The organism is Neoaquamicrobium microcysteis (genome assembly GCF_008180155.1).
Lineage (GTDB): Bacteria > Pseudomonadota > Alphaproteobacteria > Rhizobiales > Rhizobiaceae > Aerobium > Aerobium microcysteis.
In genome coordinates this window covers 1-57671 of sequence record NZ_VSZS01000062.1, presented here as the reverse complement: position 1 = coordinate 57671, position 57671 = coordinate 1, and the positions used below count along the sequence as shown (strand labels likewise).

42 protein-coding genes, 1 tRNA gene and 1 pseudogene (1 of these 44 running past the window's edge) are annotated in these 57671 nt (G+C 65.4%); 17 read left to right on the top strand and 27 right to left on the bottom strand.

All coding sequences use genetic code 11. The features are described 5' to 3' along the window. The 8 genes from FY036_RS10845 to FY036_RS10810 form a co-directional block, all read right to left on the bottom strand. Positions 1 to 16, bottom strand: the 5' portion of a protein-coding gene (locus FY036_RS10845) for a DMT family transporter (protein ID WP_235897633.1). The gene continues 884 nt to the left of window position 1, outside the view; only the first 16 of its 900 coding nucleotides appear in the window; the start codon lies at positions 14 to 16; its stop codon lies beyond the left edge, outside the window. A gap of 150 nt (positions 17 to 166) precedes the next feature. Next, positions 167 to 625 carry a carboxymuconolactone decarboxylase family protein gene (locus FY036_RS10840; RefSeq protein WP_148914750.1) on the bottom strand — a complete coding sequence of 153 codons (459 nt, stop codon included), beginning with the start codon at positions 623 to 625 and terminating at the stop codon, positions 167 to 169. Positions 626 to 651: 26 nt separating this feature from the next. Further along, complete coding sequence (locus FY036_RS10835) at positions 652 to 1149, bottom strand: RrF2 family transcriptional regulator (RefSeq protein ID WP_148914749.1); 498 nt, start codon at positions 1147 to 1149, stop codon at positions 652 to 654. Positions 1150 to 1694: 545 nt separating this feature from the next. Then, positions 1695 to 3008 (bottom strand): NAD-dependent dihydropyrimidine dehydrogenase subunit PreA, encoded by a 1314-nt coding sequence (gene preA, locus FY036_RS10830; protein ID WP_148914957.1) that lies wholly within the window; start codon positions 3006 to 3008, stop codon positions 1695 to 1697. 2 nt (positions 3009 to 3010) lie between these two features. Beyond that, positions 3011 to 4378, bottom strand: coding sequence for an NAD(P)-dependent oxidoreductase (locus tag FY036_RS10825; RefSeq protein ID WP_148914748.1), 1368 nt, complete (start codon positions 4376 to 4378; stop codon positions 3011 to 3013). A gap of 138 nt (positions 4379 to 4516) precedes the next feature. Beyond that, a complete protein-coding gene (locus FY036_RS10820) occupies positions 4517 to 5197 on the bottom strand; it encodes an isochorismatase family protein (protein WP_148914747.1) in 681 nt (226 codons plus the stop codon). 6 nt (positions 5198 to 5203) lie between these two features. Then, entirely contained in the window at positions 5204 to 7654 is a 2451-nt protein-coding gene (locus tag FY036_RS10815) for a GcvT family protein (protein WP_148914746.1), read from the bottom strand. Between the two features lie 265 nt (positions 7655 to 7919). Beyond that, a complete protein-coding gene (locus tag FY036_RS10810) occupies positions 7920 to 9461 on the bottom strand; it encodes a trimethylamine methyltransferase family protein (RefSeq protein ID WP_148914745.1) in 1542 nt (513 codons plus the stop codon). A gap of 287 nt (positions 9462 to 9748) precedes the next feature. On the opposite strand from FY036_RS10810, the gene FY036_RS10805 reads away from it, so the two are divergent. Then, the gene (locus FY036_RS10805) at positions 9749 to 10339 is read left to right on the top strand and encodes a transglycosylase SLT domain-containing protein (RefSeq protein WP_148914744.1); all 591 of its coding nucleotides are present in this window, start codon (positions 9749 to 9751) and stop codon (positions 10337 to 10339) included. Positions 10340 to 10351: 12 nt separating this feature from the next. Here FY036_RS10805 and FY036_RS10800 read toward each other — a convergent pair whose 3' ends face one another. From FY036_RS10800 to FY036_RS10780, 5 genes are all read right to left on the bottom strand, one after another. Further along, complete coding sequence (locus tag FY036_RS10800) at positions 10352 to 10834, bottom strand: pyridoxamine 5'-phosphate oxidase family protein (protein WP_161601125.1); 483 nt, start codon at positions 10832 to 10834, stop codon at positions 10352 to 10354. A gap of 87 nt (positions 10835 to 10921) precedes the next feature. Next, a complete protein-coding gene (locus tag FY036_RS10795; RefSeq protein ID WP_148914742.1) occupies positions 10922 to 13678 on the bottom strand; it encodes a dipeptide ABC transporter ATP-binding protein in 2757 nt (918 codons plus the stop codon). Between the two features lie 10 nt (positions 13679 to 13688). Then, positions 13689 to 14846, bottom strand: coding sequence for an ABC transporter permease (locus tag FY036_RS10790; protein WP_148914741.1), 1158 nt, complete (start codon positions 14844 to 14846; stop codon positions 13689 to 13691). Between the two features lie 10 nt (positions 14847 to 14856). Continuing rightward, a complete protein-coding gene (locus FY036_RS10785) occupies positions 14857 to 15894 on the bottom strand; it encodes an ABC transporter permease (protein ID WP_148914740.1) in 1038 nt (345 codons plus the stop codon). A 208-nt stretch (positions 15895 to 16102) separates the two neighbouring features. Continuing rightward, positions 16103 to 17758, bottom strand: a complete 1656-nt coding sequence (locus tag FY036_RS10780; protein WP_148914739.1) for an ABC transporter substrate-binding protein — start codon at positions 17756 to 17758, stop codon at positions 16103 to 16105. A 370-nt stretch (positions 17759 to 18128) separates the two neighbouring features. On the opposite strand from FY036_RS10780, the gene FY036_RS10775 reads away from it, so the two are divergent. Next, positions 18129 to 23591, top strand: a complete 5463-nt coding sequence (locus FY036_RS10775; RefSeq protein ID WP_148914738.1) for an alpha-2-macroglobulin family protein — start codon at positions 18129 to 18131, stop codon at positions 23589 to 23591. After that, the gene (pbpC, locus tag FY036_RS10770) at positions 23588 to 25672 is read left to right on the top strand and encodes a penicillin-binding protein 1C (protein WP_148914737.1); all 2085 of its coding nucleotides are present in this window, start codon (positions 23588 to 23590) and stop codon (positions 25670 to 25672) included. The genes FY036_RS10775 and pbpC overlap by 4 nt, the downstream gene beginning before the upstream one ends. A 13-nt stretch (positions 25673 to 25685) precedes the next feature. On the opposite strand, the gene FY036_RS10765 is transcribed toward pbpC, so the two are convergent. The 4 genes from FY036_RS10765 to hutI all read right to left on the bottom strand — a co-directional run bounded on the left by FY036_RS10765 (position 25686) and on the right by hutI (position 31419). Further along, the gene (locus FY036_RS10765) at positions 25686 to 26903 is read right to left on the bottom strand and encodes an NAD(P)/FAD-dependent oxidoreductase (protein ID WP_148914736.1); all 1218 of its coding nucleotides are present in this window, start codon (positions 26901 to 26903) and stop codon (positions 25686 to 25688) included. Between the two features lie 47 nt (positions 26904 to 26950). Beyond that, positions 26951 to 28621, bottom strand: a complete 1671-nt coding sequence (gene hutU, locus FY036_RS10760; protein WP_148914735.1) for a urocanate hydratase — start codon at positions 28619 to 28621, stop codon at positions 26951 to 26953. A gap of 63 nt (positions 28622 to 28684) precedes the next feature. Next, complete coding sequence (hutH, locus tag FY036_RS10755) at positions 28685 to 30220, bottom strand: histidine ammonia-lyase (protein WP_148914734.1); 1536 nt, start codon at positions 30218 to 30220, stop codon at positions 28685 to 28687. Then, positions 30217 to 31419, bottom strand: coding sequence for an imidazolonepropionase (gene hutI, locus FY036_RS10750; protein ID WP_148914733.1), 1203 nt, complete (start codon positions 31417 to 31419; stop codon positions 30217 to 30219). Before hutI ends, hutH begins: the two co-directional genes overlap by 4 nt. A gap of 94 nt (positions 31420 to 31513) precedes the next feature. On the opposite strand from hutI, the gene FY036_RS10745 reads away from it, so the two are divergent. From FY036_RS10745 to FY036_RS10735, 3 genes are all read left to right on the top strand, one after another. Further along, positions 31514 to 32869 (top strand): formimidoylglutamate deiminase, encoded by a 1356-nt coding sequence (locus tag FY036_RS10745; protein ID WP_148914732.1) that lies wholly within the window; start codon positions 31514 to 31516, stop codon positions 32867 to 32869. A gap of 2 nt (positions 32870 to 32871) precedes the next feature. Beyond that, entirely contained in the window at positions 32872 to 33588 is a 717-nt protein-coding gene (hutC, locus tag FY036_RS10740; protein ID WP_148914731.1) for a histidine utilization repressor, read from the top strand. Between the two features lie 63 nt (positions 33589 to 33651). Continuing rightward, on the top strand, positions 33652 to 35070 hold the full coding sequence (locus FY036_RS10735; protein WP_148914730.1) for an amidase: 1419 nt from the start codon (positions 33652 to 33654) through the stop codon (positions 35068 to 35070). Positions 35071 to 35073: 3 nt separating this feature from the next. Here FY036_RS10735 and FY036_RS10730 read toward each other — a convergent pair whose 3' ends face one another. Genes FY036_RS10730 through FY036_RS10715 form a run of 4 tightly spaced genes read right to left on the bottom strand, consistent with a single transcriptional unit; the run spans position 35074 to position 39827 of the window. Then, on the bottom strand, positions 35074 to 35595 hold the full coding sequence (locus FY036_RS10730) for an aminomethyltransferase family protein (RefSeq protein WP_148914729.1): 522 nt from the start codon (positions 35593 to 35595) through the stop codon (positions 35074 to 35076). Beyond that, a complete protein-coding gene (locus tag FY036_RS10725; RefSeq protein ID WP_148914728.1) occupies positions 35588 to 38299 on the bottom strand; it encodes a 2Fe-2S iron-sulfur cluster-binding protein in 2712 nt (903 codons plus the stop codon). The genes FY036_RS10730 and FY036_RS10725 overlap by 8 nt, the downstream gene beginning before the upstream one ends. After that, positions 38296 to 38562, bottom strand: coding sequence for a sarcosine oxidase subunit delta (locus FY036_RS10720; protein WP_148914727.1), 267 nt, complete (start codon positions 38560 to 38562; stop codon positions 38296 to 38298). The genes FY036_RS10725 and FY036_RS10720 overlap by 4 nt, the downstream gene beginning before the upstream one ends. 11 nt (positions 38563 to 38573) lie before the next feature. Then, positions 38574 to 39827, bottom strand: a complete 1254-nt coding sequence (locus FY036_RS10715; RefSeq protein ID WP_148914726.1) for a sarcosine oxidase subunit beta family protein — start codon at positions 39825 to 39827, stop codon at positions 38574 to 38576. Positions 39828 to 39968: 141 nt separating this feature from the next. Between FY036_RS10715 and FY036_RS10710 the strand changes: the two genes are divergently transcribed. The 3 genes from FY036_RS10710 to FY036_RS10700 are packed head-to-tail and all read left to right on the top strand — an operon-like array spanning position 39969 to position 43223. Beyond that, the gene (locus tag FY036_RS10710) at positions 39969 to 41150 is read left to right on the top strand and encodes an amino acid aminotransferase (protein ID WP_148914725.1); all 1182 of its coding nucleotides are present in this window, start codon (positions 39969 to 39971) and stop codon (positions 41148 to 41150) included. 8 nt (positions 41151 to 41158) lie between these two features. Continuing rightward, a complete protein-coding gene (kynU, locus tag FY036_RS10705; protein ID WP_235897631.1) occupies positions 41159 to 42445 on the top strand; it encodes a kynureninase in 1287 nt (428 codons plus the stop codon). Between the two features lie 10 nt (positions 42446 to 42455). After that, positions 42456 to 43223: an SDR family NAD(P)-dependent oxidoreductase gene (locus FY036_RS10700; protein WP_148914724.1), complete on the top strand. Its 768-nt coding sequence runs from the start codon at positions 42456 to 42458 to the stop codon at positions 43221 to 43223. Positions 43224 to 43229: 6 nt separating this feature from the next. Here the strand turns inward: FY036_RS10700 and FY036_RS10695 are convergent, their stop codons facing one another. Continuing rightward, the gene (locus tag FY036_RS10695) at positions 43230 to 44207 is read right to left on the bottom strand and encodes an MBL fold metallo-hydrolase (protein ID WP_148914723.1); all 978 of its coding nucleotides are present in this window, start codon (positions 44205 to 44207) and stop codon (positions 43230 to 43232) included. 240 nt (positions 44208 to 44447) lie between these two features. On the opposite strand from FY036_RS10695, the gene FY036_RS10690 reads away from it, so the two are divergent. Then, positions 44448 to 45863 carry an MFS transporter gene (locus tag FY036_RS10690; RefSeq protein WP_148914722.1) on the top strand — a complete coding sequence of 472 codons (1416 nt, stop codon included), beginning with the start codon at positions 44448 to 44450 and terminating at the stop codon, positions 45861 to 45863. Here the strand turns inward: FY036_RS10690 and FY036_RS10685 are convergent. Next, on the bottom strand, positions 45848 to 46582 hold the full coding sequence (locus FY036_RS10685) for an RlmE family RNA methyltransferase (RefSeq protein WP_148914721.1): 735 nt from the start codon (positions 46580 to 46582) through the stop codon (positions 45848 to 45850). The genes FY036_RS10690 and FY036_RS10685 overlap by 16 nt on opposite strands. After that, positions 46579 to 47997 carry a Ppx/GppA phosphatase family protein gene (locus FY036_RS10680; RefSeq protein WP_235897630.1) on the bottom strand — a complete coding sequence of 473 codons (1419 nt, stop codon included), beginning with the start codon at positions 47995 to 47997 and terminating at the stop codon, positions 46579 to 46581. Before FY036_RS10680 ends, FY036_RS10685 begins: the two co-directional genes overlap by 4 nt. 295 nt (positions 47998 to 48292) lie before the next feature. On the opposite strand from FY036_RS10680, the gene FY036_RS10675 reads away from it, so the two are divergent. Both FY036_RS10675 and FY036_RS23910 read left to right on the top strand, forming a co-directional pair. Continuing rightward, positions 48293 to 48366: transfer RNA gene (locus FY036_RS10675), tRNA-Gln, on the top strand. 149 nt (positions 48367 to 48515) lie between these two features. Next, a complete protein-coding gene (locus tag FY036_RS23910) occupies positions 48516 to 50654 on the top strand; it encodes a site-specific integrase (protein WP_201744741.1) in 2139 nt (712 codons plus the stop codon). A 51-nt stretch (positions 50655 to 50705) separates the two neighbouring features. Here the strand turns inward: FY036_RS23910 and xth are convergent, their stop codons facing one another. The 3 genes from xth to FY036_RS10655 form a co-directional block, all read right to left on the bottom strand. Beyond that, positions 50706 to 51482 (bottom strand): exodeoxyribonuclease III, encoded by a 777-nt coding sequence (xth, locus tag FY036_RS10665; protein WP_148914719.1) that lies wholly within the window; start codon positions 51480 to 51482, stop codon positions 50706 to 50708. Next, positions 51479 to 52126, bottom strand: coding sequence for an alpha/beta hydrolase family protein (locus tag FY036_RS10660; protein WP_201744740.1), 648 nt, complete (start codon positions 52124 to 52126; stop codon positions 51479 to 51481). Before FY036_RS10660 ends, xth begins: the two co-directional genes overlap by 4 nt. 329 nt (positions 52127 to 52455) lie before the next feature. Beyond that, positions 52456 to 52815, bottom strand: coding sequence for a hypothetical protein (locus FY036_RS10655; RefSeq protein ID WP_148914718.1), 360 nt, complete (start codon positions 52813 to 52815; stop codon positions 52456 to 52458). 1074 nt (positions 52816 to 53889) lie between these two features. Between FY036_RS10655 and FY036_RS10650 the strand changes: the two genes are divergently transcribed. From FY036_RS10650 to FY036_RS24150, 5 genes and pseudogenes are all read left to right on the top strand, one after another. Then, complete coding sequence (locus FY036_RS10650) at positions 53890 to 55251, top strand: hypothetical protein (protein WP_148914717.1); 1362 nt, start codon at positions 53890 to 53892, stop codon at positions 55249 to 55251. Positions 55252 to 55348: 97 nt separating this feature from the next. Continuing rightward, complete coding sequence (locus tag FY036_RS10645; RefSeq protein ID WP_148914716.1) at positions 55349 to 55690, top strand: hypothetical protein; 342 nt, start codon at positions 55349 to 55351, stop codon at positions 55688 to 55690. A 207-nt stretch (positions 55691 to 55897) separates the two neighbouring features. Further along, the gene (locus tag FY036_RS10640; RefSeq protein ID WP_148914715.1) at positions 55898 to 56212 is read left to right on the top strand and encodes a hypothetical protein; all 315 of its coding nucleotides are present in this window, start codon (positions 55898 to 55900) and stop codon (positions 56210 to 56212) included. 57 nt (positions 56213 to 56269) lie between these two features. Next, complete coding sequence (locus FY036_RS10635; protein WP_148914714.1) at positions 56270 to 57307, top strand: hypothetical protein; 1038 nt, start codon at positions 56270 to 56272, stop codon at positions 57305 to 57307. A gap of 257 nt (positions 57308 to 57564) precedes the next feature. Next, positions 57565 to 57671 (top strand): annotated as a pseudogene (locus FY036_RS24150) (DUF5996 family protein); the annotation flags it as partial.

The following is a 57671-nucleotide window of genomic DNA, read 5'->3' as shown; positions in this document are numbered from 1 at the left end:
CCGTGGCGTGAGCCACGGCGGGCCTTGCTGGCGCAGGTCTGGCGGTGTCGTTCAATTCCGGCCTCGTCCCCTGATGTATACAGGCACTAGCCGAGCCCGGCCTTGCGTGGAAGAAAAATCATTAGGGCCAGAAGGGCGGCGGTCGACGCGCCGCCCGTCCGTTTCCTCACGCGGCCTTCGCCTTTTCCACCGGGTGTATGGCGCGGAAGCCGGTGCAGAGCCGGTTCCACACGTTGATCATGCCGATGGCCACGCTGAGCTTGACCATTTCCTCCTCGCTGAAATGCGCGCGCGCGGCCTCGTAGGCCTCGTCTTCCACATGGTTGCCGGCAAGCGCGGTCAGCGTTTCGGTCCAGGCAAATGCGGCGCGCTCGCGCTCGGTGTAGAGCGGCGACTCGCGCCACGCCGAAACAAGGTAGACGCGCTGCTCGCTCTCGCCGTCCTGCCGCGCCTCTCGCGTATGCATGTCCACGCAGTAGGAGCAGCCGTTGAGATGCGATGCGCGCAGCTTGACGAGGTGCAGCAGGCTGCGCTCCAGCCCGCTCTTTTCGACCGCCTCGTTGAGCGCCAGCACCTGGTTCATGATCTCGGGGGCGACATTGAAGAATTGCAGACGGGGTTTCATTTGGCTTCTCCTTCGGTTTGAAACTTTCAGCCCTGCGGGCGGCGATAGCGCTCGGCGAAGGCGCAGACTGCCTCCACCGCGCGCGGATCGGCCTCCGCGTTGAAATCGGCGACGATGTCGGCGATCGACGTTTCGGCCAGTGCTGCGCGGTAGGCGCGCTCGGCCTTCAGCATCGCGGCGTTGACGCCGCACGGTTTGGCGTAGACCGCTTTCGGCAGCTTCACCGGCCCACCCTGTCTTATTTCCATGCAGCGGAAGGCGGGTGCCCTCCCCTCCACCGCCAGAACGACGTCCAGCAGCGTGATCCTGTCGGACGCCCGCGCCAGCCTGTAGCCGCCATTCGGCCCCGGCACGGATTCCAGCAGCCCCTCGGCCACCAGCGTCTTGAGATGCTTGAGCAGGTAGCTGGGGGAGATGCCATAGGCCTCGGCCATGGCGGCGGCCGGCAGCGTCTCGCCCGGCCCCAGCGTAGCCAGAACCATCGTGCAGTGGATGGCGGCTTCGACGCCCTCGCCCAGTTTCATCTCGCCTCTCCGATCATGGACACCACTTATCATGGATAATGAATATCCACGATTCAGAAATGCTGAAAGCTGCGTTCAGGCATCGTGAGAGCCATCCCGGCTGGTTGTCACCGCTGCGACCGTCATCCCACCCCCGCCCTGTATCCCTCCGCAACGGGAGGGAGACTTGAACGTCGGGCTTCGCACCTGATGTGCAAAGTCTGGCGGCACGCCGACGACCTCCCTCCCCCTTGTGGGGGTCCGAAGGACGGGAGAGACGCGTGGCTCTCCCCGGCAGGATAGAGGGTGGGGGTCTGCGACGTGGAAACAGTTCTCTGCGGGCGAAAACTCGACTCACGCCACGGGGCACGCGGCGGCCGAGACGACCGTTCTTTCTCACCGACGGGGAGAAGTTTACGGCAGGGCGATGAGGGGGCAGTGCCGTAAGCGCCGCCAACCTTCGCTGCTCCGCGCAACACGCAGCACATCGAACCCGGCTTTGAACGTGGGAGCCCGACGGTCCCGCCCAATACGCAACGCGGGCGGCACCGTCGGGCGGGGAGGAACTATTCCGCGGCGACCTTCGCCATCGGGTTGTTCGGATGCGTCGTCCAGTTGGCGTAGACCGGCTCGACCCGCTTGCCGGTGCGCTTGTCGAGCGCGCCGACGGCCAAAGGCTCCATCGTGATGCAGCCTTCCACCGGGCACACATTGACGCACAGGTTGCAGCCCACGCACTCCTCTTCGATCACCTCGAAGTGGCGCGCGCCGTTGACCATGCTGGTGATCGCCTGGTGCGAGGTGTCCTCGCAAGCGATGTGGCAGCGGCCGCACTTGATGCAGGCATCCTGGTCGATATGCGCCTTGGCGACGTAGTTGAGGTTGAGATACTGCCAGTCGGTGACGTTGGGCGTCGCGCGGCCGATGATGGCGTCGAGGTCGGCATGGCCCTTCTCGTCCATCCAGCTCTTCAGCCCCTCGATCATCTCCTGTACGATCTTGAAGCCGTAGGTCATGGCAGCCGTGCACACCTGCACATTGCCCGCCCCCAGCGCCATGAACTCGGCCGCGTCACGCCACGTCGTGATGCCGCCGATGCCCGAGATCGGCAGGCCGCGGGTTTCGGGATCGCGCGCGATCTCGGCCACCATGTTCATCGCGATCGGCTTCACCGCCGGGCCGCAATAGCCGCCATGGCTACCCTTGCCGTCGATGGTCGGCTGCGGCGCGAAACTGTCGAGATCGACGCCCGTGATCGAGTTGATTGTGTTGATGAGCGACACCGCGTCGGTGCCGCCGGCATGCGCCGCGCGCGCCGGCTTGCGGATGTCGGTGATGTTGGGTGTCAGCTTGGTGATGACGGGCATGCGGGTGTACTGCTTGCACCAGCGCACGACCATCTCGATATATTCCGGCACCTGGCCGACGGCCGAGCCCATGCCCCGCTCGCTCATGCCGTGCGGGCAGCCGAAATTCAGCTCGATGCCATCCGCGCCCGTCTCCTCGACCAGCGGCAGGATAGCCTTCCAGGCATGCTCCTCGCAGGGAACCATGATGGATGCGACCAGCGCGCGGTCAGGCCAGTCGCGCTTGACCTGCTTCATCTCGCGCAGATTGGTCTGGAGGTCGCGGTCGGTGATCAGCTCGATGTTGTTGAGGCCGAGAAGCCTGCGGTCCGCGCCCCAGATCGCGCCGTAGCGCGGGCCGTTGACGTTGACGACCGGCGGGCCTTCTTCGCCCAGCGTTTTCCAAACCACGCCACCCCAGCCTGCCTGGAACGCACGCACCACGTTGTAGGCCTTGTCGGTCGGCGGGGCCGAGGCCAGCCAGAACGGATTGGGAGACTTGATGCCGACGAAGTTGTTGCGGATGTCTGCCATGCTCATGCCCTCCCGTTAGAGGTGAGTGCCCGGTGGATGCTTTCTGCCGCGTCGCGCCCTGCGGCCACGGCTGCGACGGTCAGGTCTTCGCGCGCATCGACGACGCAGTCGCCGCCCGCCCACACCTTCGCCATCGACGTCTTGCCCTCGGCGTCCACCTTGATGCGCCCGGCCTCCATCGCGATGGAGTTGCCCGAGCCGTTCAGCGGCGACGCGTCGAAGGATTGCCCGATGGCCTTGAACACCTGGTCGGCCGGCAGGCGCACGATCTCGCCCGTGCCAACCAGCCTCTCGCCGTCGAGCCGCGTATGCTCCAGCTCGATCGCGACCGTACGGCCGTCCTCGGCCACCACGCGCTTGGGCTGCATCCAGTGGCGGATGACCACGCCGTTCACGGTCGCAAGATCCTGCTCGAACTCCGACGCGTTCATGTTGTCCTTGCCGCGGCGGTAGGCGATCGTCACCTCTTCCGCGCCCAGCAGCTTCGACTGGATCGCCGCATCGATGGCCGTCATGCCGCCGCCGATCACCACCACGCGGCGGCCGATCTCCAGCGTCGACAGGTCGCTCGCCTGCCGCAGCTCGGCGATGAAGTCGACGGCGTTCTCCACGCCGTTCGCATCCTCGCCTTCTGCCCGCAGCGCGTTGACGCCGCCGAGCCCCATGCCCAGGAACACCGCGTCGTAGGACGCCGCCAGTTCGGCCAGCGAGAAGTCGCGCCCGAGCGCCTTGTCGTTCTCGATCGTGATGCCACCAATAGCGGTCACGTAATCGACCTCGGCGCCGGCGAAGTCGTCCGTCGCCTTGTAGGCGGCGATGCCGTATTCGTTCAGCCCGCCCGCCTTGGGCCTGGCTTCGAGGATCGTCACCTCATGGCCGTTCACCGCCAACCGGTGCGCGCAGGCAAGGCCGGCAGGCCCCGCCCCCACCACGGCGATCTTCCGGCCCGTCGGCGCGGCGCGCTGGTAGAACTGCTTGTTGCGCGCCATCGCCTCGTCGGTCGCGTAGCGCTGCAGCCGGCCGATCTGCACCGGCTTGCCTTCTGCCACCTCCCGCACGCACACTTCCTCGCACAGCGTCTCGGTCGGGCACACGCGGGCGCACATGCCGCCGAGTATGTTCTGGTCGAAGATCGTCTTGGCCGCGCCCAGCGGGTTGCCGGTCGAGATCTGGCGGATGAACAGCGGAATGTCGATCGAGGTCGGGCACGCCTGCATGCACGGTGCGTCGTAGCAGAAGTAGCAGCGATCGGCTTCCACAAGCGCCTCGTGCCTATCGTAGGCCGGGTGCAGGTCGGAAAAATTCTCGGCATATTGCGGGCCCGCCAGCCTGCCGGCGGCGATCCCATCCTTCAACTGGCCTTCAGCCATCAGCGATGTTCCCCATTATTGGTTTTGGGGAAATGCTAGCACGATTTATTTTTTTATCAATCGGTCAAATTTTCGCCGAAGCGTTTGAATTTAAAGGAAAATAACATGACATTTTTAGTCATGTTATCGTTCCGCCATTCAAAGCGCCGCGTAAAGCTTCCCCAACGTCTCCGCCTCGTAGCGAAGCGGCACAGAGCCCTCCACCTGCCATGCCGGTGCTGTCTCCCCCGAAAGCAGCCGGCAGGCCGCATCGGTAGAAACCACCGCCCCGCCATAGAGCCGGTTGGCGAGGTTCAGTATGCCCGTCTGGTGCATCGCGCGCGATCCGCTGCCGCACGCGTCCTTCACCAGCAGCACGCGGAACCCGTAGCCGATGGCGTCCTTCACGGTGGCGTCGACGCATGCTTCCGTCCACACTCCGGCAATCACGAGCCATTCGACCCCACGCCCGCGCAGTTCCGCCGCCAGCCCGTCGCGAAACGCCGTCGCCTCCGATTTCACGAGCAGCGGCTCGCCCTCCTGCGGCGCGACCTCGGCACAGATCGCGGTCAGCGGATCATCCTTGTCGCTGAAGGCCGAGCGCCCGTCCGGCATCACCGGGTGGTACGGCCGCGCATCGCCGGCTGCCAGGTCGACCACGTAGGCAAAGTGGTAGAGCGGCGCGCCAGCCGCTCTCGCCGCCCGTTGCAGCCGCGCGGCATTGGCCACCACATCGCCGAAACCGTCGACTAGATAGCGCGGGTCCTGCCGGTGTTCTTCCTGCAGGTCGATGAAAAGTGCGGCAACCTTGCGGCGCGGCAGCGTGATCGGTTTCTTCATGATGGTTCAGCTTCTCAGCCGCTCGAAATTGGCGTCGTACAGCGCCGTGGCCTGCACGGTCGCCTTGTGCCGCCTCCCCAGAAGCTCGATCTCGAACCCCTCGGCCCTGTCGGCAACCTCTTTCGGCACATAGCCCATCGCGACCGATTTCCCGGCATTGTGCGCATAGCCGCCCGACGTCACCCAGCCGCAGACCTTGCCCTCGAACCAGATCGCCTCGTCGCCGATCACGTCTGCGTCCTCCGCCTCCATCACGAACGCGCGCAGCCGCAGCTTGCCGCCGCCCTCACGCTCCGCGATCGCGGCCTGCTTGCCGATGAAGTCCGCGTCCTTGCCATAGGCGACGAACCGTTCCAGCCCCGCTTCGACCGGTCCGTAGATCGGCCGGTATTCCCGCGCCCACGACCCGTAGTTCTTTTCCAGCCGCAGCGCGTTCAGCGCTCGCGAGCCGAAAAGCGCGATGCCGAACTCCTCGCCGGCTTCCATCAGCGTCTCGAACACGTGGCGCTGATATTCCGGCGCCATCCAGATCTCGTAGCCCAGATCGCCGGTATAGCTCACCCGTCCCACCGTGCACGGCGCCATGCCGATATCCATTCGCCTCACGGCCATGAACGGCATCCCCGCATTCGACACGTCCGCCCGCGTCACCTTGGCCAGCACGTCGCGCGCCCGCGGCCCCGCAATCGAAAGCCCCACCAGCGAAAGCCCCAGCGCCTCCACGTTCACGCTGCCGTCGCCCGGCAGATGCTTCTCGAACCACCGCATGTGAAACTGCTCGGCCATGCCGGAGCCCGCGATGAACCATTCCTGTGAGGCGGCCCCCGGCACACCTCCGCCGGCCAAATTCGCCAGCGTAAAATCCCCGATCAGCCTGCCGTCTTCCTTCAGCATCGGGGCCAGCGTCATGCGCCCTGCTCCCGGCAGCTTGCAGGCCAGCATCCGGTCCAACCACGCGGCGGCCCCCTCGCCCGTCACCCGATACTTCGCGAAGGATGAGATTTCCGAAAGCCCCACCCGCTCGCGCACGGCGCGAACCTCGTTGCCGACATGCTCGAAATCGGTCGAGCGCCGCCACGAGAAGATGTCCTTCGCGCCCTTCGGCGCATACCATAGCGGCACCTCCAGCCCGTAGGCGACGCCGAACTGCGCGCCCCTGGCCGCAAGCAGGTCGTAGACCGGCGTCGTCCTGAGCGGCCTTCCCGCCGGCAACTCCTCGTTCGGAAACCGGATCGAAAACCGCCGCGAATAGTTCTCGCGCACCTTGGCGTTGGTGTAGGCCATCGAGGCCCAGTCGCCGTAGCGAGCCACGTCCATCGCCCAGATGTCCGCGCCTGGGTCTCCGTCGATCATCCAGTTGGCGAGCGCCAGCCCCACGCCGCCGCCCTGGCTGAAACCGGCCATCACCCCGCACGCGACCCAGAAGCCCGGCAGCCCGCGCACTGGACCGACCAGCGGGTTTCCGTCCGGCGCGAAGGTGAAGGGGCCGTTGATGATCTGCTTGATGCCGGTCTTCTGGAACGCCGGAAAATGCCGGAAACCCACCTCCAGCGACGGTGCTATGCGGTCGATGTCCGGTTCCAGCAGCTCATGGCCGAAGTTCCACGGCGTCTGGTATTCCGACCACGGCTTGGCGGCCTTCTCGTAGGTGCCCATCAGCATCCCGCCGCGTTCCTGCCGCAGGTAGAGCTCGCCATCGAAGTCGATGGCGTGGATCACCTCGCTCCCGGTCTTCGCGTTCCACTCCGCCACTTCGGGCATATCCTCGGTGATGAGGTACATGTGCTCCATCGCCAGCACCGGAAGCTCCAGCCCGACCATGCGGCCGACCTCGCGCGCCCACAGACCGCCGGCATTCACGACATGCTCTGCCACCACCTCGCCCTTGTCGGTGATGACCCGCCACGCGCCGTCCTCGCGCCGCACGATATCCTCGACCTTGGTGAAGCGGTGAACCTCCGCGCCCAGCTTGCGCGCGGCCTTGGCATAGGCATGCGTCACGCCCGACGGGTCGAGATGCCCGTCCTCGGAATTGCGCACCGCACCGACGAACTGCGACGGGTCGAGCAGCGGCATCAGCTCGGCTGCTTCCCTGGCCGAGATTTCCTCGAGGTCGAGCCCCAGGTAGCGCCCCTTCGCCACCACCCCGCGCAGCCAGTCCATGCGCGCCTCGGTGGCGGCAAGCAGCACGCCCCCGGTAATGTGCACGCCGGTCGCCTGCCCGGAAAGCTCCTCGATCTCCTTGTAGAGCTCGATCGTGTATTTCTGCAGCTTGGCGACGTTGGGATCGCCGTTGACCGTATGCATCCCGCCCGCCGCATGCCAAGTCGAGCCCGAAGTCAGCTCGTCGCGCTCCAGCAGCATCACGTCCGTCCAGCCATGCCTGGCCAGATGATACAGCACCGACGTCCCCACGACGCCACCGCCAATGACCACCACACGCGTATGCGACTTCATGAAATATTCCTGCTTTTCAGGGAGTTGGGAGGAGAAGGGGAATCATTTTGTCAGGCCGCTGCATTGAACAGGGAACGTGGCGCTCTACGTCGCCCCCTCTGTCCTGCCGGACATCTCCCCTCAAGGGGAGAGATTGGCAGCTTCTGCCCGGCCGATCCTCCTGCTGCGGTAGCGATTGGCGAAACCCGCGTCATCGGCTGATCTCCCCCCTTGTGGGGGAGATGGCCGGCAGGCCAGAGGGGGGTGATCGATAGCGCGCCAACCCTCACGGCTCGCCCGCCCCGATCTCTTCGCGCCGCTTTGCGACATATTCGTCCAGCCCTTCGCGCACGCCCTCGTCCATCGGCGGCTGCTCGTATTCCGAAAGCGCCTTCTTCCATAGGCCGGTCGCGCGCTGCGTGGCGTTCAGCCCGCCTGCCTCCTGCCAGCTTTCGTAGTTCTGCCAGTTGGAAACGAGCGGCTGGTAGAAGGCAGTCGAGTAGCGCTCCAGCGTGTGCGGGTCGCCGAAGAAGTGCCCGCCGGTCGGCACCCGGCCGAGCGCGTCCAGCGCCAGCTCCCCCTCGTTCACCTCTATCGGCCGCAGAAACTCCATCATGTGCTGGATCATCTCGACGTCGAGAATGAACTTCTCGTAGGAAGCCGTCAGCCCGCCCTCCTGCCAGCCCGCCGCGTGGTAGACCAGATTGCCGTGCCCCAGCACCGCGCCCCACAGCGCCATCATCGTCTCGTAGGCGCCCTGCGCGTCGGCGGCATTTGAAGCCGAGCCCGGCGTGGTACGGTAAGGCAGGTTGTAGCGCCGGGCGAGTTGCCCCGACGCGACGTTGGCCTTCGTGTTCTCGGGCGTGCCGAACGCCGGCGCGCCGGAACGCATGTCCACATTTGACGTGAACGCCCCGTACATTACCGGCGCGCCGGGCCGCACCAGCTGGGTCAGCACGATGCCCGCCAGCGCCTCAGCGTTCTGCTGCGCCAGAGCACCGGCCAGCGTCACCGGGCTCATCGCCCCCATCAGCGTGAAGGGCGTGACCGCGACCGACTGGCCGTGCTCCGCCATCGTCATCAGCCCGTCCGCCATCTGGTCGTCGAAGCGGCGGGGCGAATTGACCGAAATGATCGTCGTGACAGCCGGGTCGTCCCGCATCTTGTCCAGCGTAAGCCCGCGCGCGATAGCCATCATCGCGATCCCGTCCAGCGCCCTGCCCCGGCCGATGGCCGAGACGTGGAAGCTCTTGTCGGTCAGCGTCAGGTTGGCGAAATAGGTGTCGAGGTGGCGCGAATTGGCCGGCAGCTCGATCGGCGCGCACACCTGGTTGCCCAGCATGGTGATGCAGTTGAAATGCTGCGCCAGCCGGATCAGGTCGCAATAGTCCTTGTGGTTGCCCGCCCGCCTGCCACGCTCCATGTCGTGCACGTTGGGCGGGCCGGCAACGAGCGTAAAGCTGATCGCATCGCCGCCGATGGGAACCGCCTTCTCGGCGTTGCGCGGCGTAAGCTGGTAGGCCGACTTCGTCGTCTTTAGCGCCTGATCCACCAGCCCCCGGTCGACGAACACGGTCTGCGCCGCCCGGTCCACCTTCGCGCCTGCGCCGGCGAAAAGGTCGAGCGCCGAATGGCTCATCATCTCGATGCCAAAATTCTCCAGAATGTGCATCGCGGCTTCGTGGATCGCCTCGAGCTGATCGTCGGACAGCAGCCGCATCGGCGGATACGGATTGCGCGCATGGGTCATTGCGAGCTGCGGGATCGCGGCCGGCCGCTTGTGGGCGGCGCGGTCGGTGGAGCGGCGGCGGCGAGGTTCGGCATTCATGACATGAGAGGTTACGCCGCCCAGCATGCAGCGATGTTGGAAATGCGTCCTTTGCCGGCGCGATTTTAGAAGAGGCGGCAATACACAACCGGCCAGCAATAAATATACGACACATCACGTCGCTATATCTACACTACCTCACTCACTGACCCGAGCCTCGACGATCCGAGGTTACCGGATTCGAGTAACTGGAGATGATACCGGGCGGGTCTTTCGCCGCTTCGCGGCCCTATTCGTTAAAATCAAGCGAAAGCTTTAATTTACGCCGATGTTCTAACGTTCGGCCCATGTGTGTATCGCGTGTCCTGCGTTTTCTGCCGCTCCTTGCGCTGCTGGCCGTTTCGGCCTGCGCCAGCAAGCCGTCCCAGATCAACAATGTCTGCGCCGTTTTCAGCCAGAATGCAGGCTGGACAAGCAATTGGCGGCGTTCGACCCATGCCGCATCGCAGAAATACGGCATCCCGCCGCACGTCCTCATGGCCACGATTCGCATGGAATCCGGCTTCGACGGCAGGGCTCGCCCGCCGCGAAAGATGATCCTCGGATTCATCCCCGGCAAGCGAGCCTCCACCGCCTATGGTTATTCGCAGGCTCTGGACGGCACCTGGACCCAATACCAGCGCGAGACCGGACGCCATTCGGCCCGCCGGAACAACTTCTCCGACGCGGTGGATTTCGTCGGCTGGTACCACAACAAGTCGGTCAATACGCTCGGCATCGCGCCTCACGACACCTATAACCTCTATCTTGCCTACTATTCCGGCCACAGCGGCTACAGCCGCGGGTCGTGGCGCAATAACAATTCGATCCAGAACTACGCCCGCCGCACTTCGAACATGGCGAACGACTACGCCGGCCAGATGCAGAACTGCCGCTGACCTTTCGACAGCCTAAAGCGCCAGCTTTTTGTTCTCGCCGATATCGTCAACAGCTTCGCCGGTCAGCTTTGCCTTGACGTAGCCTATCGCCCGGCTGACCGGGGCGCTTGGAAACGACCAGTATTCGCCGACTTCCGGATCGACCTTCAGCAGCGCAAGGTTCGGATCGTCCTTTCCGTCGGGAAACCAGGCTTTGACCTCTTCGCTCCAGAGCGCGTCGATCTTCTTGCGGTCGTGAATCATCTCGGCATTGCCGCTGACGGCGACGTAGGCTCCGCTTCCGGCATAGCCCAGGCTAACGCGCGGATTTGCCTTAACATTTTTCGCGACGCCGCCGTCCTTTTCGGTGAAGAACCAGAGCGTCCCGCTCTTGTCCGCCGCCTGATTTGCCATCGGCCGGGCATGCAATGCGCCGCCTTTTTCGACGGTCGTCAGCATGGCGATCTTGATGTCGTCGATCATCTCGTAAAGTTTCTTGCGGTCGCTCTTGGACATGAGATTCTCCATCGGGTTGGACCAAGCCAATCCCAATGGAGCCCGCGAAGTTCCCGCGAACGCGAAATGTGATCGAAATCCGGTCGCCTATCGCGGCTTCTTGCCGAAGACGCGGATGTATTCGGCCTTGCCGCCCTTGGCGAGCGCCTTGGCCTGCCTGACCCAGTCGTCCCGCTCGATCCGGCCGCTGAATTTCAGGTAGCCGTCGACCCAGTCGCGCTCGGCTTTCTTCCACGAGGCTACCTGCGCGTAAGTGTAGATGCCGAGCCCGTTGAGCACGCCTTCGAGCTTCGGCCCAACGCCGGAAATCAGCTTCAGATCGTCCGGGTTCTTTGGCCTCGCAATGCCTGTCGGACGGCCCTTTTCGCCTGCCTCGGCATGGGGAACCCCCATGGAAACCTTTGCCGCCTCGGTAGAACGGGCAACCTGCACCTTACGGCGCGGCGGTACGACTTTCCCCTCTGCCGCAGCGCTTTCCTTGGGCGTTCCGGCCGTTGCAGGCGCGACCTCCGCGCTGGCGGCCTGACGCCCCTCACCCGCCTCGGTAAGCGACTTCTCCGGCGATGAATCGCCAAGTTGGCCAACCATCGCCTTCGATGCCTTCGCCTTCGGCGCCGCCTTTGCCTTGAGCGCCTGGGCGGGGGTTGCCGGCGAGGCTGCGGCGGGCTTTTCGGCCCGCACCCTCACCGCCTTGCGCGGAGCCGAAGCGGTCGGCGTCTCGGTGGCCGGGTCGGGCTCGTGCGCGCCGGCAAAGCTGATGACCGGCTCCATCGTTGCAAGCTGCTCGTCGTCCAGCCAGCACAGGCTCCTGTGGCCGTTGCCAAGGTCCTTGAGCGGCGGCACCTGCGTCTCGCACTTGTCGCCCGGCACGAACTTCTTCCACCGGCAACGCGTCTGGAAAGGGCAGCCAGGCGGTGGGTTCATGGCGGACGGAATATCGCCCTCCAGCACGATATGCTTCTTGACCACGCTCGTATCGGCGATGGGGATCGCCGACAGCAGAGCCTCCGTATAGGGGTGGTAGGGCGGCGAGAATATCTGGTCGGTCGTGCCCTGCTCGACGATGTGGCCGAGATACATGACGACCACGCGGTCTGCGATGTAGCGCACCACGGACAGGTCGTGGCTGATGAACAGCATCGTCGTCTTGTTCTTGCGCTGGATGTCCATCAGCAGCTCGGTTACGGCGGCCTGCACCGACACGTCGAGCGCGGAAACAGGCTCATCGGCCACCACGACCTTGGCGTTGCCGGCAAAGGCGCGGGCGACGCCGATGCGTTGTTTCTGCCCGCCGGAAAGCTGGCGCGGCATCCGCTCGGCGAAGGCGCGGGGCAGCTTGACGAGGTCCAGCAGCTCGAACATGCGCTGCTTTCGCTCCTCAACCGTGTTGCCGATCTTGAACTTCTCGAGCGTCCGGATGATCTGCGAGCCGACCGAATGGCTGGGATTGAGCGTGTCGAACGGGTTCTGGAACACCATCTGGATGCCGGACACGGTGTCGGTGCCACGATCCTCGACCGGCGTGCCTCCGATCTGCGTGTTGCCGAGCGAGACCGTGCCCGACGTCGCCGTCTCCAGCCCAAGCAGAACCTTTGCGAGCGTGGACTTGCCGCAGCCGCTTTCGCCGACGATGGCGACGGTTTCGCTCTCGCGCGCTTCGAAGCTGATCTGCTCGTTGGCCTTGACGGTACGCGTCTCGGCCCCCCCGAAGATCGCATTGGCGGCGACCTGATAGTACTTCTTGAGGTTGTCGATCTTGAGCACGGGCGCGCCGGGCTTGACCGCTTCCTTCTCGGTCTTCGCGCCTTCCGGCAGCGCGGTCCAGTCGATCTCGTCGAAGCGGACGCAACGGCTGAAATGCCGCTCGTGCCCTTCCACCTCGATCATCGGGATCTCCGCGGCATCGCAAAGCCCCGGCTTGAAGTGGTGGCAGCGGGGGCCGAAATTGCAGCCCTTCGGCCGCTCGTGCGGCAGCGGCAACTGGCCTGGAATGGCGATCAGCGGGCGCGAATTCTTGTCGGCCCCCGGCAGCGGGATCGAGCGGAACAGCCCCTGCGTGTAGGGGTGCCGCATGTGGTCGAACACATCCTTGATCGAACCGGTCTCGACCGCCTCGCCCGAATACATCACCGTGATGCGATCGCAGGTCTCGAGGATGAGCCCGAGATTGTGCGACACGAAGATCATCGACGTGCCGAACTGCTTGCCCAGCCCCTTGACCAGTTCGACGATGCCGGCCTCGACGGTGACGTCGAGCGCGGTGGTGGGCTCGTCCAGCAGCAACAGCGCCGGGTTGGAAAGCAGCGCCATGGCAATGACGATGCGCTGCTGCTGGCCGCCCGAAAGCTGGTGGGGATAGGACCGCATGATGCGCTCAGGGTCGGGCAGCCGCACCGAGCGCACCATTTCCAGCGCGCGTTTATAGGCTTCTTCCTTCGACACCTTGTCGTGGATCAGCGGCACTTCCATGAGCTGCGCGCCGATCTTCATCGCCGGGTTCAGGCTCGCCATCGGCTCCTGATAGATCATGGCGATCTCGTTGCCGCGGATCGCCCGCAGCTCGGCATCAGACAGGTCGCCCATGTCCCTGCCCTTGAACACGATACGCCCGCCGACGATTTTGCCGACGTTGGACAGGTCGCGCATGATGCCGAGCGACACGGTGGACTTGCCGCAGCCGCTCTCGCCGACGATGCCCATCGCCTCGCCAGGCATGACCTTGCAGGAGAAGTCCATCACGGCCGGGATTTCGCCTCGCCGCGTGAAGAACGAGATCGACAGGTTCTCGATTTCCAGGATGGGTTCTGCGCTTTCGATGTTCGTGGCTTTGACGGCTTCGTTCATCGTCGTGTCCTCAATCCTTCAGCGACTGTTCGCGCAGCGCATCGGCCAGGAGGTTCAGGCCGAGCACGAAGCTCATCAGCGCGATGGTTGGCGGCAGAGCCGGGTGGATGTGCGAGCGCAGCAGGCGGCTGGCTTCCTTGATCGCCGTGCCCCAGTCGGGGCTTTCGGGTGCAAGGCCGAGGCCGAAATAACCGAGCGTGCCGAGCAGGATCGTCGTGTAGCCGATGCGCAGGCAGGCATCGACGATCAGCGGTCCGCGCGCGTTGGGCAGCACTTCCCACAGCATGATGTACCACGGGCTCTCGCCGCGCGTTTGGGCGGCGGCCACGTAGTCGCGCGTCTTGATGTCCATCACCAGACCGCGAACGATGCGGAAGACGCCGGGCGAAGACGCGAACACAACCGCCACGAAGATGTTCAGCTCGTTCGGCCGGATCGCGATGATGCGCAGCGGGTCGGCGTTGAAGACAAGGCCTGCATAAATCCACCCGCCCAGCAGCAGAGTCACCCCGAGCTGGATCGCCAGCAGTTGCGGGCGGTGCCTGTAGCGGGTGTAGAAGAGCGTGCAGAAGAAGATGATCGGGAACAGGAAGAACACGCCCGCCATCGCATAGGGGATCGGCGTGTCCATGATGCCCGGTGTCACCAGCAGGTAGAACAGCAGGATGACGGGGAAGGCCAGCACGAGGTTGGCGAGGAAGGACAGAATCGTATCCACCCGACCGCCATAGTAACCCGCGGGAAGGCCGAGCGTGATGCCGACCATCAGTGCGAACATGGTGGCGGCGGGCGCGATCACCAGAACGATCTGGCTGCCGTAGACCATGCGCGAGAAGATGTCGCGCGCCAGCCTGTCGCCGCCGAACAGGAATGTATGCCCGCTCTGCGGCTCGACCGCGCCGGGCAGCGCGTCCTTCATCACCAGTATCTGCGCCAGCGGATTGAACGGCGCGATGGTGGAGGCGAACATTGCGGTAAACAGCCAGAACAGGCAGATCGTCACCCCCGCGACGCCGACATAGCTGTTGAACAGCTGGCCGTAGAGCCCGAGCCGCGCCTTGAAGGTGATGCTGGCGCCCAGCACCAGGGCAAGCGCGATCCAGACCGGCCAGAATCGCAACAGCACCCCGATGAAGACCTGAAAGCCGCCGATATATTCGAGCTGCATGCGCGGCCCCCTACTGAACGCGGATGCGCGGGTTGAGATAGGCGTAGCCCACGTCGGAGATGAGCTGGGTGAAAAGCACGACGAAGACCGAGACCAGCGAGCAGCCAAGCAGCAGGTCGATGTCGTTGTTGCCGGCTGCCTCGACCAGCGTGAAGCCGAAGCCCTGGTAGCGGAACATCACCTCGACGATGACGACGCCGGTGAGCAGCCAGGGAAACTGCAGCATGATGACCGTGAAGGGCGCGATCAACGCGTTGCGCAAGGCATGTTTGACGACAACCGTGTTGAACGACAGGCCCTTGAGGCGCGCGGTGCGGATATATTGCTGCGTCATGACTTCGACCATCGAGGCCCGCGTCATGCGCGCGATGTAGCCGATGCCGTAGATCGCCATGGTCATCACCGGCAGGGTGAAGTTGTAGAATGTGAGGCCCTGGCTGGTGGCCGTCGCAGCCGACCCGTTGAGCCAACCCAACCATGACGCGAAGACGACCGTGAAGATGACGCCGGAGACATATTCCGGCGTGGCCGTTGTGGTGATCGACGCGACCGACAAGGTACGATCCGTTCGAGACCCCTCCCGCATGCCCGCGAAGATGCCTATGAGCAGCGCCACCGGAACCATGGTGACCATGACCCAGAACATCAGCTTGCCGGTTGCGGCCAGCGCCGGCCAGAGCTTGGCGGACACCGTCGTCTTGAACTTGGTGGAGCAGCCGAAATCGCCCTGCAGGATGCCGCCGTAATAGGGTTCGGCCGGCTCGTTGCAGAACGAGAAGCGAGGCGTGACCGCGCCCGTCTCGGCGTTGATGTTGGGCTGCTTCTGCACCACGCCGAGCCAGCGGCCGTAGCGCACGAAGAAGTTGTCCCGATAGCCGTTGCGCACGAGCCAGCTTTCGATGTGCTCGTCGGACGAACGCATGTCGAGCTGGCTGATCGACAGCTTGCGCAGGTTGGGCTCCAGATTGATCATGAAGAACACGACCATGGTGAGGCACAGCATGGTCAGCGCCATCGTTCCGAGACGACGAATGATAAAGCTTAGCATCCTACCCCCTGCCGGTCGGGTTGGGGACTGCGCGTGGCTGTGAGCCGAACGGAATGCGAATATGTGGCCGCAGGCAGGCAGGGCATGCGCCCCGCTTCCGTCCCGGCCCTGGCTCGCGTCTTGTTCCCGTTCAACGCTTGTTCAGCTCAGGCGCCCCTATTGAGGCGGAAGGGGGCTTGACGCCCCCTCCCTCATTCCAGTTTGCGGCTCAGGCCTCGTCCAGCCAGACCTTGCCGAAATCATGCTCGAAGGTCTGGTGCATGCCATGGTTCTTCACGGCTGCGACGGAGTGGTTGTAGAGCTTGCGCCAGTAGGGCTGGATGATGATGCCCGACTCCTGCAGGATCTTCTGGATTTCGCCCATCACCGTGCGACGCTCGTCGGCATCGGCGATCGACAGCGCCTGATTGATCTTGGCATCCAGATCCGGGTTGGAGTAGGCGGCCTCGTTCCAGGCCTCGCCGGTGCGGTAGGCGATGGCGACCACCTGGATGCCCAGCGGGCGCATGTTCCAGTTGGTCATCGAGTACGGGTACTTCGTCCAGTCGTTCCAGAAGGTCGAGCCCGGCAGCACCGTGCGGTTGACCTTGAAGCCGGCTTCGCGAAGCTGGGCGGCAATGGCGTCGCCCGTGTTCTTGTGCCAGTCCTCGTCGACCGTGATGAGCTCGTGCTCGTAGTCCATCTGGCCGGCCTCTTCCATCAGGGCCTTGGCGCCGTCGATGTCGCGGGTGAGCGCGGGCATCTCGGCATATTCCGGATGGATCGGGCAGACGTGATGGTTTTCGGCCACCTCGCCGGCATTGCCGTAACCAAGTGCGAGCACGGTGGCGTTGTCGACCGCCATGGTGAGCGCGCGGCGCACCTTCTGGTCGTCATAGGGCGCGTTTGCGACGTTGGTGCGCGCAACGATTGTCGATGCGGTGACGACCTCGGACGTCTCGATGCCGAGGCCTTCGAGGATCGCCACGAAATCGGCCGTCGTCTCGTGGTTGGTGTGCACCTCGCCCGCCTCGAAGGCCGAAACCATGGCTGCGGGATCGGTGCCGTAGTCGATGAACTCGACGCCGTCGAGATAGACCTCGCCGTTCCACCATTCGCCGGTCTCGCGGCGCTTGTAGACCACCGACTGGCCGACATCGTAGGAGACCAGCTCGAACGGGCCGGTGCCGATGGGGTTCTGTGCGAAGTTGGCGCCGGTCTCGTCGAAGGAGCGGTGAACGATCAGGCCCGGATAGTCGGTCAGGTTCGGGATGAGCGCGATGTCGGGCTCGCTCAGGATGAGGCGGACAGTCATGTCGTCGACGCGCTCGACGGAGCCTTCACGCAGCTTGCCCGTGTCGGCGTCGGCCAGCGAGCCGAGACGGCCAGGCATGGAATTGCCTTCGGCGCTGCGGTCGGCCCAGCGGGTGATGTTGAAGATCACGTCGTCGGCATTGAAGGTGTCACCGTTGGTCCAGGTGACGCCCGGACGGATGTGGAAGACATATTCGGTGGCGTCGTCGTTCACTTCCCAGCTTTCGAGCAGGTAGGGCTCGAACGTGAAATCGCGGGTATACTTGACCAGCGGTTCGAGCGTCTGGCGCTCGGCATTGGCGATCTCGGACCAGTCGGCGGTGCGCGGATCCTTGGGATCCTTGATCGGCATCGCAACCTTGATGACCCCGCCCCGCTTGGGCTCTTCCTGCGCCAGCGCCTTCGTCGGCGCAGCCAGTCCGATCATGCCGTAGGCCATCGCCGTGGAGGCGCCGAACGCGCTTGCCATGGCGAGGAATTCGCGGCGGTCGAGCTTCCCGGCCTTCGTGTCCGCCGCGAGCTTTTCGATGTGCTCGGGGACACGGTTGCCGTTGCTTTTATAGAATTTCATCGACGTTCTCCCATTTGAACCGACTGGCCGTACCATTCCGCATCCGGCTGACGATGTCAAAAAGCCGAACGGTGACGCCGTAACGGAATGTGCAATGTTGCAGGCCACACAGATGGCGTAATTGCGACAAAGTTGACGCAATTTTTGCAATGGGAAAAGAATCCGCGTCTTGCGAATGTCGTTCGGCAAGACTTTGTATCATGACACTAAATCGCGCCGTCGATTCGCCCGCTAGCGCCAGATGCGCCCGATGGCGATGCCAGTTACCGCAAAGGGACGCCGGGCTGGCTTGTTGACAAGGAAAGGTGAAGCCTGCTCAAGTTCCGCAGGGTCATGACCCCGGGGATGTCGCTAGCGTTTGGAGGCTTTCATGTCGGTGCGCGCGGCCCGCTTTCTTTCCATCATCACCATGCTCTTTCTGGCTCTGTCCGGCGCAGCGGGCGCCCAGACGGAACGCACAATTCAGACGACCTTGGATGCCGACTATTTCGGCTTCGACCTGAGGACAGAGCGCGACGTTTCGCTCGACGCCTGCGAGGCCATCTGCCTGGCAGACACCGCCTGCCGCGCCTTCACCTACAACACCCGCGCGCAATGGTGCTTCCTGAAGTCGGACTACAGCCAGCTCAATCCGTTTGCCGGCGCGGTGGCGGGCAAGGTGGTGATGCAGGGCGATAAGGCCGAGATCGGCGCCCCGCCGCAACTGACCTACGTGCCGGACCACATGAGGAGCGACGCGCGCCGGTATCGCGAGGCCTTGTCGGACGAGGCGCCCGCCGAGGATGAGGGCGTGGTCTTCCTGTCGTCGATGGCCGGAAGCGCCATGGGTTCGGGCGATGCGCGGGCGGCCGCGCAGGCGTGGCATTCCGCGCTTGCGGTCGAGCCCGACGATATCGAGCTGTGGCTCTCTCTTTCGCAGGCACAGTTCGCGATAGAAGCGCAGGACAGCAACGAACAGGCGCAGCTTGCGCGCGACGGCACGTCTGCGGCGCTTAACGCCTATGAGCTGGCACGCACACCGGGCCTGCGCGCACGCAGCCTTGCGGCAATCGGACAGGCGCTCGACCGTCGTGACCTCTACCGACCGGCGTTGCAGGCTTTTGAGGCGAGCCTCGCGCTTGCGGACGACGCAACCGTGCGCGCTTCCTACCTCGACCTCAAGGCGCGCAAGGGCTTTCGCGTCGTCAACAACACGGTCGAGACCGACATCGCGTCACCCCGCGCCTGTGTGCAGTTTTCCGAGGAGCTTGCAAAGGCCGGCGTCGATTACGCGCCGTTCGTGACCGTGGGCGACGCAGCCCCAAAGGCCATCGACGTCAGCGGCCAGCAGCTTTGCGTGGAAGGGCTGGAGCACGGCAAGAACTACCGCATCACGGTGCGGCAGGGACTGCCTGCGGCGATCGGAGAAGTGATCGAAAGCCCGATTAGCCTCTCCGTCTACGTGCGGGATCGCGCACCTTCCATCCGCTTCTCCGGCGAGAACTTCGTGCTGCCGGGTGCGGGCCGGCACGGCGTGCCGATGGTCAGCGTCAACGCGCCATCAGCCGACCTGAAGCTGCACCGCGTCGGCGACCGGGCGCTCGCCGGCCTGCTGACGGGGTATCAGTTCCTGCGCCAGATCGACGAATACGACATTTCCTCGCTGGGAACGGACCTAGGCGAAATCGTCTGGCAGGGAACGATCGAACTGGACAACGAGCTCAACAAGGAGGTGCTGACCAGCTTCCCCGTGGATGAGGCATTGCCGGAGCGCAAGCCGGGCGTCTACGTGCTGACGGCCAGCCCGCAGGGCGACCAGAGCGAAAGCTGGAACGCCAGGGCTACGCAATGGTTCGTCGTCTCCGACATCGGCCTTTCCACCTATGCGGGCGAAGATGGGCTGACCGTGTTCGTGCGGTCGCTAGCGACGGCCAAGCCGCTGGAAAACGTCGAGCTGCAGCTTCTGGCCCGCAACAACGAAATCCTCGGGACCGCGACCACGGATACGAAAGGAGAGGCGGTCTTCACGCCGGGACTGATGCGCGGCAGCGCCGGCATGGCGCCGGCCGTTCTCACCGCGTCTGGCAGCGACGATGACTTCGTCTTCCTCGACATGACGCGTGCCGGCTTCGACCTGTCGGATCGCGGCGTGACGGGACGCGCCGCGCCGGGTGCAGTCGATGTCTTCGCATGGACGGAGCGCGGCATCTACCGCGCCGGCGAGACGGTGCACGCCGCAGCGCTTGTCCGCGACGACAGCGCCGAGGCGGTCGACGCCCTGCCTCTGACCTTCATCTTCATTCGCCCCGACGGCGTGGAAGAACGCCGCATCACCAGCGACGGCCGCACGCTCGGCGGCCACCATGTGCCGCTCACCTTGCAGCAGACGGCGATGCTGGGCTCCTGGAACCTTCGCATCCATACCGACCCGGATGCAGCACCGGTGGCGCAGGCCGTGTTTCTGGTCGAGGACTTCGTACCGGATCGTATCGAGTTCGAACTGGAGCCGGAAACGGCCGAAGTCTCGGCAGGCGAACCCGCTTGGATCAACCTCGACGGGCGCTATCTCTACGGCGCACCCGCTGCCGGCCTAGAGCTGGAAGGCGAGATGACCATCGCCACCACGCGCGATTGGCCCCGCTATCCGGGCTACAAGTTCGGTCTGTCCGACGAGGAGGTTGAAGCGGTGACGACGCCGCTCGACCTCGACACGACGGACGAGGACGGAAAGGCAAGATTCGAGGCAGTAGCCGACGAGCTGCCCTACACCACGCGCCTGCTGGACGCGAAGGTGACCGTGCGCATGAGCGAGAACGGCGGCCGGGCGGTGGAGCGCAGCACGACGCTGTCGATCATCCCCGACGAATCGCTGATCGGCATCCGACCCGACTTTGTCGGAACCGAAGTGCCGCAGGGCGCGACGGCGGGCTTCCGTGTCATCGCAGTGTCTCCGGATGGAGAGCGCGAAGCGCACGCCGGCGCGACGTGGACGCTGACGAAGATCGAGCGGAACTATCAATGGTACCGCAGCAACAATTCCTGGCAATACGAGGCGATCACGCTCGAAAATCAGGTATCTGGCGGGACGATCGACATCGGCGCGGACCAGCCCGTCGCCGTCTCCGTACCGGTCGAATGGGGACGATACCGCCTCGATGTGGAGAGCGCCGACGCTGACGGGTCGGTGGCGAGCTACGAGTTCGACGCAGGTTGGTTCGTCGAGGCTACCTCGACCGAAACGCCCGACGGCCTCGAGATCGCGCTCGACAAGGACAGCTATGCGGCCGGCGAGACCGCCACGCTGAAGGTTTCGCCGCGCTTTGCCGGCGAGATGCTGATCGCCATCGGCTCGGAGCGCCTTTACGAGACCATCGAGGCGAACGTACCCGCCGAGGGCGCGGAGATCGAAATCCCCGTCTCGGCGGACTGGGGCGCGGGCGCATACGTGACCGCCACGCTGTTTCGTCCAGGCAACGCAGAAGAGAGCCGCATGCCCGCGCGCGCCATCGGCGTGAAGTGGCTTTCGGTCGATCCGGCCGAGCGCAAGCTCGGCGTGGGGCTGGCGCTGCCGGCACAGTCATCCCCGCGCGAGACGCTGGCGATACCCGTGACGCTGACCGGATTGAGCGCCGGCGAGGAAGCCTATGTCGCCGTTGCCGCGGTCGATGTCGGCATCCTCAATCTGACGCGCTACGAGGCGCCGGACCCTGATGGCTGGTATTTCGGCCAGCGCAGGCTCGGGCTCGAAATGCGCGACCTGTACGGCCGGCTCATCGACGGTTCCGCCGGCGCTTTCGGCCGCATCCGCACCGGCGGCGACGGAGGCGGCATGACGGCGCAGGGCAGCGCGCCGACAGAGCGGCTGCTGGCATTCTTCTCCGGACCCGTTCGTGTCGATGATGGTGGAAAGGCCGAAATCGCCTTCGACATTCCCGAGTTCAACGGCACCGCGCGCGTCATGGCTGTGGCGTGGTCGAAGTCCGGTGTCGGGCAGGCCTGCGGCGATGTCGTCATTCGCGATCCGGTCGTCATCACAGCCGGCCAGCCGCGCTTCCTCGCAACCGACGACCGGGCGACGATCCGCCTCGACGTGCACAACACGGATGGGCCGGCCGGGGACTACGCCATCGCGATCAATACCGAGGGCGATGCGACCTTCGATTTCGCAGATGCGCCTCAGAGCGTATCGCTGGCACAGGACGGGCGGGCAACGCTGCTGCTGCCCGTAACGGCGCTGACGACCGGTGACGCGGCGATCACCGTTTCGCTTTCCCATCCAGACGGCCTGGAGGTCGGCCGCACCATGTATCTGCCGGTGCGCCAGCCGGCGATGCCGATAGCGAACAGGCAGACCGTGAGCCTGGCAGCGAATGGCGGATCAATCCGCATCGACCGGGAATTGCTGGCGGCAAGCCTTCTGGACGGTGCTTCGGTGACGATCGGCGTGTCGCCTGCCTCAGCCTTCGATCTGCCGTCGATGCTGATGACGCTGGACCGATACCCCTACGGCTGCGCGGAGCAGACGATCAGCCGTGCGCTGCCGCTGCTCTATGTCAGCGAGCTTTCGGCAGCGAGCGGGCTTGAAAACGATCCGGCCCTGCGCGAGCGCGTGCAGAATGCCATATCACGTGTAATGACGTTCCAGACATCGAGCGGCACGTTCGGCCTTTGGGGGCCGGGCTACGGCGATTTGTGGCTGGACGCCTATGTGACCGACTTCCTCACGCGTGCGCGAGAGGCCAGCTATGGCGTGCCGGTGCAGGGCATGACGAGCGCGCTGGAGAACCTTCAGAACCAGCTTTCCTACACGACCGACATTCAGGCGCGCGGCACCGAGATCGCCTATGCGCTCTATGTGCTGGCGCGCAACAGGAAAGCGTCGATCGGCGACCTGCGCTACTACGCCGATACGCGGCTGGACGAGTTCACCAGCCCGATGGCGCGCGCGCAGATCGCGGCAGCACTTGCGCTCTATGGCGACAACCAGCGCGCCGATACGGTCTTCGCCTCGGCGCTGCGCCAGGCGCAGGCTGACACCGCCACCAGCTTCTACCGATCCGACTACGGCTCGGCCCTGCGTGACGGCGCAGCAATGCTGGCGCTGGCCGCTGAAACGAGGCCTTCACCCGGCGCGGTGCCGGCGATGGTTCGTTTCGTCGCCGGCGAAAGGGACAAGAAGCAGTGGACCAGCACGCAGGAAGAAGCTTGGATGCTGCTGGCTGCCCGCGCGGTGCAGGCAACCGGCGACGCCATATCGCTCGAAGTGGACGGCGCGGCGCACAAGGGCAGCTTCGCCCGCCGTGTCAGCGGCGAGGAACTGCTGCAGACGCCGCTGGTGATCGCAAATCGCGGCAGCGAGCCGGTCGATGCCGTCATTACCACGGTCGCCGCCCCGGCGCAGCCGCTGCCAGCCGGCGGCGAGGGCTTCACGATCAGCCGCGCCTACTACACGCTCGATGGCGAGGAAGCGAACGTCAGCGAGGCCGTCCAGAACGAGCGGTTTGTGGTGGTCCTCGAAGTCGAAGAGCTTAACGACTGGCCCTCGCGCGTCGCCGTGACCGACCTGCTGCCCGCCGGCTTCGAGATCGACAACCCGAGGCTGGTGGACAGCGCCGAGCTTTCTAACTTCGAATGGCTGGGCGAACCGGAGGCCGTGCATTCGGAGTTCCGCGACGACCGGTTCGTCGCGGCGTTCGACCGCACCGGCGGCGGCTCGTTCACCGTGGCCTATGTGGTACGCGCCGTGACGCCGGGCGTCTACGCGCACCCCGCAGCCGTGGTCGAGGACATGTACCGCCCGCAGTTCAACGCGCGCACCGCGGCGGGCATGATGGAGGTCATGGCGTCGCAATGATCGGCTGGAAGCGCCCTGCCCTCGCCCTTGCGCTGACCGCGCTGCTGGGCACGGCTGCGATGGCCGCGCTGGACGCGCTCGACCGCGCCAACCCGCCGCCGCTCGACCTGCCGGCCACCTCCGTCGAAGTCGTGGACCGCGACGGGGCGCTGCTGCGCGCGCTGGCGACGCCCGAGGGCGCGTGGCGCTTCAAGGTGTCTTTGGACGATATCGACCCGCATTTCATGGACATGCTGGTCGCCTATGAGGACAAGCGCTTTCGCGCGCATCGGGGTGTCGACCTGCTGGCCGTGGGGCGCGCGGCCTTCCAGTTCGCAACCAGCGGACGGATCGTTTCGGGTGGTTCGACGATCACGATGCAGCTCGCCCGGTTGATCGAGCCGCGCGAGGAACGTTCGCTCACCGCCAAGCTCAGACAGATGGCTCGCGCGGTGCAGATCGAGCGGCGTCTCAGCAAGGACGAAATCCTTAAGCGTTACCTGACGCTTGCACCCTATGGCGGCAACCTCGAAGGCATCCGCGCGGCGAGCCTCGCCTGGTTCGGCAAGGAGCCGAAGCGGCTGGGGCTCGGCGAGGCGGCGCTGCTGGTTGCGCTGCCGCAACTGCCGGAACGCCGGCGGCCCGATCGCCATCCCGAAGCGGCAGAGATCGCGCGCGACCGCGTGCTGGACCGCATGGCGGCGGCGAACGTGCTGGACGAGCGAGAAACGCATCGCGGCATGGAAACGTCGGTGCCGACCGTACGCCGCGCGATGCCGTTCCTGGCCGCGCATGCCGCCGAGCGGGCGCTGCGCGAGCACCGTGGAGAAGGCCGGATTGAGCTCACCCTCAGCCGGCGGGCGCAGGAAGGGCTCGAGCGCGTGGCGCGAGATGCGGCTCGGCGCATCGGCCCGCGCCTGTCCGTAGCCATGGTGCTGGCCGATGCGCGGACCGGCGACATTCTTGCGGAGGTGGGCTCGGCAGGGTTCTTCGATGAATCGCGCTCGGGCTGGATCGACATGACTCGCGCCGTGCGCTCGCCAGGCTCGACGCTCAAGCCCTTCATCTACGGCCTCGCCTTCGAGGAAGGCATGGTGGCGCAGGAGACGATCATCGAGGATCGCCCGTCGAGTTTCGGCGGATACAGGCCGCGCAATTTCGATCTCGCCTATCAGGGCGACGTGTCCATACGCACGGCGTTGCAGATGTCGCTGAACGTGCCGGCGGTACGGCTGCTGGACACGGTGGGACCGGCACGGCTCACCACCCGCTTCCGCCGCGCGGGCGTGAACCTGGCGCTGCCGCGCGACGAAGCGCCCGGACTGGCCATCGCGCTGGGCGGCGCGGGGCTTTCGCTGCGAGAGCTGGTGCAGCTCTACACCGGGTTTGCCAATGGCGGCGAAGCGACGACGATCGGCAACATGAGCGGCGACAGGCAGACCGCCACGCTGCTCGACCCACGCGCGGCATGGCAGGTGGCCGACATGCTGGCAGGCATCGCACCGCCGGAAGCTGCCGCGCCACGCGGCATCGGCTACAAGACCGGCACCAGCTACGGCTATCGCGACGCGTGGTCGGTAGGCTTCGACGGCCGGCACGTGCTGGGCGTCTGGGTCGGGCGACCTGACGGCGCAGCGGTACCGGGCCTATCCGGCTACGCCTCGGCAGCGCCGATCCTGTTCGAGGCCTTCGCCAAATCCGGCCTGCCCGTCACCTCCCTGCCCCGCCCGCCGGTAGGTGCATTGCGGACCGCGCGCAACGACCTGCCGGCGATGATGCGGCGGTTTTCCTCGCCCGGCGACGCGCTGCGCGAGAACGGTATTGCCGAGGCGGCACCCCAGATCGTCTTTCCGCCGCAGGGCGCGCGCGTCGAGCTCGCCGTTGCCGAGGATGCCGCGATGCCGCTGGTGCTAAAGCTGCAGGGCGGGCGCGCGCCGTTCCGATGGCTGGCGAATGGGCGGCCGCTGGACGGCAGCTCGCGTCGTCGCACGGCAAGCTGGCAGCCGGACGGTGCGGGCTTTTCGACGCTGACTGTGATGGACGCCGCCGGGCGAACGGCGAGCGTGAAAGTGTTCGTAGAGCAGATTGCGACAGAACGCTGATTTGACTCAGGCTTTACGCCGCAGGCTTCGGCACCAGCGTCTTGAGATCGACAGACAAATCCACCGCGATCTCCTTCGGGATCGATTGCCGCGCCGCGAGAACCCGGCGCGCGACCATATGATCGGCCGGGCTGCTGACGCTTTCGACTGCTATGAGCCTGCCCTTTCGATAGACGAAGACCGAGAACTTGCCCGTCGACGGGTCGCCGCGCATAACCGCGTCGTCCATGCCCATGGCGAGCCCGGCGATCTGGAGCTTGGCGGCACCCTGATGCGACCAGAACCACGGCAGCGCGTCGTACGACTGGTCATTGCCGGTGAGGCGTGCGGCTACGCACTTGCCCTGATCGACCGCGTTCTGCACCGATTCCAGGCGGATCGTGCCGATGCCCCAGGGATTGGGATGGGCCGCGCAGTCGCCGATGGCCGAAATGGAAGGATCGGACGTCAGGAGCCTGTCGTTGACGACCACGCCATTGGCGACATCCAGCCCGGCCTCGGCCGCCAGCTCTGAATTGGGAACGACGCCCGCCGCGACGACGACCGCATCGGTGTCCAGCGTTTCGCCATCCGAGAGGACAACCGAACGGCCGGCTACTTCAGTCGCAACCGTCGCGAGACGGAGCCGCGTGCCCATCTGCTCATGGATTGGAACGAAGGCATCGCTCATCAACGGAGAGAGCACGCGCCCCATGAGCCGGTCGGCGGCCTCCAGAACATCGACGGCAATGTCGCGCTGGCGCAGCAATGCGGCAACCTCGAGCCCGATGAACCCGCCGCCGATGATGGTTACGTGCCGCAACCGGTCCAGCCTTGCAGTCATGGCGCGCGCATGGGCGAGCGTGCGGAGTTCCATCACGCCGCAGGGGTCGAGCCCCTTTACAGGAGGAAAGCGGTTGCGCGCGCCGGTGGCCAGAACGAGGTGGTCGTAGGCGAGACGTTCGCCGCCAGCGAGCAACAGCTGCCGCGCGTCGCGTTCGATACGCTCCGCCACAACGCCGAGCCTGAGATCGATGGCATGCTGGCCGTAGAACGCCTCGCCTTTGAGCGGGAGGGACGAATCCGTCGGGCTCTTGAGAAATTCCTTGGAAAGCGGAGGCCGTTGGTACGGCAGATCCGGCTCGTCACCGAGGACGATGACCGAACCCGCAAACCCGTTGTGACGGAGCGCGGCGGCGCACTCGACGCCTGCCTGCCCGCTGCCTACGATCACCACTTTCTCGATGCTCAACACGCAACTCCATCAAAATGACGGCACCGGTGTTAGCACGGCATGCCTCAAGCGAGAATGCCTGGCAGGTCGAGCCCATGTTCCCTGGCGCAATCCACTGCGATGTCGTACCCCGCATCGGCATGGCGCATGACGCCGGTTGCCGGGTCGTTCCACAACACGCGCTCGATACGAAGCGCGGCTTCCGCCGTGCCGTCGCAAACGATCACCATGCCGGAATGCTGCGAAAAACCCATGCCAACTCCGCCACCATGATGCAGCGAAACCCACGTCGCGCCGCTGGCGCAGTTGAGCAGCGCGTTGAGCAGCGGCCAGTCCGAAACGGCATCCGAGCCGTCCTTCATCGCCTCGGTCTCGCGGTTGGGCGAAGCGACCGAGCCGGAATCGAGATGGTCGCGGCCAATCACGACCGGCGCTTTCAGCTCGCCGTTCGCCACCATCTCGTTGAAGGCAAGCCCCAGACGGTGGCGGTCGCCCAGCCCCACCCAGCAGATGCGCGCGGGCAGACCCTGGAAGTGGATGCGCTTGCCGGCCATGTCGAGCCAGATGTGCAGGTGCGCGTTGTCGGGCAGCAGTTCCTTCACCTTGGCGTCCGTGCGCGCGATGTCTTCCGGATCGCCAGACAAGGCAGCCCAACGGAACGGCCCGACGCCCCGGCAGAACAGCGGGCGGATGTAGGCCGGCACGAAACCGGGGAAGTCGAAGGCGTTCTCCACCCCCTCCTCCTTCGCCATCTGGCGGATGTTGTTGCCGTAGTCGACGGTGGGCACGCCGGCATGGTGAAAGTCGAGCATGGCCTTTACATGCACGGCCATGGATGCCCGCGCGGCCTTCTCGACCGCCTTGGGATCGCGCTCCCGCTTCTCCTCCCATTCGGCAACCGTCCAGCCTTGCGGCAGGTAGCCGTTGATCGGATCGTGGGCCGATGTCTGGTCGGTGACGAGGTCCGGCTTCACGCCGCGCCTGACGAGCTCGGGAAACACATCGGCCGCGTTGCCGAGCAGTCCGACGGAGAGCGCCTTCTTCTCCTTGCAGGCCTTGTCGATGATCGCCAGCGCGTCGTCGAGGTCGTTTGCCTGCACGTCGAGATAGCCTGTCTTCAGGCGCATTTCGATGCGGCTTGCCTGACACTCGACGGCGAGGCACGACGCGCCCGCGAACGTGGCGGCGAGCGGCTGCGCGCCGCCCATGCCGCCTAGCCCGGCGGTGAGGAGCCAGCGGCCGGCAAGGCTGCCGCCGTAATGCTGGCGGCCCATCTCCACGAAGGTTTCGTAGGTGCCCTGAACGATGCCCTGCGAGCCGATGTAGATCCATGAGCCTGCGGTCATCTGGCCGTACATCATCAGGCCCTTCTTATCGAGGGCGTTGAAATGATCCCAGTTCGCCCAATGCGGCACGAGGTTGGAATTGGCGATCAGCACGCGTGGCGCATCGGCATGGGTACGGAACACGCCGACCGGCTTGCCCGACTGCACCAGCAGCGTCTGGTCGGCTTCAAGTCGCCTGAGCGTCGAGACGATGCGGTCGAAGCTCTCCCAATCCCGCGCCGCACGGCCGATGCCGCCATAGACGACCAGTTCGCCGGGCTTTTCGGCCACCATCGGATCGAGATTGTTCATCAGCATCCGCAGCGGCGCCTCTGTCAGCCAGCTCTTTGCGGAGAGTTCCGTGCCGGTGGCGGCGCGAATGGTGCGGGAGTTGTCGATGCGGGTGGTCATTGTGGCCTCCGTGTCAGCCGCGCATGGACGCGGTTTGAAGAATTGATTGCCATCGCGGGATGTTCACGCCTCGACGCCGGGCAGTTCGACCGCCGAGACCGCGTCGATAAGCGCGCCGGAGCGGACAAGCGCGTTCGAGACCTCCATGTCGGGATGGAAATGCCGGTCGTCTTCCAGATGCGGCACCTGCGCCCTCAACAGCGCTCTCGCAGCCTCCAGCGGTTGGCTCGATGCGAGCGGCGCATGAAAGTCGCATCCCTGCGCGGCCGCCAGCAGCTCTATGCCGATGACGGCGCTGGCATTTTCGACCATGCCGAGCAGGCGGCGCGCTCCATGCGCAGCCATCGAGACGTGATCTTCCTGATTGGCCGAGGTCGGGATGGAGTCGACGCTGGCGGGATAGGCGCGCTGCTTGTTTTCCGAAACGAGTGCGGCCGCCGTCACCTGCGGGATCATGAAGCCGGAGTTGAGACCCGGCCTCGGCGTAAGGAAAGCAGGAAGGCCCGAAAGTGCCGGATCGACCAGCATGGCGATACGCCGCTCCGCCAGTGAGCCGATTTCGCAGACGGCAAGCGCGATCATGTCGGCTGCAAAGGCCACCGGCTCGGCGTGGAAGTTGCCGCCCGACAGGGCGGTGTCGTCCTCAGCGAAGATCAGGGGATTGTCGGTGACACCGTTGGCTTCCGTCGCCAGCGTGTCCGCCGCCTTGCGCAGCACATCGAGCGCCGCGCCCATGACCTGCGGCTGGCAGCGCAGGCAGTACGGATCCTGCACCCGCTCGTCGCCAACCCTGTGGGACTCGCGTATGGCGCTGCCCTCCATCAGCAGGCGCAGCGTCTCGGCGGTTTCGATCTGGCCGCGATGGTGGCGAAGGGCGTGAATACGGTGATCGAAGGGGGCGTCCGAACCCTTGGCGGCATCAGTGGAAAGCGCTCCCGTGACCAGCGCGGAACGGAACAGCATCTCGGCCTCGAACAGAGCCGCCAGCGCGTACGCGGTGGAGAACTGGGTGCCGTTGAGCAGCGCCAGCCCCTCCTTTGCACCGAGGGTTACGGGCGAAAGTCCGGCGGCGGCAAGACCCTCGCCAGCCGTCATGCGCTTGCCGGCATGAAACACCTCGCCGACACCGATCATGGCCGCCGTCATATGCGACAGCGGCGCGAGATCGCCGGACGCGCCGACCGAGCCCTGCGCCGGCACGACCGGCACGACATCCTTCGCCAGCATGGCTTCGAGCAGCGCGACCGTTTCGGGCCTCACTCCGGAGGCGCCTTGAGCCAAGCTCGCAAGCTTGAGGGCCATCATCAGCCGCGCGACCGCGACAGGCATTGGCTCACCGGTGCCGGCAGCGTGGGAAAGCACGATGTTGCGCTGGAGTGTTTCCAGATCGGCGGCCGGGATGCGCACGCTGGCGAGCTTACCAAAGCCGGTGTTGATGCCGTAGACGGGCTCGCCCCTGGCAACGATGCGCGCGACAGCATCGGCGCTGGCAACGATTCTCGGCCGGCACGACGGGTCAAGCGATGGAACCGCCCCGCGCCAGATCGCGCGCCAGTCGGTGAGGGAGGCATTGCCGGGCATCAAGACAATCGTGGTCATTCTCCCCTCCAGACGCGGGCATGAAGCGGGTTGAACCCGATGCGGTAGACCAGTTCGGCAGGGCGCTCGACATCCCAGATTGCGAGGTCTGCCCATTTGCCGGGCTCGAGCGTGCCCGTTTCGGGCAACAGACCCAGAGCCCGCGCGGCCTCGCGCGTGACACCGGCCACGCACTCATCGACGGTAAGGCGAAACAGGGTGGCCGCCATGTTCATGGCCAGCAGGAGCGAGGTGAGCGGAGACGTGCCGGGATTGCAGTCGGTGGCGACCGCCAGCCGCACACCGTGGCGACGGAAGAGACCTACGGGCGGGCGCTTCTCCTCGCGGATGAAATAGAATGCACCGGGCAGCAGGACCGCCACGGTGCCGGCCTTCGCCATAGCGGCGGCACCCGCATCGTCCGTGTATTCAAGATGGTCGGCGGAAAGGGCTCCATAGCCTGCGGCAAGCGCCGCACCATGAAGGTTGGAAAGCTGGTCGGCGTGAAGCCTGACCGGCAGGCCGGCCTCCTTCGCGGCATCGAAAACCCGCGCGATCTGCTGCGGCGAGAACGCGATGCCCTCGCAGAACCCGTCGACCGCATCGGCAAGCCCGGCCCGTGCGATGGCGGGCAGCATGCTCGCGACGACCATGTCGATGTAGCGGTCCTTGTCGCCGTCCATTTCCGGCGGCAGAGCGTGTGCGCCGAGGAAGGTGGTGCGGACCGACACCTTGCGTTCCACGCCAAGCCGACGCGCGGCGCGCAGCGACTTCATCTCGTTTTCGGTGTCGAGGCCGTAGCCGGACTTGATCTCGACCGTCGTGACGCCTTCAGCGATGAGCGCATCGAGGCGCGGCAGCGACTGGGCGACCAGTTCGTCCTCGCTGGCGGCCCGCAGCGCCCTGACCGAAGACACGATGCCGCCGCCGGCCTTCGCGACATCCTCGTAGGAGGCGCCGGCCAGCCGCATTTCGAACTCGTTGGCACGGTCACCGGCATGCACGAGATGGGTGTGGCAGTCGATCAGACCGGGCGTGATGAGGCGGCCTTCGCAGTCGATGGTCTCCGCATCGCCAAAGCCCGTGGGCAGTTCGGATTGGGGACCGGCGAAGACGATCCTGCCGTCCTGCGCGGCGACCGCGCCGGCCTCGACCAGCCCAAGCGCATCGACGCCTTCGGCAAGGGTGAGAAGTCTCGCGTTACGCCACACCTTCCGCATCGTCACTCCCTCGGCGCGCGGCAATTCCCGCTTTCATTCCAATGCAATTATGTATAGACATATCATCAGCACATTGGCAAGCAGGGTCGTGGACATGACGGTGATCTTCGCGAACGAGGCGCTGACGGCTAGCGGCTGGCAACGGAACGTTGCGCTGAAAGTCAGTGGCGGGCGCATCGAGGCGATCGATACGGATGCGACCCCCGGCAGCGCCGATGAGCGCTGCGCAGTGCTGTTGCCGACGGTCGCAAACCTGCACAGCCATGCCTTCCAGCGCGCCATGGCGGGCATGGCGGAGCGGCGCGGCCCGACGACGGATACGTTCTGGACGTGGCGCGAAGTCATGTACCGCCACGCGCTGACGATGACGCCCGAGCAGGTCGAGGCGACGGCGCTGATGCTCTATGTCGAGATGCTGGAGGCGGGTTTCGGCAGGGTCGGCGAGTTCCACTACCTCCACCACGCGCCGGATGGCACGCCCTATGCGAACATGGCGGAGATGGCGGAACGGATTGCGGCCGCAAGCGCGGCGTCGGGCATCGGCCTGACGCTGCTGCCGGTCTTCTACGCGCACTCGACTTTCGGCGGCCACGCCCCTGCCCCGGGCCAGCGCCGTTTCATCAACGATGTCGACGGGTTCGGCCGGCTGCTTGAATCATCTCGCAAGGCAGTTGAATCACTTTCTCAAGCCTTGATGGGCGCAGCACCGCATTCGCTGCGTGCCGTCACACCGGAGGAGCTTGCGGCAGTGGCCGCGATGGCAACCGGCGGGCCGCTGCATATTCACGTCGCCGAGCAGGTGAAGGAGGTGGAAGACTGTGTTGCGTGGTCCGGCGCGCGACCGGTGGAATGGCTGCTTGCCAATGCGCCGGTAGACGAGCGCTGGTGCTTCATCCACGCGACGCACATGAACGACAGCGAGACGGCAGGCGTGGCGCAATCCGGCGCGGTGGCGGGGCTGTGCCCCGTGACAGAAGCCAATCTCGGCGACGGGATCTTTCAGGGGCCGCTATTTGCCGAGCATGGCGGGCGCTATGGCGTGGGCTCGGACTCCAACGTCCTGATCGGGCTGTCGGCCGAGTTGAGGCAGTTCGAGTATGCGCAGCGGCTGGGGAACCGGGCGCGCAACGTCATGGCGGGAGGGCCGGGATCTACCGGCCGCGCCCTGTTCGATGCGGTGCTGAAGGGCGGCGCGCAGGCGCTTGGCGTGGCGGGCGCCGGTATCGCTATAGGAGAACCGGCCGACTTCTTCTCGCTGGACGTTTCCGACGTGACCTTCGAGGGCAAGAAGGAAGACGCGGTGCTCGATGCGTTCGTCTTTGCAGGAGCGGGAAAGCCGGACAGCGTCTGGATCGGCGGCAACAAGCTGGTGGAGAACGGGCGTCACCGCATTCGCGAAGAAGCCGAACGTGGCTTCCGCAAAGCGCTGCGGGAGCTGGCCGAAGCGTGACGATGAGCGGCGAACCCCTCTCTCTGCACCAGCGCATTCTTGGCGACATCGGCGCGAAGATCGTGTCGGGCGCGTGGCCGCCCGGGCATCGCATTCCCTTCGAGCACGAGCTGACGGAGCAATATGGCTGCTCGCGCATGACCGTCAACAAGGCGCTGACACAGCTCGCCAAGGCCGGGCTTATCGAAAGGCGCAAACGCTCCGGCAGCTTCGTCGCGCGGCCGCGCTCACAGGCGGCCGTGCTGGAAATCCACGACATCCGCGCCGAGGTCGAGGCGCTGGGCGCACCCTACCGCTACGAACGCCTTTCCCGGACGATCCGCTCGGCGGGCAAACCTGTCGATGAGGCTGCCGGTTTTGCCGATGCCACGAGACTGGTCGACATCGTCTGCCTGCATTTTGCCGGCGAGGCGCCGTTCTGCCTCGAGGAACGGCTCATCAGCCTCGATACCGTGCCGGAGGCAGAGCAGGAGCCGTTCGAAACCATCGCTCCCGGCCCCTGGCTTATAGGCCATGTGCCATGGAGCGCCGCCGAGCACACGATCCGCGCGCTGGCCGCCGACAAACCGACGGCGAAACGTCTGGGTGTGGATGCAGGCACGCCATGTCTCGCGGTCGAACGTCGTACATGGACGGGCGGGCGGCCGGTGACGCATGTGCGGCTGACCTATCCGGGCACGAGCCACGCGCTTGTTGCCCGCTTCACGCCGGAAGGCTGATACGACATTGCAATCACGACTGGCCGCGTCCATCCTGCCGCCCTTTGCGGGAGGGGGAGAGCCATGTCGCCATTGTTGATAAACCAGTCGGCCTGCGCCATCGTGGACAGGTTGAAGGCCGGGGAAGTCACGCCGCTTGACCTGCTCGACGCGCTGGAGGAGCGCATCGCGGCAGTCGATCCCGCGGTCAACGCGCTGCCTACCTTGTGCTTCGAACGCGCCCGGGAGCGTGCCTCCGCGCTGATGAAGAAGCCGCTCGACCAGCGCGGCCGCCTTGCCGGCCTGCCGGTACCGATCAAGGACCTGACCGAAGTAGAGGGCGTGCGCACCACCTGGGGCTCGCCCATCTTCGCCGACCATATTCCCGAGCGCTCCGACATACTGGTCGAGACCATCGAGAAGGAAGGCGGCATCATCTACGCCAAATCCGCGACGCCTGAGTTCGGCGCGGGCGCCAACACCTTCAACGAAGTGTTCGGCACGACGCGCAACCCCTGGAACACCAGCCGTTCGGCGGCCGGCTCCAGCGGCGGTGCGGCGGTGTCGCTGGCGACCGGTATGGCATGGGTGGCGCATGGCTCGGACCTAGGCGGCTCGCTTCGTAACCCGGCCAGCTTCTGCGGCATCGTCGGCCTGCGACCGAGCCCCGGCCGCGTGGCGGCAACGCCCGGAAACGTGGTCGACAACATCCTCTCCGTCGAAGGCCCTATGGCACGCACGGTCGAGGACGTGGCGCTGCTGCTAGACGCGATGACGGGCGAGGATGCGCGCGACCCGGTTTCGCTGCCGCGCGATGGCACATCCTATCTGGACGCAGCGCGCACGCCGGCGCGGCTGCGCAAGGTGGCCTTCAGTGCCGATCTGGGCGTCACGCCGGTCGACCCCGAGGTGGCCGAGATATGCCGCCGCGCGGCCTACCGCTTTGCGGAACTGGGCGTGAGCGTGGAGGAAGCCCATCCCGACTTGTCGGAGGCACATGCTTGTTTCCAGACGCTGCGGGCGAAAGGCTTCGCGGCTGCGCACGCGCAGAAGCTGAAGGACCATCCAGGCCGTCTCAAGCCGGAAACGGTCTGGAACGTCGAAAAGGGCCTCCAGCTCACCATGCCGCAGATCATTGAGGCGGAGATGCAGCGCGCCGCAATGATCGCGCGAACGGTCGCGTTCTTCGGAGAATACGACCTGCTGATGACGCCAGCCACCATCGTCGCGCCCTACCCGGTCGAGCAGCGTTACGTCGCCGAATGCGCGGGCGTAAAGTTCGAGACCTACATCGACTGGCTGGCAATCGCCTTCGCGATTTCGCTGACGACCGCGCCGGCTCTGTCGTTACCCTGCGGCTTCACGTCCGAAGGGTTGCCGGTGGGCTTGCAGATCGTGGCGATGCCGCGCGGCGAGGCGAAGCTTCTGTCAGGCGCGCGGCAACTCGAAAAGCTGCTGGACCTCGACACGGTGACGCCCATCGAACCCCGAGCGGGCTGCTGAAAATCAGCGTTCGTCGAGCCATTTCCAGAGATAGCTTGCCATAGGGCTTTCGACATGCAGCCGCGCAGTTGAGGGCGCAGTCCGGTAGAGGAAGACCGTGACGCCTGCGAACAAAACGGCAGCGGATCGACTTCCCGCTTCCAGATCCACGGACGTGGCCTCGGCCACCATTTCGGCCAGCCCGCTGCCGGCAAGCTCGAGCACCGCATAGGCGTCGTCGCACGGAGTGGCGACGTAGCCCTCGCGCCAGCCTGGGGCGACATGCTGGGGGGCCGGTGTGACCAGCAGCCCACGATCCCGCGCGCTGCGCACGAAATAGCTGTCCGCCTCCGCCAGCGACCAGAGCCCGATTTCCGACACGCCCGGCGCGAGTCCGGCAACAGCCCCGCGCAGATCACCTGATATGAGCATCTGGCCAAGCCCGGCGATGCGCCGCACTGACAAACCGTCACGCTCGATGCGCGCCGTCGTCCAGTCCGGGACGGGCGTCCAGAATTTGCCCCTGTCGCGCATCGTTTCAAGCATTGAGGCGGCTCCCGTCATGATCGAAGGCGCAGGGATCGGTAATCGTCGCGCGGCGTACGCTGCCCAGATGGACCAGCTCGATCTCCTCATCCATTCGCGAAAGCCCGCGCTGAACCAGCGCCAGAGCAATGGGACGGCCAAGCGCAGGGCTGTCATAACTCGACGTCACGAACCCGGCGGAGCGCCGTTGGCCGCCGTCAGAACCCAGCGCATGCGCGCCTGTGGGGAGCGCCGGTCCACCGTCCGACACGGCAAGGCCGACGAACTGCTGCCGGTCCTGCCGCTGCGCATTGTCGGTAAACAGCGAACGCTTGCCGACATATTCGCCCTGTCGTTTGTCGCGCGGGCCGCTGAGCCCGAGATCCTGCGGCATCGTCGTCCCGTCGGTGTCCTTGCCGGCGATGATGTAGCCCTTTTCGGCGCGCAGCATCAGCAACGCCTCCGACCCCATCAGCACAGCATCAAGCACCCTGCCCGCCTCGTTCATTGCGGCCCAGAGCGCAGGCGCCGTCGCAGCCGGCACCGACACCTCGTAGGAGCGGTCGCCGGTGAAACTGACCCTCGCGATCCGCGCAGGGCAGCCGGCGAAGGTGCCTGTGCCAGCGCCCATGTGCGGCAGTGCGGCGTCGTCCAGATCGACACCGAGCGACAGCGCGTCGACGAGGCGCTTCGCGCGTGGCCCGCACGCCGTGAGCGTCGCCCAGTGCGGAGTGAGATTGTGCACGAACACCTGCGAGGGATCGAAACGGTCCTGCCGCCACTCCTCCAGCCGCGCGACGACGCCGGCGACATGGCCCGAGGAACAGGAGACGACGTAGTGGTCGTCGGCAAGCTTCGTCGTAACGCCGTCGTCGTAGATGACCCCGCTTTCGGTGAGCATGAAACCGTAGCGGATGCGGCCGGGCTTCAGCGTGGAGATGGTGTTGTAGGAATTATAGTCGACGATCTCGCCTGCCTGCGGGCCGAACACCTCGATCTTGCCGAGCGGCGAACCGTCGAAGATCGCGACCGTGTCGCGCGCCTGCCGGGCTTCACGGCGGACCTCGTCCGCCGCGTCTCCCTTTCCGTACCATGCGGGGCGAAGCCAGCCGCCATATTCGCGAAACACGGCCCCGGCCGCGCGATGCTCGGCCTCCAGCGCCAGCCGCCGCACGGGGTTGAACAGCTCGCCACGTCGGCGGCCGGCCACGACGGTGAATGGAACAGGCGTGAAGGGCGGCCGATAGGTCGTGGTTCCGGTCTGCTCTATGGTACGGCCGGTGATGGCGGCCATCGCGGCAAGGCCGTTCATATTGGACGTCTTGCCCTGATCCGTCGCCATGCCAAGTGTGGTGTAACGCTTGAGATGCTCGACCGAGCGGAAGTTCTCGCGTGCCGCGAGTTCCACATCCTTCAGGGTTACGTCGTTCTGGAAGTCGATCCACTGACGGGTCTTGGCGCCCGCCTTCGGCCAGACCGGCGATATCGCGTAGTCGTCGAAATCGCCCGCCGCCGAACCAATCACCGACACGCCTTCGACAGGGTTTCCCGGCACGAAAGCCGCAATCCCCTCATCGTAGCGCAGCTTGCCTTTTGCCTGGCAGAAGAGATGTACGGTCGGGGTGTACCCACCGGACATGAGAAGAGTGTCGGCGTCCAAACGCTTGCCGGAGACCGTGACGGCCTCTACGGCCTTGGCGCCATGAACGGCATCGACCGTCCCACCGTCCCGCAGGTCGGCCACGGTGACGTGCGCGCCTGCTTCCCGCAACGTGTCTGCAATCGGGATCGCCCGGGAATTGTTGGCAGCCAGCACGATCCTGTTGCCGACGAGAACGCCATGTCGCCGCAGGTAGAAGAGCGCCGCATCCGCCGACATCACCCCCGGCCGGTCGTTGTCTGCAAAGATCAGCGGCCGCTCGATGGCGCCGGTGGCCAGCACTATCTGCCCCGGCCTGACGCGCCACTGGCGATCAGGTTGCGCGCCGCGCCGCTCCCAGCAGCAGACGAGATTGTGGTCATAGATGCCGTATGCCGTCGTGCGCGAAAGGACGCGTCCACCGAGCCTTGCGATGTCCGCAACCGCCTGTTCCACGCGCGCATCGCCATCCACCTCGCGATAGAGCATCGAGCCGCCCGGCGCGAACTGGTCGTCGACGAGGATGACCGATTTTCCCGCTCCCGCCGCTTCGGCCGAGGCAGCCAGGCCCGACCGCCCCGCCCCGACGACGAGCACGTCGCAGCGTGCGTTCACCATCGGGTTTTCCGCCGGCGGCTCGTTGGACGGGTCGAGACGACCAAGGCCAGCCATGGCGCGGATACGCGGCTCGAAACGATGCCAGTCGGGCCAAAGAAAGGTTTTGTAATAGAAGCCGGCGGGCAGGAACGGCGAAAGCCTGTCGAGCAGGCCCAGCCGGTCTGCATCGGCAGTAGGCTTCGCATTGACCGAACGGACATCCATCCCTGCTTTGAGCAGTTCGGTCGTGGCCCGCAGGTTGGGCGTGGTCGTGCCGTCGAACGTGACGTCGACGATGGCGTTCGGCTCCTCGGTCCATGCGCCGTAGATGCCGCGCGGGCGATGATACTTGAAGGAGCGGCCGACCACGCGCACGCCATTTGCAAGAAGGGCGGACGCAATCGTGTCGCCTTCCCTGCCCTCATATGGACGGCCGTCGAAGCTGAAGGCGAGCGGCCTGCCGCTGTCCGTGACGCGGCGCGCAGTCATGCCTCCTCTCCCCGTAGGGAGTGCGAGACGGAAACCACGTGGGTGACGGTATCGCGTTCCATCGCGAAGAACTCGCCGCAGGTGAGATGTTGCCAGATTTCGCGCGTCGCGCCCCGCGGGTTGCCCCCCAGATAAAGGTACTCCGACCAACGCTCCGCCGAAACGTCGGCTGCTGGTTCCGGACGCGTCTTGCCGGCTTCTGCTGCGAACAGGAACTCCGTTTCGTCGCGCGGACCACAGAAGGGACAGGAAAAGAGCTGCATGGCCTGGGTTCCTAATGCGCGATGCCGGAGCCGGCCGCCTCGTCCACCAGCCGACCTGTGACGAAACGGTCGAGGTCGAACGGCCGGCTGATCTCGTGATGCTCGCCGGTGACCATGAGATGCGCCAGAAGCCAGCCGCCGGCGGGGATGGACTTGAAGCCGCCCGTGCCCCAGCCGCAATTGAGGTAGAGACCGGGCAGCGGCGATGGGCCGATGATGGGCGAGGAATCGGGCACCACGTCCACTATGCCCGCCCACTGCCGCAGCATCTTGAGCTGGCCGAAGGAGGGAAACATCTCCAACATGCCGGAGATCACCGTCTGCTGCATCGGCGGGTTGCCGCGTTGCGCGTAGGAGGGCACGCGGTCGAGCCCGCCACCCACAACGATCTCGCCCTTGTCGGACTGGAAGAGATAGGTGCCGGTGCCGAGATAGAGTACGACCGTATCGAGACATGGCTTCACCGGCTCCGACACCATCGCCTGCAGCGAATAGGAGCGGATCGGAAGCTGGAACCCCGCCTTGGCCGCCAGCACGCCCGAATGGCCCGCGACCGCAAGGCCAGTGGCATCCGCGCGGATTTCGCCGAGCGAGGTTTCGACGCCGACGCAGCGGCCGCTTTCGATGAGGAAGCCGGTTACCTCGCAGTTCTGGATGATGTCGACGCCGAAGCCGTCGGCCGCGCGGGCATAGCCCCAAGCCACCGCATCGTGGCGGGCCACGCCTGCCCTGCCCTGCCATGTACCGCCGAAGATCGGATAGCGCGCCTGATCCGTTCTATTGAGCAACGGCGCCTTGGCTAGCACACCGTCGCGGTCGAGCAGCTCGGCGTCGGTGCCGTTGATCTGCATCGCGTTGACCAGTCTCGCCGCCATCTCCATCTCGGCATCGGAATGCGAGACGGTCACGACGCCCCGCTGTGAAAGCATGATGTTGTAGTTGAGCTCCCGCGACAGACCTTCGTAGAGCTTCAGGGCGAAATCGTAGAGTGCGACGCTTTCGGGATAGAAATAGTTGGAGCGGATGGTCGTGGTGTTGCGGCCGGTGTTGCCGCCGCCAAGCCAGCTCTTCTCAAGCACAGCCACGTTCGTCATGCCGTGGTTTTTCGCCAGATAGTATGCCGTGGCCAGCCCCTGCCCGCCCCCGCCGATGATGATGGCGTCGTAGCGCGGCTTGGGGCTGGGCGAGCGCCATGCCGGCTGCCAGCCGCTGTGACCGCGCAACCCTTCGCGAAAAAGCCCGAATGCCGAATAGCGTTTTGCCACGCCTGCCCCTCATGCGGCGTCGAAGCGCGCCGTTCGCGCGACTTTAAGGCCGCCTGCCGCTGGCACAATCACGGAAGCGACCAAATCTGTTGCACGGCCGAACGAATTAGGGCTTTGTGGCGCCGGTTTTCGGAGGGCCCCATGTTCGAGACACTTCAACCCGCAGCACCCGACGGCATCCTGATGCTGATGTCGCTTTACCGCGACGATCCGCGCGCGGGAAAGCTCGACCTCGGCGTCGGCGTCTACAAGGATGTCGACGGCAAGACGCCGGTGATGCGGGCGGTGCGCGAGGCCGAGCGAAGGCTGCACAAGTCGCAGGCGACCAAGAGCTATCTGGGGCTTGCCGGCGACACCGTATTCAACGAACTGATGATCGGCGTCGTCTTCGGCGACAAGGCCGACCGGGCTCGCTTGCGCGCCGCGCAGACGCCCGGCGGCACCGGGGCACTGCGCCTGCTGGCGGACCTGATTCGCCTGTCGCGCCCCGACGCGACGGTGTGGGTGCCGGACCCGACATGGCCGAACCACATGCCCATCCTGCGTGCGGCGGGCCTGAAGGCGCAAACCTACGCCTACTTTGATGCCGAGAACGGCGGCGTGCGCTTCGACGCCATGACAGAGGCGCTGGAGGCCATACCCGCCGGCGACGTGGTGCTGCTCCATGGCTGCTGCCATAATCCGACGGGCGCGGACCTTTCGCTCGATCAGTGGCGCTCAGTCGCCCGCCTGCTGGCGGAACGCGGACTGACGCCGTTCGTCGACATCGCCTATCAGGGTTTCGGCGAAGGCCTGGAGCAGGACGCGGCCGGCCTGCGCATCCTGGCGGAGACCGTGCCGGAACTGCTGGCGGCGGCAAGCTGCTCCAAGAACTTCTCAGTCTATCGCGACCGGGCCGGTGCGGCTCTCATTCTGGGCAGTAACAAGGCTGAAGCTGATACCGCCTACGGCCAGTTGCTTGGCATCGCGCGCGGCATCTGGTCGATGCCGCCGGACCACGCCGCGGCGTGCGTGCGCATCGTGCTGGAGGATGACGACCTGCGCACAGACTGGAAGGCGGAGCTGGAGGCGGTGCGGCAGCGCATGATGAGCCTGAGGCAGGGCTTTGCAGACGCGCTGCGCCGGCACTCGAATTCGGATCGCTTCGATTTCATCGCTCGCCAGCGCGGCATGTTCTCCCGCCTCGGCATCTCGGCCGAGCAGGTGGCGAAGCTGCGTGCCGACCATGGCGTCTACATCGTCGGCGACAGCCGCTTCAACGTCGCCGGGCTGCCTGGCGACAGGCTGGATGACCTTGCCGCCAAGATCGTTTCCGTGCTGTAGGACGGGTCATGAGCGAGATGATCGACGCCGTGAAAGCCGCACGCGACGCGGCCTCCCCCCAGCAGAAGGAATGCCAGAAGCTGGACTGGGAGGACCAGCTCGCGCATTTCCGCCAGATGTTCGACCTGCCGAAGGGCGAAATCTATCTCGACGGCAATTCGCTGGGAGCGATGCCAGTCTCCGCCGTGCCCGCGATGCAGGAGGCGATGTCGGAAGGCTGGGCCAAGGGCCTCATCCGTAGCTGGAACGCGCGCGACTGGCACATGCTGCCGGTCACCGTCGGAGACAGGCTTGCGAAGCTGATGGGCGCCAAGAAAGGCGAAGTGCTGGCTGCCGATTCGACATCGGTCAACCTGTACAAGGTATTTTGCGCCGCGATGAACCTGCGCAGTGACCGCCGCAAGGTCATCTCCGAGCGCAACAACTTCCCGACCGACGTGCATATCCTGCAGGGCGCGATCGCCAACGTCTTTCCCAAGGCCGAACTGGCGCTGGCGGGAGACGATGACGACTCCGTACTGGAGCTTCTGGACACGGATACGGCGGTCGTTTGCCTGAGCCACGTCAACTATCGCACGGGCCGGCTTCGCGACATGGCGCGGCTGACAAGTGCGGCGCACGAGGTCGGCGCGCTGGTGATCTGGGACCTCGCCCATTCGCTTGGAGCGCTGCCGGTGGACCTGACCGGCTGCGATGCGGACTTCGCGGTCGGCTGCTCGTATAAATACATGAATGGCGGCCCCGGCGCGCCGGCATGGCTGTTCGTGGCGACGCGTCATCTCGGAGAGGTGCAGAACCCGCTGACCGGATGGCAGGGCCATGCAGTTCCCTTCGCCTTCGAGATCGATTTTCAGCCAGCCGGCAGCATCGAGAAGTTCCGGGTCGGCACGCCGCCGGTGCTCTCTTACCTGCCGCTGATGGAAAGCCTGTCGATCTTCGAGCAGACGGACATGCAGGCGCTGCGCGATAAATCGCTGCGGCTCACCGGCATGTTCATCGAACTGGCCGAGCAGAGGCTGGTGCAGCACGGGCTGAGCGTCATAACTCCGAAGGAGCCCGCGGAACGCGGCAGCCAAGTGGCGCTGACGCACGAGAACGGCTGGCCGATCATGCAGGCGCTGATTGAGGCCGGCGTGATCGGCGACTTCCGTGCGCCGGACATCCTGCGGTTCGGCTTCACGCCGCTCTATGTCGGGTTCGAGGACGTGTGGGCCGCCGTCGCCACGCTGGAAGCGATCATGGAAACCGGCTTCTGGCGCGAGGACCGTTTCTCCGAACGCAAGCTCGTCACTTAGGAACAGACCCATGATGCCATCCGTTCGTCACGCCGATCTCGAAGGCCGCTCGGTACTCATCACCGGAGGAGGCAGCGGAATAGGTGCAGCGCTCACCGAAGGCTTCCTCAGGCAGGGAGCCAGGGTAGCCTTCATCGACATTGCGCGCGAGGCGAGCGAGGCGCTTGCCGACCGGCTGGAGCAGGAGACCGGCAGCAGGGCGCTGTTCCTCGAAGCCGACCTTCGCGACATCGACGCGCTACGAGCCGCCGCTGCGACGGCCGCGGACAGGCATGGCTCGGTGACGGTGCTGGTCAACAATGCCGCCTTTGACCAGCGCCACGAGATCGAGGACGTAACCGTCGAATACTGGGAAGAAAATCAGGCCATCAACCTGCGCCCGCATTTCTTCGCGGCCCAAGCGGTCGTGCCCGGCATGAAAGATGCTGGCGGCGGCTCGATCATCAACTTCACCTCCACCTCCTTCATGATAAATCACCCGGACATGCCCTCCTACACCGCGGCAAAGGCGGGCATCATCGGGCTGACGAAGGGGCTGGCGGGCAAGCTCGGGCCGGACAACATACGCGTCAACGCCATCGCACCCGGCTGGGTGATGACCCAGCGCCAGCGTGATCTGTGGGTGACGCCTGAAAGGCTCGCGGCACATGTGCAGGCACAGTGCCTGCGCGAAGAAATGCAGCCCGACGATCTCGTCGGGCCGTGCCTCTTCCTTGCTTCCGACGCCTCAAGGATGCTGACCGCGCAGACCCTGATCGTCGACGCGGGTCATCTGTAGGCCAGACTACAGCATCAATTGGTAGCTGACGGGCACGAAGCGGAAGCCGTCGTCAACCTTTTCGATGAAGCCGGCCGCCGGGAACGGCATGTGATAGCCGATGAAGGGGATACGCTCCGAGGCGATCATGTCGAAGACGCGACGGCGGCTCTGCGCGCCCGCTTCCTTGTCCATGTCGAAACGGACGTGCCAGTCCGGCCGCTGCAACGACGCGACATAGTGGTTCGCCGTATCCGCCGTCAGCATCAGCCGCCGCCCTTCCGATTCCAGATGGAACACCATGTGACCGGGAGTGTGGCCGGCGGCCAGCATGCCGCTGACGCCGGGCACCACCTCGTCGCCATCGCCGATAAACGTCATGTTTTCAGCAAGCGGCACGACGGTGGCCTGCACTGCCTGGGCATTGCCTTCGGTCGGACCGGACATCCGCTCCTCGGCCGTCCAGAAGTCGTATTCCGCCTGGCCCGCGACATAGCGCGCATTCGCGAAGGCGGGAGCACCGTCCTCCATCAGGCCGCCGATATGATCCCCATGGAAGTGCGTGAGAACGACGATCGACACATCGTCCGGGCTGTAGCCGGATGCCTCGATGCGCGAACGAAGCTGCCCCAGCCCGCCTTCTCGCGCGCCGGCACCCAGCCCCGTATCGAAAAGGATGAGCTCCGAACCGGTATTGACGAGCGTTGGTGTGAAGCTGTTGACGAGACGATCCGATGGCAGGAAGTTTTCCTCCAACAGCTCCGCGACCGCCGCCTGCTCCTGATCCTCGCCGAAAATGGTGTGCGGGTCATCCATCACCCGTGCACCGTCATTAATGGCCGTCACCTCGAAACTTCCAAGGTTGAAGCGGTTGAAGCGGGGATTGCCTATTTCGGGCACGGGTGCCTGCGCATGAACTGTTCTTACCATGATTTGCGGCGCGGCCAGCGCGGCTGCCCCCACCAGACCGAACTTAAATGCGGATCGGCGATCGGTCACGACCATCTATGAGTTCTCCCTTGATCGACTGTCGATGTGTCGGACATGGCCGCTTCCGGCCGGATAACAAGCCGCTCACGTCAACTTGAGCGTTTGTGAACGATCAACCGAAGCGCGAACCACAAGCTGGAAAACCGTAAGACAGACTTACGGATTGAACCCCGGACCGGCTTCATGGTAACCCGCGCGCATGCCGCATCATCATCAGCCGTGCACGCGAAGCGCGGCGTCGCCCGGACATCGCCGTTGAACCGCACCGTTCCCCTGATCCTCGCGGTCGCGCTGTTCATGGAGCAGATGGATTCGACGGTCATCGCCACCTCGCTGCCGGCCATCGCGGCCGACATCGGCACGAGCCCGATCACGCTGAAGCTGGCGCTGACCAGCTACTTCGTGGCGCTGGCGATCTTCATTCCAGTTTCGGGGTGGATGGCCGACCGGTTCGGCGCGAAGCGCGTTTTTCGCATAGCCATTGGCGTGTTCGTCGTGGGCTCGCTGGCATGCGCAGCCGCCGGCTCGATGCTGGAATTCGTCGGTGCGCGCTTCCTGCAGGGCATGGGCGGCGCCATGATGACGCCGGTCGGCAGGCTCGTGCTCGTGCGCTCGACGCCGCGCAGCCAGCTCGTCTCGGCCATGGCTTGGCTGACGGTTCCCGCGCTCATAGGTCCGCTCATCGGGCCGCCTGTCGGCGGCTTCATCACCACCTTCTTCACATGGCACTGGATCTTTCTGATCAACGTGCCCATCGGATTGATCGGCATCGTCGTTGCCGGGCGCGTGCTGCCGGACATGCCGCCGGCCCCCGTGGCGCGGATAGACTGGAAGGGCTTCTCGCTTGCCGCGCTAGCCGCCGCCGGCATCGTGTTCGGCCTTTCTGTCGTGTCCATGCCGGCACTGCCGCCCCTCATCGGAGCCTTCACCCTGGGGCTCGGCATTCTCGCCGCCATGGCCTATGTGCGCCATGCCAGAAGCATCGCCACGCCTATCCTGGACCTCAGGCTTCTCGACAACCCAGCGCCCCGCATCGCCATCCTGTCCGGCTCGATATTCCGGATCGGAATTGGCGCGGTCCCGTTCCTGCTGCCGCTGATGTTTCAGCTCGGCTTCGGACTGAGCCCTTTCGAATCCGGCATGCTGACCTTCGCCAGCGCGCTGGGGGCAATCGCGCTGAAATTTTTCGCGACGACGGCGCTGCGGCTTGCAGGCTTCCGCAACGTGCTGGTGTTTGCGGCCGGTGCAGGCGCGCTGCTGATGGCCGCCAACGCCTTCTTCACGCCCTCCACACCCTACTGGATCATCATCGGGACCCTGATCGCGGCCGGCTTCACCCGCTCGCTGTTCTTCACCTCCAACAACGCGCTGGTGTTCGCGGAGATCGATGACCGCCAGGCCGCGCAGGCGACCGCCATAGCCTCGGTCTCGCAACAGATTTCCATAGCCCTTGGCGTGGCGGTGGCGGGCATGCTGCTGGAGGCGCACCATATTGCCACCGGCGAACCGACCGGGCTGGCGGCATTCTCCACCGCCTTCATCGTGGTCGCCATGTTTGCGGCATGCGCCGTGCTACCCATCCTGAAACTGTCACCGGACGCGGGCCTGACCGTTTCCGGGCACGTGAGGAAAAATCAGCCGCCGCAGCAGAGCCCTCACTCGGTCGACTGATCGTCCCCGTCCGGCTTGCCCTTGAAATCCTTGGCGAGGATGTAGAGCTCGACCGACTCGTCGCGCGACGCGGGTGGCTTGACGTGATGGACGGTGCGGAAATTTCGCTTGAGAAGGTCGAGCAACCCGCCCTCCGTGCCACCCTGGAAGGTCTTTGCCAAAAAATGCCCGCCGGGCTTCAGAACCGAGATGGCGAAATCTGCCGCCACCTCGCACAGATGCATCGTGCGGATATGGTCGGTCCTGCGGTGACCTGTGGTGGGCGCGGCCATGTCGGAAAGCACGAGGTCGGGTGCGCCGCCAAGCGCTTCCATCAGGCGCGCGGGCGCGCCCTCGTCCAGAAAATCCATCTCAAGAATGGTCGAGCCCGGAACAGGGTCCACCCCAAGATAGTCGATGCCGACGACCGTCGGCGCATCCTCGGGAGACTTCACCCGGGCAGCCGCAACCTGCAGCCACCCGCCCGGGGCGGCACCCAGGTCGATCACGCGCTGGCCCGGCTTCAGCAGCTTGTGTTTGTCGTCGATCTCGATGAGCTTGAACGCCGCGCGGGAACGATAACCCTCGGCCTTCGAGCGGTGCACGTACGGGTCGTTGAGGTGGCGTTCGAGCCAACGGCGGGAAGAATTCTTCAGCCCGCTCTTCTTCTTGATGCGCGTCTTGAGCGCGCGCGCGCCGCCTGCCCCCTGCGACGCGCCGCTCTTTCCCGGTTTCTTCATCGCGTGAATGCCCCTCGCCGCCGGTTACGTCGCCATGCGCCGTCATCGGCCATCAGTTCCGAAAGCATGCCCTCGCGCAGGCCGCGATCGGCCACCCGCAGCCTCTGCGACGGCCAGTGCAGGCGGATCGCCTCCAGTATCGCGCAGCCGGCAAGCACGAGGTCGGCTCGGTCGGCGCCGATGCACGGATTGGCCACCCGCTGGTCGAAGTCCCAGCCAAGCAGCTTTTCGATCATCGCATCGACATTGGCGTTGTCCATCCAAAGCCCGTCGACGCGGCGGCGGTCGTAGCGCTCCAGCCCCAGATGCACACCGGCAAGCGTGGTGACCGTGCCGGAAGTTCCAAGCAGGTGGAAGCGTTCGCCGGCTGCCAGATGCGACAGCCGCGTGCGCCCTTCAAAACGGTCGAGCATGCCCGCGACCTCCGCCACCATGGCGTCGAAGACCGCACGCGTCACATGCCGTCCGCCGAATCGCTCGGCCAGCGACACGACGCCGACGGGGAGCGAGGTCCACGAAACGATGTGATTGGCGAGCCGTGGCGTGCGATGGCGCGACACGTCGATCAGCGCGATTTCGGACGATCCGCCGCCGATGTCGAACAGCACCACGCCATGCGTGTCGCGCTCGACCAGCGAACCGCAGCCGGAAACGGCGAGCCGGGCCTCGGTCTTGCGGTCGATGATCTCCAGCCTGAGCCCCGCTTCGCGCTCGACGCGATCGATGAACTCCGTGCCGTTGTCGGCGGCCCGACACGCTTCGGTCGCGATCAAGCGCGCCTTGCGCACCTGACGCACCCGCAGCTTGTCGGCGCACACCTTCAGAGCCTCCACGGCACGGTCCATCGCCGCATCGCCCAGCCGTCCCGAACCGGTGAGCCCCTCGCCCAGCCGCACGATGCGCGAGAAGGCATCAATGACCCGGAACTGGCCTGGCCTTTGCGGAATGGCTACGAGCAGCCGGCAATTGTTGGTGCCGAGGTCGAGTGCGGCATAGACCGGCAAATCCGGCACGCGCGGCGACCGCACGCCGCCCTGCCCAGTTGGCCCCGGCTGCGCGGATACAGCTATCGATGGCGTCTGCGATGCAGTCGACGCCGGCTCGACCACGGGGGTCGATCTGGTCTGGCCGGCCTGCGGTGCGGACGCCGGTCCAGCCGCCGCCGCTGATGGCGCGCTTTCGACAGACGGCTTGCCGTCGCGAGCATAGACCTTGCGGCCACGCCTGCGCTTGCGGCGCTTCTTTTGCGGCGGATTGCCGCCGGGGGCGTCGCGACCACCCCGCGCTTGCGCGGGCCCGCCGCTGGTCCGGCCTCTGTTTCGGCCGGGACGCGGCTCCGCGGTGCTCGATGCACCGCTCTTGCCGCCGGACGCCCCGCCTTCAGACGCATCGGCGCCTCGATCGGGGTCTTTCACGTGCTGTCCTTCGGCGCCGCGCGAACCGCAAGGGGCGGATGCAGCAGGCGCACTCATCGTTCTGTTGGCGACAGAGTACCAGCGCGCGGCGGAAACACCAAGGCCGGCCGTCGAATTTTGCTCGACGAGCTTGCAGGCAGTCCCGCCCGCCTCCTCCCGCCACGCCACCCAGCCAAACTCGACCCCGGCGTATCGGTTAGGGGTTGACTATTCTCCATCCACGGCTATATCCGGGCGAATTCGGCGGCGCAGCCAAGCGACCGGTTCTTCTTCGAGGGAACAACCGCCGATGCGTTGGGGAATAGGTTAACGGTAGACCCACGGACTCTGACTCCGTTAGTCCTGGTTCGAATCCAGGTTCCCCAGCCAGACTTCTTAGTAAACCATTGAAATCATTGGACTTTCTGGGTTTTCGAGCCGATGCGCTTCGCGTCGAATCGGCCTTCCGCAACTGGTGCCCACAACTGATGCCCAGAGCTGGTGTCCATCCGCTCCCGGGCCGACGGAGCATGGGGCGGATGGGACTGCGCAGGCATCAGGTCGAAAACCTCGTCCTCAGGGGGCCGATCTTCTACTGGCGGGCGCGCATCCCCGTCGGCTTCAAAGGCACCGGAACAAATGCAAGGCTTTCACTGAGCCTTAGGCTGTCGGACCGTAAGAAGGCTTCGCTCGTGGCACGGCGCTTGAACGCCATGCTGCTCGAACTTGAAATGGTGCCGAAGGCCAGGATGGCGACAAAGGAACAGCTCGCGAAAATCTTCGCGCTCGAGGCCGAGGCGATGCGCGCCGAAATCGAGGCGCTGGACCTGGCGGCGAAACGGACGGGTACCCTGCGGGATCCCGAACATCGGGAGGCAGACCGTCAGGTCGGCTGGGCCTACCGCCTCCTGCACACGTTCGGGTCAGGCGAGGATGTTTCCTTCGCCGAGGGCAGCGAGACGCGCGAGGCGCTGATCGAGGCAGGCGCGCAGGCAGACGACCTCCCCTTCATCGAAGCGACCTATCGGTCCGAACGTGAGATCACCAATTCCGACAGGAAGGGCGTGACGCGCAGCCCGTTCCTTCGCGACGTTCTGCACCGCATGGCACAGGCCGAACTCGAGGACACGCCGCTGCATCGGGACGCTGCGATCGAGGAGATTTTCAGGGCGCGGGCGGACACGCTGCTAGCGTCGGCCGCAGACACGAGAAAGCCGAAGCTCACTGCAGAACGTCTGCCGGAACGTGGATCGGTTGCCGCCAGCGCCGGGTCGCCACCTCCTCGCCCGGCCGTTCTCTGGTCTGAAGAAAAGCCCGTGGCGCGATCGGCGGCCGAGCCAGAACTTAGGCCGGAGCCCCCGGTCGTCCCTTCAGAGCCGGTGACCGTCCAGCGCTCGATCCCTCAGGCCAAGCCACTCCAGCCGAAGACGGCTCGGAAAGATCTCCCTCTAACGGATTTCGACACGGAGTTGGAGAACCTCATCTCGAACAGGAAGAACGAGTGGGAAGACGACACGGCGTCGGACGTTCGGGTACTGGTCGGCATCTTTCGCGGCATCCTGGAAGAGCATGGCGTGGCGCATTCCGGCGAGATCACGCAGGAACATGTCGCTGCGCTCCGCCAGCACTTCAATCACATCCTTCCCCTCTACGGTCGCAGTCCGCGCCTGCGCGCGCTTTCGCCTGCTGCGTTGCGAGCCGAGAGCAAACGGCGCGCCGACGAGGCAGCAGCATCGGGCGAGAAGATCGAACTTGGACTCTCGCGTGCGACAATCCGCCGACACCTCGGCAATCTCGACCATTTCCTGAAGCATCTGCGCGCATCGCACTTCACGGTTCCGGAATGGACCTTCGAGGGGTTGCGGCCCAAGAAGCCGCCAAAAGGCGAGATCAGGCTCCAACAGGTCAAGCCGAAGCCGGAGGACATCCGGCCGCTCTTTGATATCCCGTTCTTCACGGGTCGAAGAAGCGTGGAGGAACCGGAAGTCGCAGGAGACCACGTCTTCCATTCGGCCAGCTACTACCTCCCCATGCTATTCACCTACCTTGGTTCCCGGCGTAAGGAATTCGCCGGCCTCATGGTCGACGAGATCGTGCAGAGCGATGGCCACTGGTCGATCCAGATCAAGGCGAGCGAGGTCAGGCGCATCAAGAATGCCCAGTCACATCGGCTGCTGCCGGTGCCGAACGAACTCCTGCGGCTCAATTTCATCGAGTATGTCGAGCGGTTGAAGGAGCTCGGGCACAAGATGCTGTTTCCGGAACTCTTCTCTCCCTACCTGCAGAAGAGCGACCCCGGTGACCGATTCTACAAGGACTTCGTACCGATCGCCAAGAAGTGCATGCCGGGGGGTCTCTGGCAGCGTCCTATCCATGCGCTCCGACATGGCTTTGCCAATACGCTCAAGCAGGCGGGCGTTTCCGACGGCGTGATCGAAGACATTTCGGGGCGGCTTGGAGAGACGGAAACTGCGACGCGGTATACCAACCCGGCGGGCCTTTCACTGATCCAGCTGATCATTTCCCGATATCCCGTCATCACCGGGCACCTCGAACCGAAGCCGATCAGGCTGCTTCCTTGGGTTGAGAAGATGGAGCCACCGCCATGGGCGGGCAAGAAGGGCGGCGACCGCTTCGGCAACAAGCGCGGACGGCGACCCAAAAAGGCGGCGTCCTAGTTGCCCTTGTCGAGTTCAATCCGATGATGGGAGGATGACGACGTTGGCCGCTTAGCCGTCCCTCAAGGTGACCCACACCGGAGCGTGATCGCTGGCACCTTCACGTCCGCGGACGTCACGGTCGACGTCGGCCTCGACGAGCCGTTCCGTTAGGTTGCTGCTCAGGAGCAGATGATCGAGCCTGAGACCAGCGTCACGTGGCCAGCGCATACGCTTGTAGTGCCAGAAGGTGTAGACGCGTTCCTTTGGGTGGAGGTGGCGCAGCGCGTCGGTCCAACTGCGGCCGACGAGCCTGCGGTAGGCCGCACGGCTGTCCGGGTGGATGAGTGCGTCGTCATCCCACGATGAGGTCGGGTAGATGTCGAGATCCGTCGGCGCGACATTGTAGTCGCCCGCGAGCACGATCGGCGCACCCGACTTGCGCAGCGCGGTGGCGTGCGTCCTCAACCGTTCCAGCCAGGCGAGCTTGTAGGCAAACTTTGCCCCGGGCTGCGGATTGCCGTTCGGCGCATAGATCGAGGCGACCAGGACGCCCGCGACTGCTGCTTCGATGTAGCGGGCCTGTTCATCAGCCGGATCGCAGGGAAGGCTGCGGCGGGTGACGACTGGCTCGCCGATGCGCGACAGGATGGCGACGCCGTTCCAGCTCTTCTGCCCCACCCAGGCCGCGTCATAGCCGGCTGCATTGATCGCCTCTTCCGGAAAGGCGTCCTGCGTTGCCTTCAGTTCCTGCAGGCAGACGATGTCGGGTTGGGCCTCGGCAAGCCAGGCGATGAGGTTGTCGAGCCGCTTGTTGACGCCGTTGATGTTGAAGGTCGCGATCTTCATCGCGCCAGAACGCGCGCGACCCAGTCCCGGGTTGCGTCAGCGACGGTGGCCAGATGATCGGCGGCGGTGAAGCCGGAGATCGACTTACGAGGCTTGAGGTCATGATCGCCATCCTCGAGCCAGAGGATCTCGATCGAGGGCGAGAGGCTGAAGCTGGCGACCTCGTCGCGCGTGCCAAACGGATCGCGGGTCCCCTGGCAGATAAGGGTCGGTGTCCGCAGGGCCTCCAGATGCGCGGTGCGCAACTGCTGCGGCTTGGCTGGCGGATGGAACGGATATCCAAGGCAAAGCAGGCCGGCAATGCGGCCGTCGGCGTGAAGCTCATCCGCCACCATCGAGGCGACCCGCCCGCCCATGGACTTGCCGCCGATGATCAACGGGCCGGAAGCGGCGAGCGTATCTACGGTCTGACGATACTCGTCCTGCAGCAGCTCGGCTTTTGGCGGCGGCTTGCGCTGGCCGGAGCGGCGCGCGGCCATGTAGCCGAACTCAAAACGGACAACCCGGAAGCCGGCTCCCGCCAGCACCTCCGAGATGCCGGTCATCCCGGCTGAGTCCATTGGCGCGCCTGCGCCATGGGCGAGCAGGATGGTGGCAAGGGCGTTGTCGGGGCCGGTGATCAGCATCGTGTCGTCGTCGGGCATAGTCGGCAGCAATTGGTGCGGGGACATCATGTTCCACGGGACGGTGCCCCGCGTCCAACGCTGGAAAGATGAATCGCGTTTCCAGAGATATGAATCGCCTGCCCTTCAAACAGCGTTTGGTGGAGTTATGGGGGGAATACGAACAGGTTGGTGATAACAGGGTTTGCACGGGGCCCTTCCCAAGGGTGCAGGACACCCGCCCCGAGGACAATGGCACCGCGTCCTGATGGAGTGGCAGCCCTCGGTCATGGAACGACGCCAGGCAGGTCCGGCCACGAGACCTATGCCCATGCTGCCCGATGGCGGCCGTAGCCGAGCCACTCGCCGCCTCAGCCGCCGCGGCCAGCGTCGCCTTCGGCCACCTCGTCCCCGTCGCCGCCGGGAAGAAGCCTGCGCTGGAATGTCCAGCCCGCCTCGTAGCGGTCTACGATGGCCGAGAAGGTCTCCTCAGTGGCGGCGCGATCATATCCACGGGCGACCAGCCGCTCGATGACCGACGCCGCCAGCGTCCACATCTCCTCTTCGCGTCCCAGCCGGAGGTTCTCGGTGATCGCGTAGTGGAGCAGCTCGCGCGCGATCGCGTCGCGGTCCGGCGCGCGCGTTCTAGCGATGCGCCTGTTGTAGGCGCGCTGATATTCCCGTTGCTTGCGCAGCCGTTCCTCGCGGCCCTGTCTCTTGCGCCCTGGCATCGTGGCCTCCCTGTCCGTCATCAACCCTGCGGCCATGGTCGCCCTCGGCTCGCAATGAACAAACGCCGTTTGCCGACTGGCCTTCCGCCAGCTTGAATCGCGCATCCGCATTTCCGAATCGTTTGCCCCGATCATTGGATCGCGGGCGGTGAGTTCTGAATCGGTTGCTCGGACTTCAGAATCGCCTGCTCAGACTTTTGAATCGGATGACCACAAATTGTTTTGCTTCGATCCGACGTGCGAGCACGTCGAGATGCTTCAGCCTCCGGATGGCGCGATGGCCGTAACGGATTTCCAGTGTTGTGAATCGCGGCCGGGCAGTTTTGCAACGCGGGCAATGAGGTCTGAATCGCCCGCACCTGATCCTGTATCGAGATAGCGCAAATCGAGATGAGGTGCGGGCACGTCAGGATGCTTCAACATGCATCACGCGCGGCCGACGGCTTATCGTAAACGGATTGCAACCGCGGACGATCGCAATTTAACTAACTGATTACACTACACTTTCTGTCATTTTCCTGTTGCGCGGCGCGATCTCTTCATCTATACGACCGGTCCGCGCTGCCGGGATCCACCCGAGCAGCCTGCCACGGAGGCAGTGCCTTGAACCCCAACAAGCGAATAGCCCGGCTCGGCTAAGCCCCTCCGTCGTCGCCCGACGGATCGGGCTCCTTGCCACTGACTGCCGAACGCCGTGCCCTTGCGGGTGCGGACGGGTTCTTCGGCGACCCATCGCCTCTCGGACTGTTCGTCTGAGGGCTCCGTCGGTCGCGGCCCTTTGTGCCGCACACAGGGAGTGTTCACCTTGAACACGCTTCACCCCTCCGCTCGTCCCGTGCGGAGCCGTCAACCCATGTCGTTCCGGTCGTCGGACCCGGGCTGGCTGCGCGTTGCAGTCTACCCGGTCGATGCTCCGGCGCGTCCACTCGCCGACCCGGCTGCAGCACACACGCTGCCGGGCCATGTCCTCCAACCTCAAGCTGATGGTGACCGCATATGCCCGGGGGTTCCCGGGTGGCCGCCCTGACGGGACGGTCGGTGCCTGTGTCTAACGCCAGCTGAAAGGATATCGCGATGGCGAAGAAGAACGAGCAGAACGAAGTCGAGACCGCGACGGACGTCGAGGCGATCGAGAACGCAACCACGAAGAGCGTCACGGAGGTCACGGGCGACGCCGATGTGACGGGCGACGCCCAGTCGCCCGAAGTCCAGGCGGAAGCCGAGGCTGGAACGCCCCCGGAAGCGGCGCCCGAAGTGGGGGCCGCTGCGACCACCGAAGCCGGAGCAGATCCGGCGACCGAGGCCGTGGCCGCGGCCATGGGCGATGTGGTGGCGAAGAAGCAGAGCCGCAAGGCGAAGCTGAAGTCGAGCGCTGCCAGGGACGAGGCCGCGGCCGCGGCCGCGCCGGATTACGCCGCCTATGGTCTGTCGGAAGACGAAGCTCAGGCGGTCGAGGCGCTACGCCTCGCCTACACCGAGCTCGGGCGCCGCTCGACGGAGCACGTCTTCGAGTGCGGCGCGGTGATGGATGCGGTGCATCAGATCGCACCGGACCAGAAGACCTTCGGCAAGCTGGTGAAGGGAGCCTTCGGGATCTGCCGCACCGGAGCGGAGAACCTCGCAAGGGTCCACAGGAACCTGCGCGAGCACCGCGCCCGGCTGGCACGGCTCGGCATCGCGGCGAGTTCGCTCTACGTGATGGCGACCGCCGAGACCGACAAGGTCGAGGAGGTGCTGGTCGCAGCCGAGGCTGGGGGGAAGCTGTCGGTCAAGCGGGTGAAAGCCATGCTGGGCACGCCCGTTCCGATCGCTGTCGTCCCCGATGACGGTGGACCGGAGGGGCTCAGGGCAGCAGTCGCCGAGAAGACCGGCTACGCATCCAAGGTCTTCTTCGAGACGGTCGTGAGGATGCTGCGCGCGGTGCACATCTTCCTCGAGCCACACCGCGAGGGGCGCCTGGTGCACGACGCTCGCCTGGCATCCGGCCTTTTCAAGTCGCTGGTCTACGCGGCGCAGGTGCCGGGTGACCCTTACGGAGCCGGGATCATCCACGTCCTCCCGGTGGCAGAGAACCGCTGGGTGAGAACGGAACGGGTGCTCTACGACATGGGCTCGGATCAGTCCTGGCCGAAGTCGGAGAAGGTAGGCACCTGGCTCGAGCAGAAGGTCCTGCCCGAGCTGGAGTGGGCGGTCGGCACCGAGCGGGCCGAGAAGGCCAAGGCGGTGCTGGAGGAGCGCGCCGCGGCCGCCGAGGCCGAACGCGTCAAGGCCGAGCAGGCCAAGGAGCGCGCGAAGGCGGACGCAAAGAAGGCCCGCGAGAAGGCCAAGCGCGACAAGGCCAAGGCCGAGAAGCAGGCCCTGCGCGAAGCCAGGGCAGCTGCGAAGGGGGCAACCGCCGCCAACGACGCTGCGGTCGACGGCAACGCTGACGCCTAGTCGCGAGCAAGACGCCCGGGCCCAACGGCCCGGGCGTCGCTTCTCACCCCACCCCAGCAAATCCTGCGTCGTGAACATCGATGCCTTGGAGACCAGCATGGCCAGAGATCCGAACCGACTGGAGAAGCAGCGGTTGCGCCAGCGCGCCTATCGCGCCCGCAAGAAGACGGAGCAGCCACCGACCAACGAGAACCTGGCGCGCGCCGTGCTCGACATCGCCATGACCACCTATCTTCGCCAGGGTCGCCATCCCGAACTGCTTGAGATCCAAAGGCGTGCCGCGCGCAGGCTGGAGTCCATCGGTTTCCAGCGGCAACAGACGGCCGAAGTCTGGTTCGAACTTCAGGCACGCTATGAGAAGGGCTGGAGCCTGCTCCGACAGCGCGCCCCGCATGCCGAGCTTGTTGCGGCTGGTCTGGTAGACGACGAGGACGCATAAGGACCGGAAGCGCGTCCCGCCAGTCCGCCGCCCGTTAACCAATCGATCGCAAAGATTCCAACTCGTTCATTTTGCGGGCTCCGATCGCCCGCGGATCCTGCCAGGGTGTTTTCGGCGTCGGGACGGTCCCGGCGTTTTGGACGGCCTCCGCCAATGCGCTAACATCGACGAAGGCCTGACCCGCAACCTGGATAGAGGTCTTGGGCTATGGATACCGTTACCCGCAACTCCCTCTGGAATGAAGCCGTCGTCGGCAAGAGCCCCCAGCTTGCTGGCAGGCATGCTGATGTCGATGCCATGCTGGAACTGGCCGATCTCCCGGCCGGACAGCTCTTGGCAGTCGCCGCACTGATGCTCGCCTTTGATGCAGCAGAGCAGCGCGCACGTTCGGCCGAACGGCAGCTCGCCGACCATCATCGCCACTGCATCTGCCGGGCGGCACACGTCGCCGCCGAGGATGCGGCCGCCCAGAATCTGGCAGACGAGGTGCGTGTGTTGATCAGCCTTCGCGCCACGGCCTGAGCACGTCCGGCGCCGCCTGATCGGCAGTCGCCACCAGCATCATCTGGAGATCACTCCATGACCTATCACACCGCCGCCGGTCGGCGGTCGACCGCTGACATCCGCAGGTCTGCCGCCACCGCACCGACTGGTATCACCGGCAGCCACTCAGTCCGGTCCGCAGTCGGCCAGGCGGACACGCCTGCCGCCCGGCGCGATGCCGACTTCGACGTCCTGATCGATCGTGCCATTGCCGCGATCAAGGCGGCGGGCGCTCGCGCCGATCCGGTCTTTGGCCCCTTCGCCGAACTCAACTCCACCGTGCGTGCCGTCACCTATCATGAAGGCAAGCTGCTCGAATGGGGTTTATCGCGCCTCGCCGGCGAGAACCCTGCGCTGGTGTTGATGCCGCCGGAGACGGCGCTGCCGATCGTTCCTGCGGCAGTCGAACTGTTGAAGCGCAACGACTGGGTTGGGCTGGAGGGACTGCGGCTGCGTTCGGAAGTGCACCACGCGACAAGCTACATTCCCGACCTCTTCCTCGTCGATCGTGACCGGCACCTGGCCCTGCTGTTCGACGTTAAGCGCTCGCTCGCCTCCTATGCCGAGCGACGTCTGAATGCGCTGCGCAGGCGCATGATGGCAACAGCTCTCATTGCCGGAGACTGGCTGCACATCGAGGGACGGGTGGCGGGCGTCTCCCGGGTGGATGTCGCCATCATCGACGGCTCGAGCGAGCGGCGCGACCAGAAGAGCGGCGTCTTCACACTGGATGAGGTCGGCGACCTGATCGGCGTGCCGGATGCCGGAGAGGCAATGCTGGCGCTTCGGGCAAAGTTTGCCCAACGGGTTCAGGCGGAGGTTCGCGCCGCGTGCCTGCGGGCGATCAGCGCCAGCGAGGACGGTCCGGGATCTGTGTTCGCCAACGATATCGGACCGAGCGATGACGAACACGAGGGCGACGGTTCGGCGGCGCTGGACGAGGACGATGATCAGGACGGCGGCGCCAGCATCGCGATGAGCAGGTCGCGCACGCAGCGGCAAGGCGTCACGGCGCCCCATCGCACCGAGCGGCGACCCATCGTCGTCGGCTTTGCGCGCGGCGGCGGCCCCTGATCGGTGCGACGTCCCAGCTTCCAGATCACTTTCATCAATGACCCTCGACCTCGCGCGCCGTGACGCGCCACGGGAGACCCATGCGCAGCCGCTGGACGATGCCGCCACTGCGATCGGGCTTGCCATCCGCTTTGCCCAGATGGGGGGCCGAGCGTCAGGTGCCGATCCCGCGTGGCGTGCTCCAGGCTTTGGTACACCAGGTCGATGCGAAGAACCCGGCCGCCATCCTGGTCTGGCACTGGCTCGCCCGGCGCGAAGCCTTGCTGGCCTTCCTCGTCTCGACCTACGAGGCGGCGGCCGATCTGGGCGGGTGGGACCGCGACCTCTTGGAATGCGCGCACGGCAAGCCGCGCCAGGTGCGCAG

Coding starts and splice junctions, on each gene's coding strand:
- FY036_RS10685 (WP_148914721.1), bottom strand. CDS start 46,582: ATGAAGAAACCGGGAAAGAGCGGCGCGTCGCAGGGGGCAGGCGGCGCG.
- FY036_RS10835 (WP_148914749.1), bottom strand. CDS start 1,149: ATGAAACTGGGCGAGGGCGTCGAAGCCGCCATCCACTGCACGATGGTT.
- FY036_RS10730 (WP_148914729.1), bottom strand. CDS start 35,595: ATGCTTGAAACGATGCGCGACAGGGGCAAATTCTGGACGCCCGTCCCG.
- FY036_RS10825 (WP_148914748.1), bottom strand. CDS start 4,378: ATGGCTGAAGGCCAGTTGAAGGATGGGATCGCCGCCGGCAGGCTGGCG.
- FY036_RS10840 (WP_148914750.1), bottom strand. CDS start 625: ATGAAACCCCGTCTGCAATTCTTCAATGTCGCCCCCGAGATCATGAAC.
- FY036_RS10695 (WP_148914723.1), bottom strand. CDS start 44,207: ATGGTCGTGACCGATCGCCGATCCGCATTTAAGTTCGGTCTGGTGGGG.
- pbpC (WP_148914737.1), top strand. CDS start 23,588: ATGATCGGCTGGAAGCGCCCTGCCCTCGCCCTTGCGCTGACCGCGCTG.
- FY036_RS10700 (WP_148914724.1), top strand. CDS start 42,456: ATGATGCCATCCGTTCGTCACGCCGATCTCGAAGGCCGCTCGGTACTC.
- FY036_RS10710 (WP_148914725.1), top strand. CDS start 39,969: ATGTTCGAGACACTTCAACCCGCAGCACCCGACGGCATCCTGATGCTG.
- FY036_RS10720 (WP_148914727.1), bottom strand. CDS start 38,562: ATGCAGCTCTTTTCCTGTCCCTTCTGTGGTCCGCGCGACGAAACGGAG.
- FY036_RS10780 (WP_148914739.1), bottom strand. CDS start 17,758: ATGAAATTCTATAAAAGCAACGGCAACCGTGTCCCCGAGCACATCGAA.
- hutH (WP_148914734.1), bottom strand. CDS start 30,220: ATGACCACGATTGTCTTGATGCCCGGCAATGCCTCCCTCACCGACTGG.
- FY036_RS10735 (WP_148914730.1), top strand. CDS start 33,652: ATGTCGCCATTGTTGATAAACCAGTCGGCCTGCGCCATCGTGGACAGG.
- FY036_RS10650 (WP_148914717.1), top strand. CDS start 53,890: ATGGCGAAGAAGAACGAGCAGAACGAAGTCGAGACCGCGACGGACGTC.
- kynU (WP_235897631.1), top strand. CDS start 41,159: ATGAGCGAGATGATCGACGCCGTGAAAGCCGCACGCGACGCGGCCTCC.
- FY036_RS10725 (WP_148914728.1), bottom strand. CDS start 38,299: ATGACTGCGCGCCGCGTCACGGACAGCGGCAGGCCGCTCGCCTTCAGC.
- FY036_RS23910 (WP_201744741.1), top strand. CDS start 48,516: ATGGGACTGCGCAGGCATCAGGTCGAAAACCTCGTCCTCAGGGGGCCG.
- FY036_RS10800 (WP_161601125.1), bottom strand. CDS start 10,834: ATGTCCAAGAGCGACCGCAAGAAACTTTACGAGATGATCGACGACATC.
- FY036_RS10635 (WP_148914714.1), top strand. CDS start 56,270: ATGACCTATCACACCGCCGCCGGTCGGCGGTCGACCGCTGACATCCGC.
- hutI (WP_148914733.1), bottom strand. CDS start 31,419: ATGCGGAAGGTGTGGCGTAACGCGAGACTTCTCACCCTTGCCGAAGGC.
- preA (WP_148914957.1), bottom strand. CDS start 3,008: ATGGCAGACATCCGCAACAACTTCGTCGGCATCAAGTCTCCCAATCCG.
- FY036_RS10660 (WP_201744740.1), bottom strand. CDS start 52,126: ATGCCCGACGACGACACGATGCTGATCACCGGCCCCGACAACGCCCTT.
- hutC (WP_148914731.1), top strand. CDS start 32,872: ATGAGCGGCGAACCCCTCTCTCTGCACCAGCGCATTCTTGGCGACATC.
- xth (WP_148914719.1), bottom strand. CDS start 51,482: ATGAAGATCGCGACCTTCAACATCAACGGCGTCAACAAGCGGCTCGAC.
- FY036_RS10790 (WP_148914741.1), bottom strand. CDS start 14,846: ATGCAGCTCGAATATATCGGCGGCTTTCAGGTCTTCATCGGGGTGCTG.
- FY036_RS10775 (WP_148914738.1), top strand. CDS start 18,129: ATGTCGGTGCGCGCGGCCCGCTTTCTTTCCATCATCACCATGCTCTTT.
- FY036_RS10805 (WP_148914744.1), top strand. CDS start 9,749: ATGTGTGTATCGCGTGTCCTGCGTTTTCTGCCGCTCCTTGCGCTGCTG.
- FY036_RS10640 (WP_148914715.1), top strand. CDS start 55,898: ATGGATACCGTTACCCGCAACTCCCTCTGGAATGAAGCCGTCGTCGGC.
- FY036_RS10785 (WP_148914740.1), bottom strand. CDS start 15,894: ATGCTAAGCTTTATCATTCGTCGTCTCGGAACGATGGCGCTGACCATG.
- FY036_RS10745 (WP_148914732.1), top strand. CDS start 31,514: ATGACGGTGATCTTCGCGAACGAGGCGCTGACGGCTAGCGGCTGGCAA.
- FY036_RS10820 (WP_148914747.1), bottom strand. CDS start 5,197: ATGAAGAAACCGATCACGCTGCCGCGCCGCAAGGTTGCCGCACTTTTC.
- FY036_RS10645 (WP_148914716.1), top strand. CDS start 55,349: ATGGCCAGAGATCCGAACCGACTGGAGAAGCAGCGGTTGCGCCAGCGC.
- FY036_RS10655 (WP_148914718.1), bottom strand. CDS start 52,815: ATGCCAGGGCGCAAGAGACAGGGCCGCGAGGAACGGCTGCGCAAGCAA.
- FY036_RS10815 (WP_148914746.1), bottom strand. CDS start 7,654: ATGAAGTCGCATACGCGTGTGGTGGTCATTGGCGGTGGCGTCGTGGGG.
- FY036_RS10810 (WP_148914745.1), bottom strand. CDS start 9,461: ATGAATGCCGAACCTCGCCGCCGCCGCTCCACCGACCGCGCCGCCCAC.
- hutU (WP_148914735.1), bottom strand. CDS start 28,621: ATGACCACCCGCATCGACAACTCCCGCACCATTCGCGCCGCCACCGGC.
- FY036_RS10795 (WP_148914742.1), bottom strand. CDS start 13,678: ATGAACGAAGCCGTCAAAGCCACGAACATCGAAAGCGCAGAACCCATC.